Below are 57,671 nucleotides of genomic sequence, written 5' to 3' on the forward strand. Positions count from 1 at the left end.
CCGGACCCGGTGGACCGACGCCGAGTTGATGGCCGTCGACTTCCCCGAACCGAGGTGGGCCGTGCCCGGCCTGCTCTGCGAAGGACTCAACCTGCTCGCCGGGGCGCCCAAGCTCGGCAAGTCCTGGCTGTCCCTCGGCCTCGGCGCCGACATCGCCAACGGCGACCCCGCCCTCAACGCCATCGACGTCGAGCGCGGCCCGGTGCTGTACTGCGCGCTGGAGGACACCGGCCGCCGCCTGCAGCGCCGTCGTCGGCAGATGCTCGCCGCCGGGGGCCGCCCGGCGCCGCTGCTCACCCTGGAGACCGCCTGCCCCACGATGAGCATGGGCGGGGCCGAGGTCATCACCGAATGGCTGGAGGAGAACCCACACGCCCGGCTGGTCATCATCGACACCTTCGCCAAGATGCGCGGCGCTGACCCGCACGGCATGACCCAGTACGCCGCCGACTACGCCGCCGCCTCCCGGTTCAAGGACATCGCCGACCGCTACAGCGTGCCGTTCCTGCTCATCCACCACGTCCGCAAACAGGCCGCCGAGGACTTCCAATCCCTGGTGTCCGGCACCAACGGCCTCACCGGCGCCGTGGACGCCACGTTGGTGCTGGAACGCGCGCGCGGGCAGGCGGACGGGGTCCTGCACGTCACCGGCCGCGACGTCGAAGAAGCCGACTACGCCATGAGCTTCGACGCCCACGCCGGGGCCTGGACCAAACTCGACGGCCCCGCCGGGGACTACCTCATGCAAGACACCCGCGCCCTGGTCATGCGGTTCGTCCGCGACTACCCGGGCAGTAAGCCCGCCGACATCGCCAAAGCCCTCGACCTCAACCCGGGCACCGTGCGGCAGACCTGCAAGCGCATGGCCGACAAAGGCCAGCTCCACGCCGCCCCCGGCGGCACCTACCACCCACCCGACACCCGTGGCAGCAGCGGTGACACCCCCGAACTGTCACACCTGTCACTCCGTCACTCAACCACCCCTGACCAGGGAGAACACCTGTGACACCACCTGTGACACCCCCGCCACCTGTCACACCCGCCGTGAGGGAGGAACGGATGGACACGGCCACACCGACCCCGGTACCCGCCAAGCACCTGTACCGGGTCACCGAGGCCATGCGACTGCTCTCGCTTAGCCGGTCCGTGATCTACGAGGAAATGCGCGGCGGCCGGTTGCAGTTCGTCAAGCGCGGCCGGTCGCGGCTCATCCCCGCTGTCGCCATCGACAGCTACGTACACCTGCTCATCACCGAGACCGAGGGGGACCTTTATGACCAAGCGGCGTAGCCACGGCGACGGTGGCCTGTTCTGGGACGAGAAGCGGCAGCGTTGGATCGCGGAGATCACCATTGGATACACACCCGCAGGCAAGAGGAAAACCCGGAAGGCGGCCGGGCGGACAAAGACCGAGGCCAAGGACAAGCTCCGGGATATGCTCCGCGACCTGGAAGAGGGGTCGCACTACGACCGGCGGTACACCGTCGCGGAGGCTGTGCGGGACTTTCTGGAGTACGGCCTACCGCGACGCAGCAAGTCCACGGTGGACAAGCTGACGCTGCTGGCGGAGAAGCACATCATCCCGGAGCTTGGGGCGCGGAAGGCCCGGTGTGCTGGCCGGGACGGTGACCTGAGCGCCGACGACGTTGACCGTTGGCTCGCCAAGAAGGCAGGCGAACTGTCGACGCGCACGCTACGCGAGGTGCTCTCGATCCTCCGCCGCGCTCTGGCCCGGGGGCAACGACGCGACAAGGTGAAACGTAACGTCGCGCTGCTCTGTGAGGTGCCCGAGGGGAGGCCCGGACGTCCCTCGAAGTCACTGACCCTTGAGCAAGCCGAGGCGGTGCTCACAGGGGCCGAGGGCACACCGATGCGCGCATACGTCGTCGTATCGCTGCTGACCGGCGCACGCACGGAGGAGATGCGCGCGCTCCGCTGGCATCACATCGACCTGGAGGGCAAGCCGGATGCGAACCCACCAGTGCCGCCGCACATGATGGTCTGGCGTTCAGTGCGCGAACACGGCGACACCAAGACCAAAAGGTCCCGCCGGTCCCTCGCTCTCCCGCAGCGCTGCGTGGACGCCCTACGAGCCCACCGGGACAAGCAGGACTATCAGCGCCGCCTGGCGGGCGATAGGTGGCAGAAGACGGATCTGGTGTTCTCATCGGCCGTGGGGACCGAGCTGGACGCGGCGAACGTGCGGCGAGCGTTCCGGAGGGTCGTCGACAGGGCCGGGCTGGTCGCTGCGGAGTGGACGCCCCGCGAGCTTCGGCACAGCTTCGTCTCGCTGCTGTCGGACAGCGGGATGCCAATCGAGCAGATCTCGCGGTTGATGGGCCACAACGGCACTGCCGTGACCGAGCTGGTCTACCGTCACCAACTTCGGCCGATCGTGGAGCACGGTGCCGAGGCGATGGACCAGATCTTCGCCGACTCGGAGGAAGATCCGGCGGCTTAGTCACTCACTTTGTCACTCAGCCCCCGTTTCCCCTGGTGGGGAGACGGGGGCTGATCTGCTGTGGGCCCAGGAGGACTTGAACCTCCGACCTCTTCGTTATCAGCGAAGCGCTCTAACCGCCTGAGCTATGGGCCCTGGGAACGGAGAAAAGCTTACAGGACCTCGGCGGAGGCCCCTCGCACGGGGTCACTCCCGTTCCGAAAGGGTCACCTCCAGACCGCCCGCCAGGTCCGCCGACACGTTGTAGATGAACGCGCTCACGGTGGTCAGGGCCGAGATCAGCACGATGTTGATCGCGCCGACGATGGCCGCGACGCCGAACACGCGGCCCGCGCTGATCAGCGGGTCGCCCGCGCTCTCGGCGCTGTCGCCCTGCACCAGCGAGGTGTACGTGCCGTTGATCTTGTCCCACACGCCCATGCCGTCGAGCACCGTGTAGAGCACACCGACGGCCACGAGCCAGACGAAGAACATCGCGACGCCGAGCACCAGGGAGAGCTTGAGCACCGACCACGGGTCGAACCGTTTGATCTGCAGGCTCGCCCTGCGCGGGCCCCTTCCGGGCCTGCGCAGCGCGCTGACCGGTGTCGACCGGCCGCCGCCGCCCTTGCCGCCAGCAGGCGGCTGCGACGGCCCGCTCACCGGCTGTGTGCGCTGGGTGTCGCTCTGCTGCGGCTGACCGAACAGCCGGTTGGCGGCGCTGCCGGTGACCACCTGGGTGTCGGCGTTGCCGTTCGACAGGTACTGGGTCTGGGCCGAGGAGGCGTCCTCAGCGGGCAACTGGCCCGCCGACCAGCGCTCGCCGAAGCCGCCCTCACCCTCCTGACCGGCCGAACCGCTGCCGGTGTCCTTGGCCACGCGCTGCCACGGCGGGGCGACGTCGCCGGCGCCCGTGTCGGTCGTGCCGCCGCCTCGCCGCTCGGTGTTGTCAGGTGGTGTCACAAACGGTCAGTCCCTTGTCAGATTCCGCGCCTGCTACTGCTCTTGCGTCGTCTCGTTCGGCTCGGGGTTGCCGGCTTCGTCGCCGGTGGGAGCCGGTTCGCCGTTCTCTCCGTTGGGGACGTCCGACGGCTTGTCCGCGTTGCGTGCCACGGCGAGCAGGGTGTTGCCCTCGTCGAGGTTGATCAAACGCACCCCCTTCGTCTGCCGTCCGGCCTTGCGCACCTGCCCGGCTGGGGTCCGGATGACCCCGCCACTCGAGGTGATCGCGTACAGCTCGTCGTCCGCGTCGACGATGATTGCCCCCACCAGCCTGCCACGTTTCCGGTCATGCTGAATGGTGAGCACGCCCTTGCCGCCGCGGCCCTGCACCGGATAGTCCTCGATGGGGGTCCGCTTCGCATAGCCGCCGTCCGTGGCGACCAGCAGGAACGTGTCCTCCCTGACCACGCTGATGCCGAGCAGCTCGTCGCCCTCGTTGAACCGCATGCCCAGCACACCTGAGGTCGCCCGGCCCATCGGACGAAGCGCCTCGTCGGTGGCATGGAACCGGATCGACTGGCCGTCGGACGACACCAGCAGCAGGTCGTCCTCCGCGGAGGCCAGCACGGCGCCGACCAGCTCGTCGCCCTCGCGCAGGTTGATGCCGATCAGGCCACCCGCGCGCGGTGAGTCGAAGTCGCTGAGCTTGGACTTCTTGACCAGGCCGTTCTTGGTCGCGAGCACAAGATACGGCGCGACCTCGTAGTTCGGGATCTCGATGACGCTCGCGATCTGCTCGTCCGGCTGGAACGCCAGCAGATTCGCCACGTGCTGTCCGCGCGCGTTGCGGTTGGCCTCGGGCAGGTCGTACGCCTTCGCCCGGTAGACCCGGCCCTTGTTCGTGAAGAACAGGATCCAGTCGTGCGTCGAGCACACGAAGAAGTGCTGGACGATGTCGTCCTGCTTGAGCGTGGCGCCCTGCACGCCCTTGCCGCCGCGCTTCTGCGAGCGGTAAAGGTCGGTCTTGGTCCGCTTGGCGTACCCGGTGCGGGTGATGGTCACCACCACGTCCTCGACCGCGATCAGATCCTCGACCGAGACCTCGCCGTCGAAGGGGATGATCTGGGTGCGCCGGTCGTCGCCGTACTTGTCGACGATCTCGGTGAGCTCGTCGCGGACGATGGTGCGCTGCCGCGCCGGCTTGTCGAGGATGTCCTGCAGGTCCGCGATCTCCAGCTCGATCTTCGCCAGCTCGTCGACGATCTTCTGTCGTTCCAGGGCCGCGAGCCTGCGCAGCTGCATGTCGAGGATCGCGGTGGCCTGGATCTCGTCGATGTCGAGCAGCTCGATCAGGCCGGTGCGGGCCTCGTCGACGGTCGGCGACCGGCGGATCAACGCGATCACGGCGTCGAGCTGGTCGAGCGCCTTGACCAGACCGCGCAGGATGTGGGCCCGCTCCTCGGCCTTCCTCAGCCGGAACCGGGTGCGCCGGACGATGACCTCGATCTGGTGCTTCACGTAGTGGCGGATCATCTGGTCGAGGCGCAGCGTGCGCGGCACGCCGTCGACCAGCGCCAGCATGTTGACGCCGAAGTTGTACTGCAGCTGGGTGTGCTTGTAGAGGTTGTTCAGCACCACCTTGGCGACCGCGTCGCGCTTGAGCGTGACCACGATCCGCATACCGCTGCGGCTGTTGGACTCGTCGGCGATGTCCGCGATGCCCGTGAGCTTTCCGTCGCGCACGAGCGCGGCGATGTTCTCCACCAGGTTGTCGGGGTTGACCTGGTAGGGCAGCTCGGTGACGACCAGGATCGTGCGGCCCTTGGCGTCCTCCTCGACCTCCACCACCGCACGCATGCGCACCGAGCCTCGGCCGGTGCGGTAGGCGTCGGCGATGCCCGAGGTGCCCAGGATGAGGCCCTTGGTCGGGAAGTCGGGGCCCTTGATGCGCTGCATCAGCGCGGCGAGGAGCTCGTCGTCGTCGGCGTCCGGGTTCTCCAGCGCCCAGATGACGCCCTCGGATACCTCGCGCAGGTTGTGCGGCGGGATGTTGGTCGCCATGCCCACCGCGATGCCCGAACCACCGTTGACCAGCAGGTTCGGGATACGGCTGGGCAGGACGTCCGGCTCCTGGGTGCGGCCGTCGTAGTTGTCGGAGAAGTCGACGGTCTCCTCTTCGATGTCCCGCAGCATCTCCATGGCCAGCGGGTCGAGGCGCGACTCCGTGTACCGCATGGCCGCGGCGGGGTCGTTGCCCGGCGAACCGAAGTTGCCCTGGCCGTCGATGAGCGGGTACCGCATCGACCACGGCTGCGCGAGCCGCACGAGTGCGTCGTAGATCGCCGAATCGCCGTGCGGGTGGTAGTTACCCATCACGTCACCGACGACACGGGAGCACTTGTTGTACCCGCGGTCGGGGCGGAAGCCGGAGTCGTACATCGAGTACAGGACGCGGCGATGCACGGGCTTGAGCCCGTCGCGCACGTCGGGCAGCGCCCGCGACACGATGACGCTCATCGCGTAGTCGATGTAGGAGCGCTGCATCTCCTGCTGGATGTCGACCGGTTCGATGCGGTCGTGATCCGGAGGCAAGGTTTCCGTCATAGGTCCTTCTCGGTTGGACAGTCCTGGCGTGGACGGGGTTTCGGGGCGTTACACGTCCAGGAAGCGAACGTCCTTGGCGTTACGGGTGATGAACGAACGCCGGGCCTCGACGTCCTCGCCCATCAGCACGGAGAACAGCTCGTCGGCGGTGGCCGCGTCGTCGAGCGTCACCTGCAGCAGCACGCGGTTGGCCGGGTCCATTGTGGTCTCCCACAGCTCCTCGGCGTTCATCTCGCCGAGACCCTTGTACCGCTGGATCGCGTCGTCCTTCGGCAGGCGCCTGCCGGCCGCGGCGCCGGCCTCCAGCAGCCCGTCGCGCTCCTTGTCCGAGTATGCGTACTCCGGCTCCGAACGCGGCCACTTGATCTTGTAGAGCGGTGGCTGGGCCAGGTAGACGTAGCCCTGCTCCACGAGCGGCCGCATGAAGCGGAACAGCAGCGTCAGCAGCAGCGTGCGGATGTGCTGACCGTCCACATCGGCGTCGGCCATCAGCACGATCTTGTGGTAGCGCAGCTTGGAGATGTCGAAGTCGTCGTGGATGCCGGTGCCGAGCGCGGTGATCAGCGACTGGACCTCGTTGTTCTTCAGCACGCGGTCGATGCGTGCCTTCTCCACGTTGATGATCTTGCCCCGGATCGGCAGGATCGCCTGGAACTTCGAGTCGCGCCCCTCCTTGGCGGAGCCGCCCGCGGAGTCACCCTCGACGATGTAGAGCTCGCACTCCTCGGGGTTGGTCGAGCGGCAGTCCTTGAGCTTGCCTGGCAGGCCGCCGATGTCCATGGCGCCCTTGCGCCGGACGAGGTCGCGGGCCTTGCGGGCGGCCAGCCGTGCCTGCGCGCTCGACACCGCCTTGTTGATGATGATCTTGGCTTCGGCGGGGTTGCGCTCGAACCAGTCGGCCAGCCACTCGTTGCAGGTGCTCTGCACGAACGACTTCGCCTCGCTGTTGCCCAGCTTGGTCTTGGTCTGGCCCTCGAACTGGGGCTCGGAGAGCTTGATCGAGACGATCCCGGCGAGCCCCTCGCGCACGTCGTCGCCGGTGAGGTTGGCGTCCTTCTCCTTGAGCAGCTTCTTGTCACGCGCGTAGCTGTTGACCACGCGGGTCAGCGCCGCGCGGAAGCCCTCCTCGTGGGTGCCGCCCTCGTGCGTGTTGATCGTGTTGGCGAAGGTGTACACCGACGGCGTGAAGCCGTTGTTCCACTGCATCGCGACTTCGACCTCGAGGCCGTCGCCCTTGGCCTCGAACGAGATCACCGAGGGGTGGATCGGGTCCTTGCTGCCGTTGATGTACTTGACGAAGTCCTCGAGGCCACCCGGGTAGTGGTAGGTGCGCTCCTTGATCTGAGCGCGCTCACCTGTGGCGTCCTCACCGTTCTCCTCGGCGACCCGCTCGTCGCGCAGCACGATGGTGAGGCCCTTGTTGAGGAACGCCATCTCCTGGAGCCTGCGCGCGACGGTCTCGGCGCTGTAGTGCGTGGTTTCGAAGATGTCGGGGTCGGCCCAGAACGTGACGCTGGTACCGGTGCGGTCGGTGGGGCCGAGGTCGCGCAGCTCACCGGGCTCGGAGCGTTCGTAGCGCTGCGCCCAGATCCGGCCGTCGATGTGGATCTCGACCTCGAGCGCCGTGGAGAGCGCGTTGACCACGGAGACACCCACACCGTGCAGACCGCCGGAGACGGCGTAGGACTCGTTGTCGAACTTGCCGCCCGCGTGCAGCACGGTGAGCACGACCTCGACGGTCGGCCGCTGCTCCTTGGGGTGCATGTCGACCGGGATGCCACGGCCGTCGTCGACCACGCGGACGCCGCCGTCGGCGAGGAGCGTGACGTCGACCCGGGTGGCGTAGCCCGCCATCGCCTCATCGACGGAGTTGTCGACGACCTCCTGGATCAGGTGGTGCAAACCACGCTCGCCGGTCGACCCGATGTACATGCCGGGGCGTTTACGAACGGCTTCGAGACCCTCGAGAACCGTGATGGAGGACGCGCTGTATTCACTCTGGTTCGCTGCCACCGGCCTGATTTCTCCTCGTCTCACCCAACGCGCGCACGGGTGTGTGCCTGTCGGTCGGGCACGCCGCTCGATACTCGTCCGGCATCAATCCGGCTTGCCCTTACAAGTTTACTTGGCCAGCTCCGCTCACATGCATCAAGGACACCCCTGATTTCGTCACAGAGCGACGATCTCGACGTCAACCGGGTCCCGCCGTGGCCAACGGAGACCTCGCGCCGGATTCGCGCGTTCGGGCCGCGTCTTTCGAACGGCTACCCGTAGGTGTCGCGCGGACCCCGGCCCGAGACGTGCCTCGGGCCCTTGCGCCAGCTCGGCGCCGTCGGGCCCTGGATCCGCATGCGCTTGACGACACCGTGCCCCACCCCCGCCGCAATCTTCGCCAGCAGCTGGCGCTGCAGCAACCGCAGCTGGGTCGCCCAGGCGGTTGAGCTGGCGCGCACGGTCAGCTCCCCCTCCTTGAGCGCGACCGGCTGGGCGTGCTCGGCGACCTCCTCGCCGACGAGCCGCGTCCATTGCCCGAATACCTGGCCGTTGGCGAGCTGGTCGCTCCACCCGAGCTGCGTCGCCATGCGCGAGGCGAGCCTGCCGAGCGGCTGCGGGTCGCGTTCGTCGACGCCGGGACCGGACCAGCGCCTGCGCCTGGGGTTCTGTGCCCGGCCGAGCGCCGGCTTGCCGCCCGGCCTGCGCACGCCCGGCTCGTGCCCACGGGCGGCGGCCCGCTCCCTGGCCGCCTGGAGCGCGGCGTGGGCGAGGTCCCTGCCCTGTGGACTGCCGGCGGACCCCGTCTCGTTCGGCCCAGCAGCGCTGTTACGCTCAGTGTCTCGTTTGGGGGACTCACCGGCAGAACCGCCCACCCGAGGGGTATTGACCACCTCATTTGGGCCTTCAGTCACGCGCGGCGATAACAGGTTCGCTGTGTTATCCACACTATCCACAGACTTATCCCCAGATCGGTGGGTAACTTGTGTGGCCCCGGTCACTCCGGGTCGCCGGCCCGGTCTATTGTGGCTCTGATCAGGCACGTCGTACCTCACCCTCCGAAACCGCGAACCGCGTCCCCGCGAGTTCCTCGGGCACGTCTTCATCCACAGCCGCGGTCACGAGCACCTGCTCCGCGCTCGCCGCGACCTCCGCCAGCCGGGCGCGACGTCTCCGGTCCAACTCCGCGAACACGTCATCAAGCAACAAAACGGGCTCACCCCCCGCCTCGGCTCGTAACAGCTCGTAGGACCCGAGCCGCAACGCCAGTGCGAACGACCACGACTCGCCGTGGCTGGCGTACCCCTTGGCCGGAGCTTCGCCGAGCACGAGCTCCAGCTCGTCCCGATGGGGTCCGACCAGACTTACCCCACGTTCCAGCTCCGCCGTGCGCGACTCGCCGAGCGCCTCCAGGAGGATGCCGGCGAGCTTTTCCTCGTCAGCCCGCTCACCACCCGGAACGCCGTAGCCCGTCGGCAACGCGCCGCCGAGCCCCGACCGGTAGGCGATCTTGGCAGGCCGCGAGTCCGGTGCGACCCCGGCGTAGGCCGCGGCCGTGTGCGGCGCGAGGTCGGCCACCAGGTTCAGCCGCGCCGCCAGCAGCTGGGCGCCCGCCGTGGCCAGGTGGTTGTCCCACACCTCCAGCGTCGACAGCGCGTACGGGTCGTCGCCCCGGCGCTTGCCCGCCGACTTGAGCAGGGCATTGCGCTGCTTCAGCACCTTGTCGTACTCACTGCGCACACCCGCGTAGCGCGGGGCGCGCAGCACGAGCAGCTCGTCGAGGAACCGCCTGCGCTCGCCGGGGTCGCCGCGCACGAGCGCGAGGTCCTCGGGAGAGAACAGCACCGTGCGCAGGATCCCCAGCACGTCGCGGGGCCTGCCGACCGCGCCCCGGTTGACGCGCGCGCGGTTGGCCCGGCCAGGGGCGATCTCCAGCTCGACGGTCAGCTCGCGGCCCTCGTTCACCACGGCGACGCGCACCAGCGCCCGCTCGCACCCATGCCTGATCAGGGGTGCGTCGGTCGCGACCCGGTGCGAGCCGAGCGTGGCGACGTAACCGATCGCCTCGATGAGGTTCGTCTTCCCGCGGCCGTTCGGCCCGACCAGTACGGTCGGACCCGGCTCCAGCGGCAGGTCGACGTGCTCCCACGAGCGGAAGTCGGTCACCTGGAGGTGACGGAGGTACACGCCGCGCCGTGCCTACTCGCCGACTTTCTTGACCGAGTGGCCGCCGAACTGGTTGCGCAGCGCGGCCACCGCGCGCATGGCCGACGAATCCTTCTGCCTGGAGGAGAACCGGGCGAACAGCGCGGCGGAGATCACGGGTGCGGGCACGGCGTTGTTGATCGCCTCCTCCAGCGTCCACCTGCCCTCGCCGGAGTCCTCCACGTAACCCTCGAGGTCGTCGAGCTCCGGGTCTTCGTCCAGTGCCCTGACCAGCAGCTCGAGCAGCCACGAGCGCACGACCGTGCCCCGCTGCCACGCCTTGATCACGGCGGGCACGTCCTCGACGACCTTCGCCGCCTCGAGCAGCTCGAAGCCCTCGGCGTAGGCCTGCATCAGGCCGTACTCGATGCCGTTGTGCACCATTTTCGCGTAGTGACCGGCGCCGACGGAGCCCGCGTGCGCGAAGCCCTCCTCGCGCGGACCGTCCGGACGCAGCGCATCGAAGATCGGCATTGCCTGCTCGACGTGGGCCTTGTCGCCGCCGACCATCAGGCCGTAGCCGTTCTCCTTGCCCCACACTCCACCGGACACGCCGACGTCGAGGTAGCCGATGCCCTTGCCCGCGAGCAGCTCGGCGTTCTTCTTGTCGTCGCTGAACCGCGAGTTGCCGCCGTCGATCAGCAGGTCGCCCTCGCTGAGCAGGTCGCCGAGCTCGGCGACGGTCTGCCTGGTCGCCTCGCCGGCGGGCACCATGACCCAGACCATGCGAGGCGCGGCCAGTGCCGACACCAGCTCCGCGAGCGACCCGGTGTCGGTCACCTCCGCGTTGCGGTCGTAGCCGACCACCTCGTGCCCGGCGGCACGCAGGCGCTCGCGCATGTTGAAGCCCATCTTGCCCAGGCCGACAAGTCCGAGCTGAACCATCAGTTGTCCCCTTGTGTGTTTCGTACTCAGCCGGGAAGCCGCACCGGCATCAGCAGGTAGAGGTAACCGGGAACGACGTCGCCGTTCTCGTCGGCCGGCTTGATCAGCGCGGGCCTGTTGGGCGTGGTGAACGTCAGCTCCGCCCGGTCGGCGTGCAACGCGCCGAGCCCGTCGACGAGGTAACCCGGGTTGAAGGCGATGGTCACCGGCTCGCCCTCGTAGTCGACCGGCAGCTCTTCCTCGGCGCTGCCCTCGTCGTCGCCACCTGCCGAGAGCCTGAGGGTCCCCTCGCTGAACTCGAGCCGTACCTGGGTACCCCGCTCGGCGACCAGCGACACGCGCTTGATCGCCTCGGCCAGCGCCGACACCTGGAGGACCGCGCGCGATGTGTGCTGCGACGGGAGCAGCTGCCGGTACGGCGGGAACTCCGCGTCGAGCAGGCGGGTCGTGGTGTAGCGACCGGAACCGGCGAGGCCGAGCAGGCCGTCGCCGCTCGCGAGGCCGACCTGCACGGTCGCGCCGCTCGCGCCGAGCGACTTCGCCGCGTCGGCGAGCGTGCGGGCAGGCACGAGGACCGCCGCGTCGGCGAGCCCCTCGGCGGGCGACCAGCTGAACTCGCGCATCGCGAGCCGGAAGCGGTCGGTGGCGACGAGCGTGAGGGTGGTGCCCGAGATCTCCAGCCGCATACCGGTGAGCATCGGCAGCGTGTCGTCCTTACCGGCGGCCACCGCGACCTGGGCCACGGCCTGGGCGAACGCCTCGCCCGTCACCTCGCCTGCGAGATCCGGCTGCGCCGGCAACTGTGGATAGTCCTCCACCGGCATGGTCGGCAGACTGAAGCGCGCGTTTCCGCAGGTGATGGACGCGCGAGCGCCGTCGACGGCGATCTCCACCGGCTGGGCGGGCAGCGCCTTGGTGATGTCCGCCAGGAGCCTGCCCGAGACTAGCGTGCGCCCGCCGTCCGCGATCGTGGCTGGTACGCCGACGGTCGCTGAGACCTCGTAGTCGAAGCCGGACACGGTCAGCGCGTCGGAACCCCCGTCGGCTCCTGCGTCGAGCAGCACACCGCCCAGCACGGGAACCGGCGGCCTGGAGGGAAGGCTTCGAGCCACCCAGGCGACGGCGTCAGCGAGCCCATCACGCTCGACGCGGATTTTCATGGCGCCCATCCTTTCGACAGCCGAGCCCGGGCGGCTCGAAAGACGACAAATCACCCCTACAGACGCCCCCAATGGGCAGGGGCGGTCGAGGGGGCGTGGCTGTGTGGGTTCGCCCGGACGCGGTGCGTCGCACATCGACGACACCGGCACCGAGCGGACCGGGGTGTGGGTTTCCACGTTAGAGCGTGAGCGGCACCGCCGTCATCCCGGCCCAGTCGAGCGGCCGAGCGGGTATCCCCAGGTTCACAGCTCGCTTGTTTTTGTTTTGTTCTTCTTCGAAGAGATCTTTGTTCAGTCGTAGTAGTAAGGGCTGTGGGTTGTGTGGACAGGCGTCGTCCGCGCAGGTCCGAGCACGCGCGGCCGTGTGGACAGCCGTGGTGGCAGCTCGGTGGAGAAGTCGGGGGCCGCCGTGGAGAACTTTCGCCCTCCTCAGTTGCTCCACAGCTGTCCCCAGGTTTCCACAGTTTTGTCCCCAGCTGTGGGTCGACCTGTGCCCAGCCCATGCACCGCCGATGCACCCCCGAAACGTGACCTGGATCGCCTTAGTGAGTGACAAAACCTAGGCGGCAGAACGACTTCGGGCCTCGCGCGAGCCCGTCACCGCGACAACTCCGGCCGTGCAGACACATGTGATGGCTACCCACTGGGGCGCGGAAAGCACCTCTGACAGCACCACGAGACCGGCGATCGCGCCCACCGCGGGCTCCAGACTTTCCAGAACTCCCACCGTTCGTGGCGGGATCCGGCGCAGCGCCGCGAGGTCCAGTGAATAGGGAACGACCGCTGACAACACCGCCACGAGCGCTCCGACGAGCAGTACCTCGGGGGCCAGCAACGCGGCGCCGCTCTGCGCGATTCCCGCCGGGAGCCACAGAATCGCGGCGAACGCGACGGCGAGCGAGAGCGTCGACGCCGTCTCACTGCGTCTGCCCGCCGTGCGGCTCAACAACAGATAGGCGGCCATCGACGCCCCGCTCGCGAGCGCGAACGCGATGCCTGCGAACGGAGCTCCACCACCTGGGCCGTGGAAGAGCCAGACGCCGAACCCCGCGAACCCGGCGGCACCCACTTCGGCGAGACCGCGAGAAGTGAGGAGTGCCAACAGGATCGGGCCGAGCAGCTGCAGTGTCGTCGCCATCCCGAGCGGCAGCGTCGTGAGCGCGGGATAGATGAGGTTCATGCCGGCGATCGCGGCGCCGAAGGCGGCCACGAGGGCGAACTCCTTGCGGGTGCTCGGAAGCGCGGGCCGGTGCCACCCGAGCAACACGATTGCCGCGATGCCGAGTCGCAGCGCCACGGTGCCGAGCGCTCCGGCGTCGGCGAAGAGGTGTTTGCCGATCGCCTGCCCGACCTGAACGCTCACCACACTGCCCAGTACGAGCAGTGCTCCTCTGCCGACCATGTGGCGAGTGTCCGGCCGCGCTGACAACGGCGTCCATCTCATCTTCGTGTGCGAATTCGTTTAGCCTCGACTACATGATTGACCTGCGGCGGCTGCGCGTGCTGCGGGTGCTCGCGGACGAGGGAACGATCACCGCGACGGCCGCGGCGCTGTACCTCACGCCGTCGGCGGTGTCGCAACAGCTGCGGCACCTCAGTCGAGACCTCGGGGTGGAGCTGCTTCGCCGCGAGGGCAGGCGCGTGCGGCTCACGCCGGAGGCGCAGATCCTGCTGCGGCACACCGAAGAGCTGTACGCGCACTGGGAACGCGCGCGGGCCGACCTGGCCGCGCGCGGCGGCGAGCCGATGGGCGAGCTACGGCTGTGCGCGGTTTCCTCGGCGATCGCCGCGCTCGCCACGCCCGCGCTTTCCCGGCTGCGCCAGGCGTTTCCGAAGCTCGACGTGCACATCAGGGAGGAGGAGAGCGGCGACTGCTACGAACTGGTCGTCGCCGAGCAGGCCGACATCGCCGTGGTGCTGCCGACCTCCGACTCGCCGCCGGAGGGAGACCCGCGCTTCGAACGGGAGCCGCTGCTCGACGACGTTCAGGACCTGCTCGTGCCCGCAGGGCACCCGCTGACCGAAGTGGACAGTGTGTCACTCGCCAACGCGGCGGGCGAGGCGTGGATCGTGAAGCCGTACAACAACGACACCTACCCCTTGCTCGTCACCGCCTGCGCGACCGCCGGCTTCACGCCCCGGATTTCCCACCACGTCAAGGAGTGGTTCGCGGTCTCGGCACTCGTCGCCGAGGGTGCGGGCGTGTGCCTGCTGCCGAGACTCGTTCCCATCCCGGAGGCGCACGGAGTGGTGCGGATCCCTCTGCACGGCGAACCGAGGCCGGCGCGCCGGTTCAGCACGTGTGTGCGCAAGGGTAGCGAGACCTCGCCCGCGATCGCCGCCGGGCTGGCGGTGCTGCGCGAGGTGGCTACTGACGTGCTCGCTGCTTGATGCGCGAGGTCAGCTCCTGCACCTGGTCGTAGATCCGGCGCCGTTCCGCCATCTCCTTGCGGATCTTCTTGTCGGCGTGCATCACCGTGGTGTGGTCTCGACCACCGAAGGTCTGCCCGATGCGCGGCAGCGACATGTCGGTGAGCTCACGGCACAGGTACATCGCGATCTGCCTCGCGGTCGCCAGCGCCTTGGTCTTGCCGGGCCCGCACAGGTCGTCGAGCGTGACGTCGAAGAACTCCGCCGTGACCCCCATGATCGTCGGCGCGCTGATCTCGGGCGCCTGTGAGTCCGGGATCAGGTCGCGCAGCACGATCTCGGCGAGGCCGACGTCCACCGGCTGCTGGTTCAGCGAGGCGAACGCGGTGACGCGGATGAGCGCGCCCTCGAGCTCGCGGATGTTGGCCTCGATGCGCGCCGCGATGAACTCGAGCACGTCACCGGGCACGGCGAGCCGGTCCTGTGCCGCCTTCTTGCGGAGGATCGCGATACGGGTCTCCAGCTCGGGCGGCTGGATGTCGGTGATCAGTCCCCACTCGAACCGCGTGCGCAGGCGGTCCTCCAGTGTCTCCAGCCGCTTCGGCGGACGGTCGGAGGACACGACGATCTGCTTGTTCGCGTTGTGCAGTGTGTTGAAGGTGTGGAAGAACTCCTCCTGGGTCCCTTCCTTGCCTTCCAGGAACTGGATGTCGTCGACGAGCAGGATGTCGATGTCGCGGTAACGCCGCTGGAACGCGACCTTGCGGTCGTCACGCAGCGAGTTGATGAAGTCGTTGGTGAACTCCTCGGTGGACACGTACCGCACGCGCATGCCGGGGAAGAGCCGCTGGGCGTAGTGGCCGACGGCGTGCAGCAGGTGGGTCTTGCCCAGCCCCGACTCTCCCCAGATGAAGAGCGGGTTGTACGCGCGCGACGGCGCCTCGGCGACCGCGACAGCGGCGGCGTGCGCGAAGCGGTTGGACGCACCGATGACGAACGTGTCGAAGGTGTACTTCTCGTTCAGCCGGGTCTTGGAGGTCTGCGGCTGGGCGGGCGCCGTGTAGGGCTGGCCCGCGATCGGCTGCCCCGAGAAGGTGGGCCAGATCTCGTGGACGGCGGCGAGCGCCTCGCCTTCCTCGTCCACCTCTTCCTCGCCGTCGTCGACCTGGTCCGGCACGTTCTTCGCGACGGGCATCGAGGGCATCGGCGGCCGCTGGCCCACCGGCCGCTCGCCGCCGTCGGCGCGGGTGTGGCGCACGGCGGCGGGCACGGTGATCGTGTCCTCTGGCGGTGGCAGCGGTGGACCGTCGGAGCGGATCCCGTTGCCGGTTTCCACCCTGCCGGGTGAGTTCGCGTACCGAGGGGGTGTGGCCGGGGCGGGAGCGCTGTCCGTGGTGTCGACCTTGACGGCGAGGGAGACCTCGCGGCCGAGCCTGCGGGAGAGCGCCGTGGTGATCGGTTCGCGCAGCGCGCGCTCGATGGCTTCCTTCGCGAAGTCACTCGGCGCGGCGAGCAGCGCGGTGCCGTCGAGGAGGCCGATGGGCCGGGTCACCCGCATCCACGCACGTTGCTGGGGGGACAGCGTGCCGTCGGAGAGCTCCCTGACGACCTGCTCCCAGACGACAGCCAGGTTCAGCTGGTGCTCAGACACCCTGCTCCGCTCCCCTCCCCTCGACCTTGGCCCCACATAGCAGGTCGATGTGGCCACCCGCGCAGCAGGTATCCACAAAGTTGTCCACAACTGTGCATCAATGTACGGCGGCCCGCGGGCACTCCCTCCCGCGGGATCAAGGTACGCCTGCCGAAGTCTCCCACCTTTCGGCGGCGTGAGTGCGCCCCTCGTTGACACTGAGAAGGGGCACGCTAACAAGACCCGCTGATTGCCACAAGACGTCGTTCCGGGCAAGGATTTCATGGTGTACGGCGTGTTGCCATTCGGTGCTGGAGCGTGGCGATGATCGATACTGTCGGCAGCGACACAGCGTTACTCAAGGGGCCGGTTCCAGTGTCACCGGACAGGGTGCGTACCCTCGTAAGGTCTGCCGCTGACAGCGGGCCTTATTCTGCCTGCCCACGTTCCGTCGGCTGTCAGACAATACGAGTAGACGTTGAGACCAGGAGAACTGAGCCGTGAGCAAGGGCAAGCGCACCTTCCAGCCGAACAACCGCCGACGCGCTCGGACCCACGGGTTCCGGCTGCGGATGCGTACCCGCGCAGGCCGCGCCATTCTGGCCGCCCGCCGGCGCAAGGGCCGTCAGCAACTTTCCGCCTGATCCCGTCTGCCTGCGAGGCGCGGCGTGCTTCCGGTCAACGCTCGCCTGCGGCGGAGTGAGGAATTCCGTGCGGTCATGCGCGGCGGCGCCCGAGCCGGGCGCCGCCGCCTTGTGCTGCACGCGCTCGCCGGAAGCGGCGGGCAGACCAAGGCGGGCTTGGTCGTGAGCAAGGCGGTGGGCAACTCGGTTGTGCGCCACCGAGTGAGCAGGCGCCTGAGGCACCTGCTGGCCGACCGGCTTGGAACCTTGCCGGCCGGTAGTGCGTTGGTTGTTCGGGCATTACCTGCCGCTGCCACCGCGACCAGTGCGGAGCTCGGCTCGGATCTCGACGCGGCGCTGCGACGGTTGAGCCTGTCGCCTTCCGCCCGCCACGACAATGGACCAGCGGTGTGAGTACAGAGCAAGTGGCCGGCACTGAGACGGCCGAGACCCAGCAGCCCACCAGGCGGGCGCGTCCGACGCCGGTGGCCTGGGTGCTGCTGCTGCCGATCAGGTTCTACCGCAAGGCCATCTCCCCGTTCCTTCCCCCGATGTGCCGGTTCTACCCGAGCTGCAGCACGTACGCGGCCGAGGCGCTGACCCGGCACGGAGCCGCTCGCGGCTCCTACCTCGCGGTCCGCCGGCTGTTGCGATGCGGTCCGTGGACCCCGCCGGGACGAGACCCCGTGCCGGAGAAGTTCAGCTTCAGGCACCAAAGCCCTGGTATGTCTACCGAGGAGTAGCTCAGTGCTCGACTTTATCTACTACCCTGTGTCGTTCATCTTGTGGTGCTGGCACAAGGTGTTCGGCTTCGTCTTCGGCGACGACAACGCGATTGCCTGGGTCCTCGGCATCGTGTTCCTGACGTTCACGGTCCGCGGCATCATGTTCAAGCCGTTCGTGAAACAGGTCCGGTCGATGAAGAAGATGCAGGACTTCGCGCCGGAGATCAAGAAGATCCAGAAGAAGTACGCGAACGACCGCCAGCGGCAAGCGATGGAGATGCAGAAGCTCCAGCGCGAGCACGGCGTCAACCCGCTCGGCAGCTGTCTGCCGATGCTGCTCCAGATCCCGGTCTTCATCGGTCTGAACCATGTGCTCCGCATGTTCGCCCCGGGCAAGGAGAGCAACTACTTCTTCGACGCCGAGGGCGTGCGCTCCTACGTCGACGCGAAGCTCTTCGGGGTCAACCTCGGTGACGCCATCAACCACGTCAGCGCCCTCGGGGGCGGCGCGGCCGCGGCGGAGCCCGGCTGGCACTGGCACGTGGCCCCCGTGGCGATCCCGCTGATGATCGTCGCGAGCGTCGCGACCCACTTCACGGCCCGCCACTCCGTGGCCCGCCAGAACCCGGCCTCGGCGACCGCGCAGACCGCGATGATGAACCGCCTGACGCTGTGGATCTTCCCGGCCGGTGTGCTCATCTTCGGTGCCTTCTTCCCGATCGGTCTGCTCATCTACTGGCTCGCCAACAACTGCTGGACCCTCATGCAGCAGCGCCTCGTCTACACGAAGATCGACAAGGAAGAAGAGGCGAAGAAGGTCGAGGCCAAGGAGAAGCGCAGCAACCTCGGCCCGAAGCCGGGCCAGAAGCCCCAGGTCGGCCAGAAGCCGAAGCCTGCCCAGCAGCAGAAGAAGGCCGCCGACTCGGAGAGCGAGGGCGGCACCGGCTCCGCGAAGAGCGCCGGCGCCGCCAAGAACGGCACCCCCAAGAACGGCAAGTCCCCGAAGAGCGGCAACCCCAGCAACGTCAAGGGCGGCGCCTGGGCGAAGAACGGCGGGAACCAACAGCGGTCCGCCACCCAGGGCAAGAAGGCCCAAGGCCGTAAGCGGCGCTGACGCCTCAGGGACGGGAGAGGAGAAAAGACATGTCGGAGACAGCCGAGGTGATCGGCACCGAACAGGATGAGGCAGTGCCGGCGACGGTCGAGGACGAGGCCGAGGACACGGACGCGGGTAGCGACGACGACCTGCTGGTCCAGGAGGGCGACATCGCGGGTGACTACCTGGAGCGCCTGCTCGACATCCTCGACTACGACGGCGACATCGACTTGGACGTGGAAGCCGGACGCGCGATCGTCAGCATCGATGGTGGCGAGGACCTGGACAAGCTCGTCGGTCCGAGGGGCAACGTGCTGGAAGCACTGCAGGAGCTGACGCGCCTCGCGGTGCAGCAGGAGACCGGTACCCGCAGCAGGCTCATGCTCGACATCGCCGGCTGGCGGGCGGGCCGGCGGGAGGAACTGCGCGAGCTCGGTCGGTCGACGGCCGAGTCCGTCGCGCAGTCCGGGGAGAAGGTGCGGCTGCACCCGATGAGCCCGTTCGAGCGCAAGGTCGTCCACGACGCGGTCGCTACCGTCGAGGGTGTCACGAGCGAGAGTGAGGGTGAGGAGCCGAAGCGGCGCGTGGTCGTACTCCCCGCATAGTCACGCACTGAGCGAAGCGGCCCGTCGGACAACCGGCGGGCCGCTTTTTTGTGCTCGCGTTTCACGTGAAACCGGGAGTCGGTCGGTGGAGTTCTGCACAACTTCGGACTGTCGCGTCGAATCCAGAAGCGCATCAGGGACAATCGGTAGCGGCCGGTTTCACGTGAAACGGCGATCCCCCGATGAGGAGTGAGTCTGTGGGTCTGGGCGGGTTCGAGTCCACCACCACCCCGGCGGCGGCTGCTGCGGTGTTCGGCGATCAGGTCGAGCAGGCGGAGCACTTCGTGGAGCTCCTCGCGGAGCACGGCGTCGAGCGCGGCCTGATCGGCCCACGCGAGATCGATCGGCTTTGGGAACGACACGTCCTGAACTCCGCGGTGATCGGCGAGCACATCCCTCGCGGTGTCCGCGTCGTCGATGTCGGTTCGGGTGCCGGGCTCCCGGGTGTACCGCTCGCGATTGCGAGACCGGATCTCGATATCGTCTTGCTGGAGCCGATGGCACGCCGCGTCGACTGGCTGTCGGAGGTGGCGGAGACGCTGGGGCTCCCCATCACCATCGTGCGCGGGCGCGCGGAGGAGAAGGCGATTCGGCAGCAGCTGGGTCTTGCTGATGTGGTGACCGCACGCGCGGTGGCGCCCTTGGCTCGCCTCGCGTCGTGGTGTCTCCCCCTGGTGCGTTCGTCGGGCACGCTCGTTGCTCTCAAAGGTGCGAGTGCGGCGGACGAGATCGAGCGCGATCGCGCGGCGGTTCGCAAGGCGGGCGGCGGGGAGCCGAGGCTGGCGGAGTGTGGTGCCGGCGTGCTGGAGACGCCGAGCACGGTGGTGGTGATCGAACGCGTGGAGCAGCGAAAGCCGGAACGATCGCGGCGGCGCTCCGGAGCGCGGTCGAGATGAAAGGATTGGCCGAGCGAATGACGATCAGTACGGAGCGGCGAATGTTCCACGTGAAACGGTGCACCGGCGAGCACATGAACCTCGGAAGGGGTGGCGCCCGGTGAACCCGCCTCGCGAGACGAGTACCGGCGGCTGGACGCCCATCGCCGAGGAGGCCGAGCGTGCCGCCAAGGTGTTGCATCCGGACGCGAACTTCATGCCCCGGCCCACGCGGCGCCGTGTACTCACCGTCGCCAACCAGAAGGGCGGCGTCGGCAAGACCACCAGTACGGTGAACCTCGCCGCCGGGCTCGCGCTGCACGGCGTGAAGACGCTCGTCATCGATCTGGACCCGCAGGGGAACGCGAGCACGGCGCTCGACGTTGACCACCGGTCGGGCACGCCGTCCGTGTACGAGATGCTCATCGGCGAGGTCTCCCTGGCCGACGCGACACAGGTCAGCCAGCAGTCCCCCAACCTCTTCTGCGTGCCCGCGACCATCGACCTGGCCGGTGCCGAGATCGAACTCGTGTCGATGGCGTCGAGGGAGTCTCGCCTCAAGGAAGCCCTCACGAGCGAAGCGCTCGACGAGCTCGGCATCGACTACGTCTTCATCGACTGCCCGCCCTCGCTCGGGCTCCTCACGGTGAACGCACTGAGCGCGGCGCACGAGGTGCTGATCCCGATCCAGTGCGAGTACTACGCACTGGAGGGGCTCGGCCAGCTCCTCAGCAACATCGAGCTCGTCCAGCATCACCTCAATCCAGCGCTCAAGGTGTCGACCATTCTGCTGACGATGTACGACGGCCGCACCAAGCTCGCGGACCAGGTGACCCAGGAGGTCCGGAATCACTTCGGTGACGTCGTACTCAAGACGATCATCCCGCGCAGCGTGAAGGTCTCCGAGGCCCCCGGGTACGGGCAGACGGTGCTGGCTTACGACCCCGGCTCTCGGGGCGCGATGAGCTATCTGGACGCTGCACGGGAAGTCGCCGAGCGTGGAGTGAGGGAGCAGAGATGAGCGAGCGCAGGGGTGGGCTCGGCCGTGGCCTGGCGGCCCTGATTCCGACCGGGCCGGTCAGCTCGGAAGGAGCGGCCACCGCCGAGATGCCGGCCGAGCCGGTTGCCGCTGACGGGGACAAGGGCTGGTTCGCGGCGAACGGCTCGGTCAAGCCGGTCGGCGGCGAGGTCGCCGGCGCGGTTTACCGTGAGGTGCCTGTCGAGGCGATCAAGGCCAACCCGAAGCAGCCTCGTCAGGTCTTCGACGAGGAGGCGCTCGCGGAGCTGGAGCACTCGATCCGCGAGTTCGGCCTCATGCAGCCGATCGTCGTGCGCCAACTGCCCGGTGACGAGTACGAGCTCGTCATGGGCGAGCGCCGCCTGCGCGCGTCCCAGCAGGCAGGGCTGAAGGTCATCCCGGCGATCGTGCGGCAGACCGCCGACGAGGCGATGCTGCGCGACGCGCTGCTGGAGAACATCCACCGCGTCCAGCTCAACCCGCTCGAAGAGGCGGCGGCATACCAGCAGCTGCTCGACGAGTTCGAGGTGACGCACGAGGAGCTCGCGTCGCGCATCGGCCGCAGCCGGCCCGTCATCACCAACACGATCCGGCTGCTGCGGCTCCCCCTCCCCGTCCAGCGTCGCGTGGCGGCCGGGGTGCTGTCGGCGGGCCACGCCCGCGCGCTGCTGTCGCTGGAGGACCCCGACGGTCAGGAGGAGCTGGCGGCACGCATCGTCGCTGAGGGCCTGTCGGTCCGGGCCACCGAGGAGGCGGTGACTCTCTCCAAGGGGGCGGCCAAGAAGAAGGAGAAGGCGCCCGCACGCAAGCCGATGCAGGCTCCTGGTTTGCAGGATCTGGCCGAGCGCTTGTCCGACACGTTCGATACCCGCGTGAAGGTCGACCTCGGACGGCGAAAGGGACGCATCGTCGTCGAGTTCGGGTCGGTGGACGATCTCGAGCGGATCGTTGCCCTCATGGACCCAAACCGGTCAAATCAGACACGTGAAACCGGCAACCCGTGACACCGGGTCATTTCGTCACGGTGATGATTTCTCGTCAGCTCCCGCGCTGAACGGCGCGGGACACGAGATCGGCGAACACCGCCCCGAGGGACGTGCCGGCCGCCTCCATCGCCATCGGAACGGTGGAGGTCTCGGTCAGCCCCGGTGACAGGTTCACCTCGAGGAAGTGGACGGTGCCGTCGGCGGCCACCACGGCGTCGGTCCGGGAGATGTCCCGCAACCCGAGCAACCGGTGCGCACCCACCGCCAGCTCGCCGACCGCCTTCTCGGTCTCCGGGGTCAGCCGCGCAGGCGAGAAGAAGTCGGTGAGCCCGGCGGTGTAGCGGGCCGTGTAGTCGTACACGCCGCTCTCCGGAACGATCTCGACGGCAGGCAGCGCCTGTGGGCCGCCGTCGCGTTCGACGACGGTGACCGCCACCTCGACGCCGTCGATGAACCGCTCCGCGAGCACCGTGTCGCCATAGGCGAAGCAGCCAACCATGGCGGCGGGCAGCTCCGCCGCGTCGCGCACGACCTGCGTGCCGAGCGCCGAGCCGCCCTGGTCCGGTTTGAGGATCAGCGGCAACCCGAGCCGCTCCACCATGGCGTCCAGCACCGCCTGCGCGCCGAGTTCGCGGAAGGTGCTGTGCGGCAGCACGACCCACTCGGGCGTGGTGAAGTCGGACTGGGCGACGAGCGCCTTCGCGATCGGCTTGTCGAACGCGCGACGGCACGCCCACGAACTGGTGCCGACGAACGGCACGCCCAGCATCTCCAGCACGGTCTGGATGGAGCCGTTCTCGCCCTCTCCCCCGTGCAGTGCCACGACCGCGGCGTCGGGCCGCTCGTCCCGGAGCCGAGCCACGAGACTTGCGTCGGTGTCCCACTCGTCGACCGACAGACCTTGCTCACGCAGAGCGACCGACAGACGGCGACCCGAGCGCAACGAGACGTCCCGCTCGTGTGAAAGACCGCCCGCGAGCACGGCGACAGTAGGCTCGGCCACCCAGGAACTCCTCAACTGATCAGGTGAAAAACTGGTGCTCAGACCGTGTCCGGCCCGGGGAACTGCGGCCCCGACACGGCGCGCGTGGTGACGCTACCGAACGTGCGGGCCAGCTCCATTTCGGACTCGAGCACACCGGCGAGCCTGCGCACGCCCTCGCGGATCCGCTCTGGCGTGGGGTAGCAGTACGACAGGCGCATCTGCCTGCTGCCGAAGCCGTCGGCGTAGAAACCAGTGCCCGACGCGTACGCGACGCGCGCCGTGACCGCGCGCGGCAACATCGCCTTGGTGTCGACGCCCTCGGGCACCGTCACCCACACGTAGAAGCCGCCGTCCGGCTGCGTCCACGTGCATCCGGGAGGCATGTGCTGCTCCAACGCCGACAGCATCGCGTCACGGCGCTCCCGGTAGTTCTCGCGGAAGGTCTTGATCTGGCCCTTCCAGTCGTGGGTCGCGAGGTAGCGCGACACCACCAGCTGGTTCAACGTCGGCGGGCACAGGGTCGCCGATTCAGCGGCCAGCACGAGCTTCTCGCGGACCGCATGCGGCGCGAGCACCCAGCCGACGCGCAGGCCCGAGGCGAACGTCTTCGAGAACGAGCCCAGGTACACGACGTTGTCGGGATCCATCGACCGCAGCGCCGGGTAGGTCTGCCCGTCGAAGGCGAGCAGCCCGTACGGGTTGTCCTCAACCACGAGCACGTCGTGCTCGGCGCAGATCTCCAGGATCTCCGCCCTGCGCTCGACGGCCAGCGTCACGCCGGCGGGGTTGTGGAAGTTGGGGATCGTGTAGAGGAACTTGACGCGCTTGCCCTCCCGCTTGGCGGTGGCCAACGCGGCGCGCAACGTGTCCGGCACCAGGCCGTTGTCGTCCATCTCGACGTGCACGACCTGCGCCTGGTAGGCCGCGAACGACCCGAGCGCGCCGACGTAGGAAGGCCCCTCGGCGAGCACGACGTCGCCGGGGTCGCAGAAGAGGCGGGTCACCATGTCCAGGCCCATCTGCGAGCCCACCGTGACGACGATGTCGTCGGGGTGGCCGGTGATGCCCTCCATGGCCATGACCTCGCAGATCTGCTCCCGCAGCGTGGGCACGCCGTGCGCGGAGCCGTACTGCAGGGCGACCAGGCCCTCCTCGGTGATGAGCTCCGCCATCTGCCCGGACAGCGACTCCAGCGGCAGCGCGGCGAGGTTCGGCATCCCGCCGGCCAGCGACACGACCTCGGGCCTGCTGGCCACCGCGAACAACGCTCGGATCTCCGACGCCGTCATGCCCGCGGTGCGCGCGGCGTAACGGTCGAGGTGCGGATCGAGGTTGTGGCGGCCCGGCTCGGACCCCGGTCTGTGCTCCGGTGGCTGGGAGGCAGTCATGGCATACTTCCGTCTGCTTCGAAGAGCGCTCGGCAGTTGGGGCGATCTACCTGCAGGTAGATCTCAACGAGTGTAACGTCATGGGGTTCGGGCCCTCCCGGGTTTCTGCCCTGTGTCACATCGGCATATGCTTTGCACTGCTTTCGACAGACGCACATCCCGGGGAGGTTTGGTGTCGCGACGTGTCGTGGGCGTCACGCTGGACAACCTGGAGCAGTTGCCTTTGCACTGCCGCCGGTGCGTCTACTGGGAGCTGGCCCCGCACCTCAAGGAGCAGGCCGAAGAGTTCGGGGAGACCGAGGTCGAGAAGGAAGCCTGGGTCTCGGGCGTGCTGCTCGAATGGGGTTCCTGCGGCCGGATCATCCACAGCGGCGACCTCCCCGTCGGCTTCGTGCTCTACGCGCCGCCGAGCGCCGTGCCGAGGGCCAACGCGTTCCCTACCTCCCCGGCGAGCCCGGACGCCGTGCTGCTCACGGCCTTCCACGTCGCCCCTGAGTTCCGCGGTGGCGGCCTCGGACGGGTCCTCGTGCAGTCGGTGGCCAAGGACCTCACGCGACGCGGTGTGCGGGCGATTGAGGCGTTCGGTGACGCCGACCCCGAAGCGGGCACCGAGGAGCACGCGTGCGTGGTGCCTGCCGCGTTCCTGCAGAGCGTCGGCTTCAAGACCGTGCGTCCCCACCCGCGGTGGCCGAGGCTGCGTCTCGAGCTGCGCTCGGCGATCTCGTGGAAGGAAGACGTCGAGGCCGCGCTGGAGAAGCTGCTCGGTCAGGTCACCGTCACCACGGCCACGCCGAGCACCACACGCGCCTAGTTGTCCACAGTTCTGTGCACAACTAGGCCACTTATCCACACCCAGGGGGACTTGTGCACATGCGCGGTGCCGCCGTGGACCCCTGAATGCAGTGAAGGCCACCATGCCTGCGCCCGCCCGTCTCCCCCACCACCCAAACGGAGACGCTGTGCGCCGCTGTGCCTGTTCCACGCAGTGAAGGTGGCCTTCACTCCTTCACTGCATCGATGGCAAGGGTTACTCCGCCTTCGCCAGTTCGTGGGCGAGGACGTCGGCGAAGGTGAACGTGCCGGTCGGCTGGTCGTTCTCACCGAGCAGGTAGAGCCGCTTCACCGCGATCAGGATCCCCTCGGCCACCACGTCGCGGAACGCGGGATCGGAGAGCCTGCGCCGGTCGTCGTGGTTGGTCAGGTAGCCGATCTCGACCCGGACCGCGGGGCAGCGGGTGCGGGTGAAGATGTCCCACGTCTTGGGGTGCGTGCGGCAGTCGCGCAGGCCCGTGCGCGCGGCCAGCTCGCGCTGGATGTAGCCGGCCAGCAGCTCGCCCACCGTGGACGTGGTGCCGTTGCCGGTTCCGAAATGGAAGCTCGCGACACCCTGCGCGTACGGGGAACGGTTGCCGTCACAGTGCAGGGAGAGAAAGAGGTCGGCGCCCGCGTCGTTGGCGAACTGCGCGCGCTCCAGCTCGGACGGGCTGTGCGCGGGGCCACGGGAGATCAGCGCCTCCATGCCGGTGGCCTTCATGCGGCCTTCGAGCCGCCGAGCCAGATCCCAGGCGATGTCGGACTCGCGGATGTCGTCGACGACGACGCCGTGGTCGGCCCCACCGTGGCCGGGATCGATGACGATCCGTTTGCCGCGCAGCCTCGGGCCCGCCCTGCGCACCTGCTCCTGTTCGCGCAGGAACACCGGCCGGCCACCACGCGCGCGCGGCGACAGCTGCCGCAACGCCCGCACGGTCGCCGGACCGCAGATGCCGTCCACGGTGAGCCCGTAGTCGCGCTGGAAGTTCCGCAGCGCCCGTTCGGTCTGCGGGCCGAAGCCGCCGTCGGGGCGGCCCGCGTCGTAGCCGAGCTCGGTGAGCCGCTCCTGCAGCGCGAAGACATCGTCCCCGTGCACCGGCGACGAGACGAGGTAGGCGAGCGGCCTGCTGCCGAGGTGATAGCTCGAACCCCGCAGCGCCCGGTACGTCGCCGGACCGACGATGCCGTCGGTGATCAGGCCCCTGCGCTGTTGGAAAGCGCGCACGGCCTGCTCGACGACGGTGTCGAAGGCCGCATGGGTGGGCGACCCGTCACCGGGAGGGAGCAGGTCCAGGCTGCTGAGCATGGACCTGATCTCGGCGACCTCCGGTCCGGTGTCGCCGCGGCGGAGTACCCGCATGCACTCCTCGCTCTTCCTTGGGCACCAAGTGCGCTCGATGCTGTGCGATGTGAATCAGGGCCCGGCGGCCCTGGGCCTCTATTGTGCCTTGTGAACTCTCAGTGAGCGCGTAGGGCCGGTGAGTGCGTTCCGGCGTGGCGCATCCAGGACACACGGGAAACCCGGGTGCGCGAACTGACGCGCCGCCCGGGTCCCGCGAGTCGCGACGAGAAGTGTCAGAGCACGTCGGCCAGGTCGGACAGCAGCGCTGCCTTCGGCTTGGCCCCGACGATCTGCTTCACCGGCTTGCCGCCCTGGAAGAGGATCAGCGTCGGGATGGACATGACCTGGTAGTCCCGAGCCGTGTTCGGGTTCTCGTCGATGTCGAGCTTGGCGATGCTGAGCTTGTCCTTGTGCTCGGTGGCGATCTCCTCGAGCACGGGCGCGACCATCTTGCACGGCCCGCACCAGGTCGCCCAGAAGTCGACGAGCACGGGCTTGTCGCTGGTGAGCACGTCGTCGGCGAAGCTGGCGTCGGTCACCTTGACGGTGTCGGTCATGTTCTCTCCCTGTCCTTTTCGGTTGGCGTCAGTTGGCCCGGGTCGCGTAGCCGCCACCCACGAGTTCGGCTGCCTCGTGAGCCTCGCTGACCCCGGAGTGCTCGGCCAGCCAGCGCTCTGCGTCGATGGCGGCGGTGCAGCCACTGCCCGCCGCGGTGATCGCCTGGCGGTAGGTGTGGTCCACCAGGTCGCCCGCGGCGAACACGCCGTCGATGTTGGTGTAGGAGCTGCGGCCCTTGGTGAGCACGTAGCCCTCGTCGTCGAGGTCGACCTGCCCCCGCACGAGCTCACTGCGCGGGTCGTGCCCGATCGCGACGAAGAACCCGGTCACGTCGAGCTCGGACTCCTCGCCGGTGACGGTGTCCTTGAGCTTGAGCCCGGCCACCTTCCCGTCTCCGACGACCTCGGTGACCTGCGAGTTCAGCTTCCAGCGGATCTTCTCGTTCGCCTTGGCGCGCTCGAGCATGATCTTGGAGGCGCGGAACTCCTCGCGCCGGTGGACGATGGTGACGCTGCGCGCGAACTTGGTGAGGAAGGTCGCCTCCTCCATGGCCGAGTCGCCGCCGCCGACCACCGCGATGTCGTGCTCGCGGAAGAAGAAGCCGTCACACGTCGCGCACGACGACACGCCGCGGCCGAGCAGCTCCTGCTCGCCGGGAACCCCCAGATACCGCGCCGCGGCGCCCATCGCGAGAATCACGGCGCGAGCCGCGTACCGCTTGCCGTTCGCGGTCACGTACTTCACGTCGCCGGTGAGCTCCAGCTCCTCGACGTCCTCCGACCGCAGATCAGCGCCGAAGACCTTCGCCTGCTCGCGCATCTCCTCCATGAGCTCGGGGCCCTGGATACCCGACCGGAACCCCGGGTAGTTCTCGACCTCCGTCGTGGTCATGAGCGCACCGCCGAACTGGGAACCCTCGAACACCAGGGGCTCCAGCTGAGCGCGTGCCGCGTAGACGGCAGCGGTGTACCCAGCGGGACCCGACCCCACGATGATCAGGTTCCGAACGTCCTCTCCAGCCACCCGTGACCTCCGCTTCGACGACAACCTGCGTACCAGGCTCAACACGATCGTAGGTGCGGGTGTTCCCGACGTGACGTGGGCCGCTGCCAAACGGGCCGCCCCTTCCGGCACGTGGAATGGGCGGCCCGTTCTGGCAGGTCCTGGTACTACCGGCCGATGATCTCGTCCTTCAGCAGGCCCGGGTTGTCCGGACCGCAGTCGGGCGCGAGCGCCACGAGGCGGAACTGGGCGAGCTCGCCCGTGGTGTAGAGCACGAACACGGCGTCCCGGCCGTCGATGGTCCCCGGGGTGATCCCGACCGGCTGCTTGACCGGGTCGATGCCGTTCGCCTCGAGGCAGGCGTCGAGCCGCTGCTCGTTCTCCAGCGGGCCGAAGTCGCGGACGCCCTCGACCTTGCCGATGGCGGCGTTCATCTGGCCGCTGTCGACCGCGACGCTCGGCGTGGGCGCGGCGACTCCTGGGGTCTCCTCCCGCGACGCGTCAGGGGCGACGATCACGACCGCGGCGACGACGGCGGCCGCCGCGGCGAGGAACCCGGCGCCCCAGCCGGCGCGGCGGTTCCGGCGCTTGCGGGCCGCGTCGATGCTGACGACGTTCGAGCCACCGCGGGCTTGCTGTTCCTGCGCGAGGGCGGCGTCGATTCTGGCGGCGACCTCGGCGGGCATGGGCGGCACCGGCGCTGCGCTGAGATCGGCGAGGTCGGCGCTGGTCGCGTCGAGCGCCTCGATGATCGCGCGCGCCTCGGGGTCGGCGTTCACCCTCGGCCACAGCTCGGCGGCTTCGCTTTCGCTAAGCACGCCGGCATGCAGATCGGCGAGCACGTCGACAGACCACGGGGGGCCGACGGCCCCACCCAACCCCCTAGTTTCGTCTGTCATCGTCCCTCCCCGTGTTTGCTTTCGTGAGTTGGGACGTCACCCTCCGGCTCGGGGTTCCGCAGATGACCGAGAAGTTTCGCCAGTTTGCCGCGCCCCCGCGCACATCTGCTCTTGACCGTTCCCTCCGCGATACCCAACATCTTCGCGGTCTCGGCCACCGAGTAGCCCTCCACGTCGACCAGCACGATCGGTACCCGCTGCTCTTCGGGGAGCTGGTCGAGCGCCTCCTTGATCACGAGTCGGGTCTCGCGGTCGGCCATCGAGTCGCGCGGCACCGCGGGCTCGTTGTGTCCCTGCTCCGGCAGCGGGACCGTGGGCCTCGCCTGACGTCTGCGCACCCGGTCGAGGCACGCGTTGACGACGATCCGGTGCAGCCAGGTGGTCACCTGCGACTCGGCGCGGAAGTTCGCCGCCGCGCGGAACGCCGAGATGAATGCCTCCTGAAGGGCGTCCGCGGCCTCCTCGGGATCACGGACCGTGCGCAGTGCGACCGCCCACATGCGATCCCGGTGCCGCCGCACTATCTCGTTGAACGCGTGCGGGTCTCCTGCTGCGTGTGCCGCGATGAGATCGGCATCAGTGGGCGCTGCTGCGGTCACTCGGAAGAGACTACTAAGGCGGGTGGATCAGTCACCCGGCAGGCAGGAACGTCAGTTCGCCCAGTTCCGAGGCGAACCGCGGCGCCTCGCCGGAGAGCGAGGTGATCCAGACGATCACGTACCGGGCGGACGTCGGCTCCTGCAACTGGATCTCGGTATCGGTGCCCTCGAGCGTGCCCGAGCCGACCACCCTGGTGTCGTCCAGCGCGGGGTCCGCGTCGTCGGCGATCCTGATCTCGACGTTGGTTCCGGGGCTGTCCGCGGTGACCTTCACCTTCGCCAGCTGCAACGGCGAGTCGAACGTGGCGACGAGACCGACGCCGGCTTTGAACGTCGGGAACTGCTGGCGGTACTCGTCCGTGCGCCAGACCGTGGCCGGGTCGCCGTCGATCGCCAGCCCGGCGTCCTCGACGCTGTCGCCCTCGCCCTCCGGGTTGTAGACCGTGACCTCGTTGGGCGCGACGGGCTCGCCGTTCGCGCCCGGCTGCGGAGCGGGCGGGTTCTGCGGTTGCTGGTTCGGTGGGTTCTGCTGCTGGGTGGGCGTCGGATCGGCGAGGTTGACCGGCGGCCCGCTCGACTCGGGGTCGTCCTGGAAGAAGCTGATCGCCATCATGCCCAGCCAGGCCAGGATGCCGACCGCGGCGACCACGAGCACCGTCACGCCGAGTGCGAGCTTGCGCCGCCTGGCCGCGTCCTTGACCGGCTTCTTGGTGGTCCAGACGCCGCCGTCGGGATCGACGTTCGGGTCCTTGGCGATGTACTGGGTGCGTTCGGCTGCCTCAGCGGCCTCGTCGAGCACGCGCAGGATGGCCGCGCTGGTGCGGATGCCGCCGTGACCGCCGTCCTCGATCGTGCGCACGGCGAGGGCCGACAGCTCCTGGGGCACCCTCGGCTCCAGCGAGCGGGCCGGCACGACCCGGCCCGTCGGCGAGCGCGGCGCCGCCGGCACGGCGGGCGGGCCGCCCGGCAGCGCCCAGCGGCCGGTGAGCAGCAGGTACAACACGGCGCCGAGCGCCTTCACGTCGTCGCGCAGCGTCGCGTCCGGCAGCGGGCCGGGGAACGCGAGCCGCAGCCTGCCGTCGGGGGTCAACCGGAGCCGCTGCGGATGGTCGAGGCCGAGCACGAGACCGGACTGGTGGGCCAGCTCGACCGACTCGGCGAGTGCCTGCACCATGCGGGCCGCGGTGCCCGGTTCGACGGGCCGCTCCGCGACGAGGTCGATGAGGTCAGTGCCCTTGGTCCACTCGGCCACGACGATGCCGAGCAGGCCCTCGCTGGAGGAGATGCCGTTGCCGAGGCTGAGCACGTCGAGCACCCTGGCCACGCCGGGGTGGTTGAACTTGGCCGCGTGGGCCGCCCGCTCGAGCGTGCGCCTGCCCAGCCGCGCGGCCTCCGCGTCGGCGGGGTCGCCAACGAGCATGGTGAGGGCGACGTCCCGGCGCAGCTGGCCGTCCCTGGCCCGCCACAGGTGAGCGCCCGCGCGTTCGTCGATTCCGAACTGAGCGAGCAGCCGGTAGCGGCCATCGCCGACGACGCCGCCGGGCGCCAGCGATCCACCCCGCGTACTCGTGCCCACCGGGCCGGACCCCCTGCCTTCCTCGACGACACGTTTCTCACGAGGGTACGTGAACACACGCAGCGAGAGGCAGTTTACGCGCGCCGGACCATTCGGGTGATTCTGCGGGTCACCGGGGTGAGCTCGTCAACCTTGAGTGCGATCAGCACCCCGAACGAGACACCGATGCCGACCACGCCCTGCAGGATCAGCTTCACCCAGGCGCCGAGCACGGGGCCGAGCGCATCCGGCACGAGCCAGCCGACGACCACCGCGGCGAGCGCGCCGAGCCCGCTCGCCACCACGGTGAAGAGGATGACGCCGAGCACGCGCTTGCTGCGCAGGTTGCCGAGCTTGACCCACAGCCAGACCTGGCCGAGCACGGCGCCGACGACGAACACGAGCGAGTTCACCATCATCACGCCGAGCACGACGTTGACCGGGTGCAGCACCGCCGAGGCCAGGTACAGCAGCGGGATCTTCACCGCGGTCATCACGACCATGATCAACGTGGGCGTGCGCGAGTCCTTCATCGCGTAGAACACGCGCATCTGCAGCATCACCAGCGCGTACGGCAGCAGCCCGAACGCCGAGACGGCCAGCGCCTGGCCGAGGCGCTCGGCGTCCTCCACCGAGCCCTTGCCCAGCGCGAACAGCGCGACACCGATCGAGGTGCCTGCCACGGCCATCACGGCCGACACCGGCAGCAGCATCAGCGTGGTGAGCCGTGAGCCGTAGGAGAGGTCGCCGATCAACCTGCGGAAGTCGTTGTCGGCCGCGGCCCGGCTCATCTTCGGCATCAACGCCGTGAGCAGCGAGACGCCGATCACGCCGTAGGGCAGCTGGAACAGCAGCCACGCGTTGGAGTAGATCGAGGCACCACCGGCGGCGCCGGCCGTCAGCACCCGCGTGTTGACGACCATGCCGATCTGGCTCACCGCGACGTAGCCGAGGATCCACAGCGCGAGCCCGCCGAACTCCTTGAGCCGCTCGTCGATGCCCCAGCGCCACCTGAAGCGGAAGCCCGAGCGGCGCAGCGCCGGCAGCAGGAACAGCGCCTGCGCCACCATCGCGGTCAGCACGCCGACGCCGAGGACGAGCACCTTCGGGTCGCTCATCTGGGTCGGGATGATCGTCGGGTCGCCCGGTACCAGCGCGAACGCGGCGATCGTGGCGAAGATGACCAGGTTGTTGATCACCGGGGCCCATTGGGCGGGGCCGAAGATCTGCTTGGCGTTGAGGACCGCCGAGAGCACCGCGAAGAGCCCGTAGAAGAGCAGGCCCGGCAGCAGCAGGTAGGCGAACCACGTCGCGAGCTGCGGATTCGCGTCGCCGGTGTCGTCCATGAGCAGCGACGTCAGCCACGGGGCGAGCGCGACGGAGACCACGGTGCCGATGCCGAGGATCGTCACCGCCATCGTCAGCAGCCGCTGGGTGTAGGCCTCGCCGCCGTCCTTGTCGTCCTGCGAGCGCACGAGCAGCGGCACGACGACGCTGGTCAGCACGCCGCCGAGCAGCAGCTCATTGATGATCAACGGCAGCGTGTTGGCGACGGTGAAGGAGTCGTAGAGCACGCCGAGCGTGGCGACCCACGCGAGCATGACCTTCCACGCGAAGCCGGTGATGCGGCTGGTGAGCGTGGCGATGGCCATCCGGCCGCTGGCCCTCGCCAGCGACGGAGCCTTGGCCTGCTCCTCCTCCTTCGGCCGCTCCAGCTGGACGGCGGGCAGCCGCTCGCCGATCTCCGTGTGCCGGAGACCGTCGACGATTCGCGGCATCATCCGCGTCGCGAGCTCGTCGTACGGCCTCAGCACGTCCGGGTCGGCCGCGGGCCAGCGCACCCCGGGAGGCATCCCGCGCTCGCGCGGGATGTACATCGTCGACTCGCCCTGCTGCGGCGGCGGGGCGACGCGCCGGGTCCGGTCGGCCTCCTGGCGCCACGGCCGCACCGGCTGACGGCGCTGCTGTTCGGCCGGGCGGCCCCTGCGCGGCGGCCCCTGCGGCGGCGGGGGTTGCGGAGGCGGCGGCTGGCGGACCTGCCGCGTCCTCGGCGGAGGTGCTGGAGGGGTTGGAGGTGGCGGCGGCTGGGCCGGCAGCCTCCCCTGCTGCTGGCCCTGACCGGGGTGCCGCGGCGCCCGGCCGTTCTCGCGTGGGTCCGGCGGGGGCTGCCTGCGCCGATCAGGCGGTGGCTGCCGCTGACGCTGAGGGTCGGCAGGAGGCGGCCTGCGCCCCGCTCGCGGCGGCGGCGCATCGGGACGTGGAGGCCTCCCGGCGTGCTCAGGCGGCAGGCCCGGCTCTCTGTCCAACACGTCCCAATCCGTCGGCGGTCAAGCTTGGTCGATTCAGGGTAATCCTGAGCCGGGACTAATCTCAGGTCCTATCGGCTCTAGGTGCCCTTCCTCGCCTTCAACCGACGGTAGATGCGCCTGCCGGAGAGCAGCACGAGTGCTCCGGCAGCTGTGGCCGTGAGCACGACCGTGACCACGCCGAGCTCGCTGGAGGAGAAGTCGAGCCGCGCGGGTGTCCCCAGCTCCGTGCCGCCTGGAGTGGTGAGCGAGACGTCCAGGTTGAAGCGGCCCGAGCGCAGCGCCTCGGCCGGGATGTACTGCGGGATCTTGCTGTTGGCCGAGAGCAGCGAGTCCGGCATGTGAGCGGGGCGCAGGCCCGCGTTGTTCTCCAGCCGGATCCGCACGGTGATTGCGACCGGCAGCGAGTTGCTGAGCGTCACCGGCAGGGGGCTGGACCCGGATGCGAGAGACACCGACTGCGACAGCGTGGTCACCGTGACCTGCCTGCGCAGCGTGGTGAGCTGCGCGGTCGCCGCCCTCGCCGCGGCCTTGCCCAGGCTCGAACTGCTCTGCCAGGCCGTGGACGTGGCCCTGAGCACGGCGTTGTGCAGCGGCTGGATGATCGCGGCGGGTTGCACCTGCCGCGTCGGGTCCACCGACATCGCGCCCTGCAGGTCGGCGGCGACGCTCTCGAGCTCGGACAGCTCTGCGATCACGTCGCCTGGCACGGAGAACGCACTGTCGAGGGTGCCCGTGTCGCCGTCCGCGGCCGCACCGTCCTCGGGCGGACCCGCGAGCACCTCGTCGAGCGAGGTCGGCTCGACCATCCCCGCCGCCTGCAGTCCCGCGAAGGAGTCGAGGAAGGCGGCGAGCTCGCCGACGGGCGCGTCCCAGCGCCGGGGCGGCGCCACCAGCACGGGTCCCTCCGGCTCCTCGCCGAGGCCCGCGTGGAAGGCGAGCGCCGCGATGCCGTTCTGCGTCGCGATGTTCGGCTGGTCGGCCGGCGTCTGCGCGCTCGTTGCCGTGCTGCGGGCCCCGCCGAGGGCGACCGAGGTGAGCGAGTCGTAGGGCAGCGAGCGCACGCCAGGGTGTCGGCTGGCCTGCTGGAGCGGGTCGGTGATCAGCGTCGTCACGCCCGCGTCGGCGACCCGGCGCAGCGCGGTCTCGTCGAGCGCACTGCCCGGCCACACCAGGCCGGGCTTGGGCTGCACACCGAGCTTCTGCAGGATCGACGTGCCGTTCAGCGCGGTGCCGACCAGGTCGGTGGCCGTGTTGACCCTGGAGACGGCGGTGAGGTCGGCGTCGGCGTAGGGCAGCTGGATGACGCAATGCGCGGCGACGAGGTCACGCAGCTTCTCCAGCCACTCGGCGGCGGCTTCCCTGCCCGAGCCCGGCAGCTCTCCGGACGGCGTGCGCACCTGGTAACCCCTCGACATCAGCTCGACCGTGTCGAGCAGCTCGGGGTCGATCGCGAAGCAGAGGGAACCGAAAACGGCGGGGTTGTCGCGCTGCGACGCGGCGGCCGCCACGAGTGCGTCGAGCCTGCCGCCGGGCTTGAGCTCGGCCGCGAGGATGTCGTCGGCCAGCACCAGCGGACCGCCGTGCGGCGACGAAACCACCTGCGGCTTGCTGGAGGTGATCGGCCACAGCATCGACACCGACGCGGGAGCGGCCTCGCTCGGCGGGTCGATCACGGGCAGCAGCGTGCTCACCGAGGCGAGGCGCGCGGCGCCGCCGTAAGCAGGGGTGCCGTTGACGTTCACCAGGAGCGGGTACACGCCGGGCGCCGACAGCGGCAGCTGGTCGATCGGCACGGTCAGGGTGACGCGGGCGGTGTCCCCGGGCTGCAGCGTGTCGGCGACGCTCTCCCATTCGGAGGCGCCGGAGTCGGTCGGCGGGGCCTCCGTGAGCGTCTGCTCCAGCTCGTCGTCGCTGGTCTGCGGGGCGCCGAGCTGGAGGCGGGCGACGATCTCGGTGATCGGGCGGTCGCCGACGTTGGTGACGTTGCCCGTCACGACGAGCGTGTCTTCCTGCGGGGTGACGATGCGCGGGGACAGCTGCTCGAGGTCGAGCCGGAGCCGGTTGGGCGTGTCGAGCGGCTGCGCGGCCGAGCCCGTCACGCCGAGCAGTCCCTGCGCGATGCACAACGCCAGTGCCAGCGCGAACGCGCTGAGCTTGTTCACTGCTTGCTCACGCCCTACTCACTCCGGTGCTTGCTGGAACATCTCGCGTGCCTTGCGCACGAGTTTGCGCTCGTCGGCGTAGGCGAGCCTGCTCTCCAGCTCGGGCAGCGGGACCCACGCCACCTCGGTGACCTCCACGTCCTCGTCGGACAGCTCGCCACCGCCGGCTTCGAGGAGGAAATGATGCACCGTCTTGTGGACCCGCCTGCGCTCGGCCACGAACCAGTAGTCGATCGTGCCGAGGGGCCGCAGCACGTGCGCGGTGATGCCGGTCTCCTCCTTCACCTCGCGCACGGCGGTCTCCTCGGTGGTCTCGCCGTCCTCGATGTGCCCTTTCGGCAGCGACCACAGCAGCCTGCCCTGCCGGTCGAGCCTGCCGATGAGCACGGCGTGCTCCCGTTCGGGATCGACGACCAGCCCCCCGGCCGAGGTCTCGTTCACGGTGGTCAGCCGCCTACCACGACGACGCCGGGACCGTCGTCCCGGTTTTGCGCCACCGGAGCGACCGGCCGATCCAGGCATGCTGCGATGCTAGAGCAAATGGTGCCGCCGGTACGCTGGCTTCTCGTGTCCGTGTTGATCCGCTTGTGTTGTAAGGGAACCGTGTCGGGGGTGGGATCGGCGTGAACCACACCACCGCGAAGCGGGATGCGGTGACCGAGCTGATGCGCATCTCCCCGGTCGCCGAGGAGCTCGCCGCCCGCTTCGACAAGGCGGGGCACCGCCTCTATCTCGTCGGCGGCAGCGTGCGTGACGCGCTGCTCGGCAGGCTGTCCCCCGATCTCGACTTCACCACCGACGCCCGCCCCGACCGGATACAGGCGATCCTCTCCGGCTGGGCCGACGCAGTGTGGGACACGGGCATCGAGTTCGGCACGGTCGGCGCCTCGCGCAGGGGTTCGACGCTGGAGATCACCACGTTCAGGGCGGACGTGTACGACCGGGTCGGGCGCAAGCCGGAGGTCTCCTTCGGTGACACCATCGAGGGCGACCTCGTGCGCCGTGACTTCACGGTCAACGCGATGGCGATCGAGTTGTCGACAAAGACGTTCATCGACCCGCACGACGGCCTCGAGGCGCTGGCCCGCAAGAGGCTCGACACCCCCGCGACGCCGGAGGAGTCCTTCGCCGACGACCCGCTTCGGATGCTGCGGGCCGCCCGGTTCGTGGCGCAGCTCGGGTTCGAGCCCTCGCCGAGGGTCGTCACGGCGATGACCGAGATGTCCGGTGAGATCGCCAGGATCACGGCCGAGCGCGTGCAGGCGGAGCTGTCGAAGCTGCTCACGGGCGCCGCGCCGAGGCGGGGCATCGAGCTGATGGTCGACACGGGGCTGGCCGACCACGTGCTGCCCGAGGTGCCCGGCATGCGGCTCGCGATCGACGAGCACCACCAGCACAAGGACGTCTACGAGCATTCGCTGACCGTGCTGGAGCAGGCCGTGGACCTCGAGACGCGGCACGAGCCGACATCGGGACCCGACCTGGTGCTCCGGCTCGCCGCGCTGCTGCACGACATCGGCAAGCCGGACACGCGTCGCTTCGAGCCGGGCGGGGGCGTGAGCTTCCACCACCACGAGGTCGTCGGCGCGAAGCTGGCCCGCAAACGCTTGCGAGCGCTGCGCTACTCCAAGGAGATCGTCAACGACGTCTCCCAGCTCGTGTACCTCCACCTGCGGTTCCACGGCTACGGCAAGGGCGAGTGGACCGACTCGGCCGTGCGCCGCTACGTCACCGACGCCGGTGAGCTGCTGCCCAGGCTGCACAAGCTCGTGCGGGCCGACTGCACTACCCGCAACCGTCGGAAGGCCGCCGCGCTGCAGCGGTCGTACGACGAGCTGGAGGCGCGGATCGCGCGCATCGCCGAAGAGGAGGACCTCAAGGCGGTGCGGCCGGACCTCGACGGCAACGAGATCATGAAGCTGCTCGGGATCCCGCCGGGTCCGCTCGTCGGCAGGGCGTGGCGGCACCTCAAGGAGCTGCGGCTCGACCGGGGCCCGCTCGACCACGACGAGGCGGTCGCCGAGCTGCGCCGATGGGCCGCCGAGCAGGGGATCGAGCCGGCGGGATGACCGCGGGAGAGCCCGCGAGACGGCGCACCAGCTTCCTCGGGGCGCTGCTGCGTGGGGGCGCGCCCGTGCTGGCCAGCTCCACCACCGGGCTCTCCGACGAACTCGCCGACCCCGCCCCGGTGCGCGGCACGCGCCGCCTTCGGCAACTGGCCGGACCGGTCGACACCGGATACCGCGACGGGCTGCTCCTACGCGCGGCCCGCTACGTCGCGCTGGTACCGCTCGCGTACCGGCTGCTCGCGGTGCCGGGTGCCTTGGTGGCGTTCGTCGGCCACGGCAGTGCGGGCCTCGCGCCCGTGGCGGTGGTGGCGGCGTGCTCGGTGGCGCTCAACCTCTTCGGTGCCTACTGGCTGCTGCGTGGGGCTCCCTTCCGAGAGCGTCCCGCGGGGTTGCTGCTCGCGGTCGACGTCGGGTTCGCGCTGGCGGCGAACCTCGTGGTCGGTGCGACCGTGCCTCCGGAGGCGCTGGAGAGCGCGGCCGAGGTGCCCGGCAAGCACCTCCTCGGTGCCGTCGCGCTGCTGACCCTCGCCCTCGGGGTCGGCTTCGGCGCCGCGCTCGCGGTACTCGGCATCCCGCTGCGGGCGGCGATGTCGTGGCTCGCGGGTGACGGCTTCGACCTCGACGCCGGCCTCTCGCAGTTCGGCACCACCCTCGGCGTGCTGCTGACGGCGACGGGCGCGCTCGTGCTACTGGGCCTCGGCACGCGGCTCGCGCTCGCCTACGGCATCCGCACCGGCAGGCTCGCAGAGCGGGCGGCACAGCAGCGGCGCCTGCACGACACGGTGTTGCAGGCGCTGGAGGCCATGGCGCTACCGGGCGATGGCGACGCCGAGGACCTGCGCCGGATGGCTCGCGCGGAGGCGATCGAGCTGCGCAGACACCTGGAGTCGGAGAGCGGCGGCGAGGGCGGCAGGCTCGCCGAGAAGCTGGCCGCGCTCGCGGCGGACATGGCACGCGACGGCCTGCGAGCACAGCTCGTGGCGGCGGAGCCAGACGGCGAAACGCTCTCTGAGGTACGTCAGATCGCCGTCCGCGACGCCGTGCGGGAGGCGCTGCGCAACGCACTCAAGCACTCGGGCGCCGACACGGCGCTGGTGCGCGTCGAGCAGCGCGACGGCGGCATCGCGACGATCATCCGCGACCACGGCACAGGGTTCAGTCCCGAGTCCCGCCCACCCGGGTTCGGCATCAGCGAGTCGATCGTGGCCCGCCTGGCCGAGGTCGGCGGTACCGCCAAGATCGAGTCGTCCCCCGGCAAAGGCACGCGAGTCACCCTCTGGGTCCCCCGCTGACGTGCCCCCAAGGCCACCTTTGTTGCGTTGAGCGCACCAAAGGTGGCCTTGGGGTGCGTTACGTCCGTCGTTCGAGGGCGCCCGTTTCGACGTGGTGCCCGATCGCACGGGGAAGCAGGTAGGCGATGGCTCCGCCGGGCAGCGGACCCCACGGCCGGGTCACGCCGGTGAGCACGCGGATCGGCCTGCGCACCTCGTAGCCGTGCACGTCGTACTCCCGCTCGAACGCCAGCGACGTCGTCGGGAACGGGGTGCCCTGCGGGTGCACGAGGTTGCCGCCCTCGTTGCCGTAGCGTCGCACCATGGTGCCGACGGGCAGCGTGACCAGGCGCTTGTTCCGGTAGTAGTTCAGCGGCGGCTCCCCGCGCAGCGGCAGGATCGGCCAGTCGCTCGCGTGCGCGGGCGGCTCGTGCGCCTCGGCGTCGTCCGGCACGCCCTGCCTGGCCCGGCCGGGCAGCAGCAGCACCGCGCCGAGCAGCGCCTCGGCCGCTGCCTGCACGCGCGGGAAGTACCTCGGCTCGACGGGCTCGCCGTCGGCGTACGGGGCGACCTCCCAGCCGTGCGGCGTGCGGTGCAGGCACCACGCGCCCTCGGCGGTCTCACCGATCCGGTACGCGCTCTCGGCGACGCCGTACTCGGCGAGCCGGGTGCGCAGCACGCGCAGCACCTCGGAGGCGCGCAGCCCCGGCCTCGGCTCGGCCCCGCGCTCCACCTTCGTGACGGCGTCTGCCTCGGCGAGGTCCTCGGTGGTCTGCGGCGGGTGGGGCCGCCCGGTGACCTCGGCCTCCGCCGTGGCCCGCACGCGCTGGGGCACGTAGGGCGTGCGGTAGTCCTGCGCGCGGATGTGGTCGAGCAGCTCGCCTTCGGGTGGGACGCCGTACTTCCGCAGGTAGTGCGGCACGGCGGCGGGCCAGATCCACACGCCGTCGGTGTGGAACGCGTCCGGCACGTTCGGCGCCCCGCCCGGGACGAAGATGTCGGGAAGTGCGCCGGGCCGTCCCGTCGCGACCGGTGCCCGGTAGAGATAGCCGAGGATGCGCGGCACCTCGTCCTGCGGCACGGGCGGACGGTTGACCACGGGCTTCTCGCCCTCGGCGTGGCTGTCGACCACCCTCGCGAGCCGGAAGCTCACGTCGAGCGGCAGTCCGGCCTTCGCGGCGAGCCACGCCGGCACGTGCTTGCGTGGGTAGTAGCCCAGCTCGGCCTCGTAGCTGCGGGCCGTGGTGCGCCCCTCCGGCGCGAGCCGCCACTCCGGTTCGGCTTCGGCGTCGTAGTCGAAGTCGAAGTTCGATCCGGAGTCGAGTGTGAACGTGCCCTGGAACCAGGTGCCCGTGTCGGGTGCGTACATCGCGGAGCGCAGCTGCGCGAACAGCTGGCCCAGCTCGGGCGGCGCCGACAGCGACACCGCGACGTCGCCGGCGACGGCCCGCACCTCCAGCTCGGAGTAGTCGCCGACCTGGCGGAACCGTGCGCCGACCCGCTGCCAGCCGGACGGCAGGAAGCCCAGGATCGTGCGGCCGATCGCGCGCAGCAGCGCCTGCGTGTCGCCGCTGCCCGGCTCGCTGCGCGGTGCGCCGTCCTCGGTGAAGTCGTGCCGCTCCTGCCAGAGGACGGTCAGGCTCTCCGGGTCGTCGGTCGTGGTGGTGAAGTCGGTGAGCCCCAGTTCGCCGGCGACCCGCTCGTCCCGGCCGGCCCAGCGCAGTGTCAGCTCACCGTCGCCCGACCGCGGCTCGATGCGGTAGGGCTCGTCGTCGTACATGCAGTAGGTGTGGATGCCGAACGTCGCGTTGGCCTCGGCCGCGGGCACGACCTTCGCCGGCGAGCCGTTCCACTCGGTGTCGAAGCCCTCGGGCGCTTCGCCCGGCCGGGCGATCAGCAGGACGCTCTCGTCCGCCGTCGATCGCTGTGCTCGGAAAATCTGGCCGTTCCACAACGCGTACAGCGCGTCTGGCCGGTCGGCCACCTCGACTCGGTAGCGCACGACGTTCCCCCCTCGGTCACCTCACCTTAATTAAACCTGGCGGGCGTGCCGATTGCGCCTGGGTGTCGGCCTCGGTGGCACGGGCGGCGGAGTGGCCGCCGGGGGTTCGTGCTGCTGTGCCCGCGCAGCGCCTTGGCGGACAACGTCGAGCACGGTCCTGGCGAGTGAAGCCGGATCGTTGCCGTCGAACGCGGTGGGCGCGAACTCGAGCCCGGTCAGTGTTCCGGTGGAGTCGACGGTGGCGCGGACGAGCCCGTCTCGCGATGTGACGGTCGCCGACGCTGTGTTACCAGCCATGGTCACAGGCTCACCCTAACGGGTGGCGACGAGATATCCGGCGATACCGACGAGGTAGAGCACGATCGCGACCACGAGCAGGCCCGGTGAGTACCCGTCGAGAGGCGCGAACGCCGCCGCGAACGACACGGCGGCCACCTGCATGGTGTTGAACAGGGTGTCGTAGAGGGCGAAGACCCGGCCGCGTGCCTCGTCGCCGACATCGCGCTGCACGGCGGCGTCCACGCACAGCTTGATGACCTGACCGCCTGCCGTGATCACGAACGCGGCCAGCAGCACCGTGGGCAGCACGAGTGGCAGCCCGAGCACCGCCTGTGCCACCGCGGCCACCCCGAGCCCGCACACCACCGCTCTGCGCCTGCCGAACCGCGTCACGAGCTTCGGGGTGAGCAGCCCGGCGAGCAGGATCCCGGCGCCGCCCATCAGCGCGACCTGGCCGAGCCCCGGCAACCCCGCCTTGAGCGGGCCGACGTCGGTGAAGGAGTAGCGCATCAGCAGCACGGTGAGCAGCAGCGAGATGCCGAACGCCGCGCGGTGGGCCAGCAGTGCGATGAGCCCGGCTCGCACGCTCGGCGTGCGCGCGGCCGCCTTCACTCCCGAGGCGAGGCCCGCGGCGACGGCGGCGAACGCGTTCGCCGGCTCGTCCACGCTGTCCGGGCCGAGGCTGCCCCTGGCGAACCGCGTCGCGAGCACCGCGCCCAGCGCGGAACCGAGCACCGCGAACGACGTGGTCCACGCCGAGCCGGTGTCGCCTGCCCCGAAGATCGACCGAAGGCCGATCGCGCACGCGCCGCCGAGCACGGCGATGGCGGCGCCCACGGTGGCCGAGAAGGCGTTGGCGGTGACGATCCGTTCGGCGGGCACCACGTGCGGCAGCGACGCCGACAGCCCGGCACCCGCGAAGCGCGAGACGCCCATCACGAGCAGTGCCAGCGAGAACAGGGGCAGGCCGTCAACCCCGGCGCCGACGGCCGCGGCAGCGGCGACGACGGCGAACCCGCGCAGGAGGTTGGCCACGACGAGCACGCGCCGCCGGTCCCAGCGGTCGAGCAGTGCGCCCGCGAACGGGCCGACCACCGAGTACGGCAGCAGCAGCGCGGCGAAACCGCCCGCGATGGTGGCCGCGTCGGCGGCGCGCTCGGGGTTGAACAGCACCGCCCCGGCGAGGCCGGCCTGGAAGGCTCCGTCGCCCCAGTGCATGGAGAACCGCAGGTAGAGCAGCTTCCGGAACTCGGGGATGGCCAGCAGCGCACGGGGCACGGCAAGCGTTGCCCTGGTCTGCGCTCCCGCTGTCACAAGTTCTCAGCTTAGGCCCGTTCCATGGCGTCGGCGTGAGGTCGTGAGTTGATCGAGCACCGTGACTCCGGCCCTCGGTGCGGGTGGGATCATGGACGGGTGCGAGCGGACGCCGAGGTTGAGCCAGGCACACTCCTGGTCGCTGCCCCCACGATGTTCGACCCCAACTTTCGCCGGACCGTGGTCTTCGTGATCGACCACCGCGACGAGGGCACCCTCGGGGTCGTGCTCAACCGGCCCAGCGATGTCCCCGTCGACGAGGTGCTGCCGAGCTGGGGTGAGCACGTGGTCGAACCGCAGGCGGTGTTCGTCGGCGGGCCGGTCGAGAAGAAGACGGCGCTGTGCCTCGCAGCTCTGCGCACGGGCGAGAGCGCGGCGAGCGTGCCCGGGGTGATCGCGGTGCGGGGGCCCGTCGCGCTCGTCGACCTCGACGCCGACCCCGACGCGCTCGTGCCGAAGGTGCGTGGGCTACGGGTGTTCGCCGGCTACGCGGGCTGGGACTCGGGGCAGCTGGCCGGCGAGATCGACCGGGGCGACTGGCTGATCGTGCCCGCCCTGCCCGGCGACGTGCTCGCGACGCCGAAACGGGACCTGTGGGGTCAGGTGCTGCGCAGACAGGGCCTGCCGACCGCGCTACTGGCTACCCATCCTGGGGATCTGCAACGGAACTGAAGTCTTCCCCGCCCCTAGGAGGCCGAGGTGGCCGGGTCGGGTCCGGCGCCGTTCAGCGCGGAGCAGCCACCGGCACCGCACGCGCAGCCCGCACAGCCCGCGGGGGCCTCCTGCGGCGCGGGGACCGCGGCGGCCGCCCGGTGACCGAGGACGCCGCCACCTGCCACGAGCACGAACATGCCGATCAGGCCCACCACCGCCGCGATGATCACGCCGACCGCGTTGGGCATCACCAGCCCGGCCGCGCCGGAGAGCACGCCCACCGCGCCGGCGGCGATGGTCGGCAGGCCCGCGACCTTGTTGGCGACGCGGAAGGCCTCGTCGCTGCGCAGCGTGGCCGCTGTGCGCACTCCGGCGCCGCGATCGCGGGGCAGTTTCTCCCGCAGGCCGAGGAAACCACCCCAGCCGACCAGAACGCCGAGCACCACGGGAATCAACGCGACCACGAACACAGACCCGAGAATACGTTCCATTCCAGGTCACCTTGTCGACACCCTGATGCGGTGTGCTGAAGGCCATGTCCCGCGCCTTCCTCGCGACCGGCCTGCTCGGCGCGCTGTCGCTCACGCTCGTCACCGTTCCCGGCGCCTCGGCGCACACCCCCGACGTCCGCCTGCTGGGCGTCACCACCGTGCCGAACGCGATGCCGTTCGAGGGCACGACCGTCGGTGGGCTCTCCGGTATCGACCGCGACCCGCGCACCGGCGGGTACGTCCTCGTCAGCGACGACCGCTCGCAGCTGCAGCCCGCCCGCTTCTACACGGCCGACATCGACGTGAGCGCTGACGGACTCGGCGAGGTGACCTTCACCGGCACGCACCCGTTCACCGGACGGGACGGCACGCCGTACCCGGCGGATTCGGTCGATCCTGAGGAGCTGCGCGTCGACCCGTGGCGTGGCGGCTACTACTGGAGCCAGGAGGGCGAGCGCAGCGCGACGGTCCTGTCCGACCCCTCGGTGCGCGAGGCCACGCGCACCGGCGCGTACGTGCGCGACCTGCCGATCCCGGACAACGAGCGCATGACCGAGACGGCCGGGCCGCGGCGGAACCAGGTGCTGGAGGGCCTGACGTTCGCGGGCCTCGGTTCGCTCGTGGTCACCGCGCTCGAGGGCCCCCTGCTGCAGGACGGGCCCGAGGCGACCCCCGAGCACGGCGCCCTCTCGCGGATCACCGTCCAGGGCAGGCGAGGTCCGGTGCTCGCGCAGTACGCCTACGAGCAGGAGCCGATCTTCGCGCCGCCCGCCGCCGGCGGCTCGGCCAACAACGGCGTCGTCTCGATCCTCGCGTCCGATCAGGCGGACCCCACTCGGTTCCTCGTGCTGGAGCGTGCCTACGTGAGCGGGGCCGGCAACCGCGTCCGGATCTTCGAGATCGACACCAGCGGGGCCACGAACGTGCTGAGCGTGGACTCGCTCGCCGAGGCGAAGAAGGTCAAGCCCGTGCGCAAGCGGCTGGTGGCCGACCTGGCGGACCTGCCGCTGGAGCACGTCGACAACGTCGAGGGCATGACCTGGGGCCCGAGGCTCGCCACCGGGGAGCGCAGCCTGCTGCTCGTGAGCGACGACAACTTCTCCGCCGGCCAGGTGACGCAGGTCATCGCACTCGCCATGAGGTAGGGCCTTCGGAAAACGCGCTGGCGGGGGTAGCTACCATAAAGCCGTGCATTCGGCCAGCCTGCTCCTTAGCCGGCCGCACTGACCGGAGGCTCCGGCCGGTGCGGCGAACCCCTCACGCCCTGGTGGCTGAGGGGTCGCGTTGTTTCTGGAGCAGGTAACAAAGCACGGGAAGGTTCGGCGATGACAGACGGCACCGAGACGACTCCGGCCCACCGCTACACCGCGGCGCTGGCCGGGCAGATCGAGCGGCGCTGGCAGGACTACTGGGCCGACCACGGGACGTACCACGCGCCCAACCCGGTCGGTCCGCTCGCCGAGCAGGACAAGCAGCTGCCCTCGGACAAGCTGTTCGTGCAGGACATGTTCCCGTACCCCTCCGGTGGTGGCCTGCACGTCGGGCACCCGCTGGGCTACATCGGCGTGGACACGTTCGCCAGGTTCAACCGCATGATCGGCCGCAACGTGCTGCACACGCTGGGCTACGACGCCTTCGGGCTGCCCGCCGAGCAGTACGCGGTGCAGACGGGCACCCATCCGCGCACCACCACCGAGGCCAACATCGCGAACATGCGCCGCCAGCTGCGTGCGCTGGGCCTCGGCCACGACGAGCGGCGATCCATCGCCACCACCGACGTCGAGTACTACCGCTGGACGCAGTGGATCTTCCTGCAGATCTTCAACTCGTACTACGACGAGATGCAGGACAGGGCGCGCCCGATCGCCGACCTGGAGAAGGAGTACGAGGACGGCACGCGCGCGACGCCGGACGGCCGCCCGTGGAGCGAGCTGAGCCGGGTCGAGCGGCGCGAGGTCATCGATTCCCACCGCCTGGTCTACATCTCAGACGCTCCGGTGAACTGGGCTCCCGGCCTCGGCACCGTGGTGGCCAACGAGGAGGTCACGCCGGACGGTCGCAGCGAGCGCGGGAACTTCCCGGTGTTCCGCAAGAACCTGCGCCAGTGGATGATGCGGATCACCTCCTACGCCGACCGGCTGGTCGACGACCTGGAGCTGCTCGACTGGCCCGAGCAGATCAAGACGATGCAGCGCAACTGGATCGGCCGTTCGCGCGGCGCGAACGTGCGCTTCGCCGCGGGCGACGCGCACATCGAGGTCTTCACGACCCGGCCGGACACGCTGTTCGGCGCCACATACATGGTGCTGGCTCCCGAGCACCCGCTGGTCGAGCGGCTGACGGCGAACGAGTGGCCGGAGGGCACCGACGAGCGCTGGACCGGTGGCGCCGCGACGCCAGGGGAGGCCGTGGCCGACTACCGGCGCGAGGCGTCTCGCAAGTCCGAACTGGACCGGCAGGAGAACAAGGAGAAGACGGGCGTCTTCACCGGCTCCTTCGCGGTCAACCCGGTCAACGGCGAGTGGATCCCGGTGTTCATCGCCGACTACGTGCTGATGGGCTACGGCACCGGCGCGATCATGGCCGTGCCCGGCCAGGACCAGCGCGACTGGGACTTCGCGACGAAGTTCGGGCTCGGGATCATCCGCACGGTGCAGCCGAGCGAGGGCTTCGACGGCGAGGCGTTCACGGGCGAGGGCCCCGCGATCAACTCCACCAACGAGGACCTGAGCCTGAACGGGATGGGCGTCGAGGACGCCAAGAAGGCGATCATCGCGTGGCTGGAGGAGCACGGCCACGGCGAGGGCACCGTGCAGTACAAGCTGCGCGACTGGCTGTTCGCCCGGCAGCGCTACTGGGGCGAGCCGTTCCCGATCGTCTACGACGAGGACGGCCTGCCGATCGCGCTGCCCGAGGACCAGCTGCCCCTTGAGCTGCCCGATGTCGAGGACTACTCGCCCAAGACGTTCGACCCCGAGGACGCCGACTCCGAGCCGCAGCCCCCGCTGGCCAAGGCCACCGACTGGGTCGAGGTGACGCTGGACCTGGGCGACGGGCCGAAGAAGTACCGCCGCGACACCAACGTCATGCCGCAGTGGGCCGGTTCGTGCTGGTACCAGCTGCGCTACATCGACCCGACCAACACCGAGCGGTTCGTCGACCCCGAGAACGAGAAGTACTGGATGGGGCCGAGGCCAGCCGAGCACGGCGTCAACGACCCCGGCGGGCTGGACCTGTACGTCGGCGGCGTCGAGCACGCCGTGCTGCATCTGCTGTACGCGCGTTTCTGGCACAAGGTGCTGTTCGACCTCGGCCACGTTTCGTCGAAGGAGCCGTACCGCAAGCTGTTCAACCAGGGCTACATCCAGGCCTACGCCTACGTGGACTCCCGCGGCTTCTACGTGCCTGCCGACGAGGTCGAGGAGAAGGACGGCAGGTTCTTCTACAACGGCGAAGAGGTCCGCCAGGAATACGGCAAGATGGGCAAGAGCCTCAAGAACATCGTCACGCCGGACGCGATGGCCGAGAACTACGGCGCCGACACGTTCCGGTTCTACGAGATGTCGATGGGCCCGCTGGAGATCTCGCGGCCGTGGGCGACAAAGGACGTCGTGGGCGCGCAGCGCTTCCTGCAGCGGCTGTGGCGGCTGGTGGTGGACGAGGAGACCGGCGCGCTCCGCGTCAGCGACGCCGAGCTCACCGACGACGACCTCCGGCGCCTGCACAAGACCATCGCAGGGGTCCGCGAGGACTACGCCGAGCTGCGGTTCAACACCGCAGGCGCGAAGCTCATCGAGCTCAACAACTACGTCACCAAGGTCTACGGGGCCACGCAGGCCACGCCGCGCGCGCTGGCCGAGCCGCTGGTGCTGATGCTGGCGCCGCTGTGCCCGCACATCGCCGAGGAGCTGTGGCACCGCCTCGGCCACCCGGACACGCTGGTTTACGGGCCGTTCCCCCAGGCCGACGAGAAGTACCTGGTGGAAGACACGGTGGAGTACCCGATCCAGGTGAACGGCAAGGTCCGTTCCCGCGTGACGGTCGCCGCCGACGCTGGCAAGGACGACGTCCAGGCCGCGGCACTCGCCGACGAGAAGATCGTCGCGCTGCTTGCCGGTGGTGAGCCGCGCAAGGTGATTGTGGTGCCGGGCAGGCTCGTCAACGTCGTTCTGTGACGGGCCCGGTGTCCAGGCCGATCTCGCGGGCGAGGTCCGCGAGCAGCGCGTCGAAGAGCGCGTCCGGCTTGGACACCGGGATCGGGTAGTTGCCGAACACCTCGAGCGTGACGTGCCCGTAGAGCCGGGCCCAGAACTGCATCATGAGGTATGTGGTGCCGAGCGTGAGCCGTTCGGACGGCACGCTCACGCCGGAGCCGGCCATCACGGCGAGCAGGGAGTCCCGGTAGGCGGCGAGGTCCTCGCGCAGTTCGGCCGGCACCACTTCGTCGGCAGGCAGCGCGACGTCGGCCTCGGCCAGCACCTCCCCGGCCGCAAGCAGGAACACCCGCCCGAACGGCTCGGTCACCTGCTTCAGCGTGGCGACGCTGCTGGGCGCGGAGCCGACGTCGCCGGTCGGTGACGCGAAGACCAGCGTGAACTCCTTGGTGTGGGTGAGCGCCCAGCGCCGGAAGCCCTTGCAGATCGCGAACAGCTGCTGGGTGCCGCCGTCGCGCAGGTCGGCGATCTCGGAGGCCAGCTCGTCACCGAGATCGGAGATCACGTCCATGCGCAGGTGCTCGATGAGGTCGTCGCGGGAGCCGTAGTAGCGGTACAGCGCGGGGGCGGTGATGCCGAGCTCCCTGGCGATGGCCCGCAGGGTGACGGCCTCGGGGCCGCGCTCGACGAGCAGTGCCCTCGCCGTCTCCCGGATCTCCCGGTCGGTTGCCGCGCGTTCGCGGCCCCGGCGTACCGGCCTGTTCATGACACACCCCGCTGAGCTGGCTTTTGTCCTTGTGGTCCGGACTCTGCGCAGTTTAGGGGCTACGCGGGGATGAGACCTCGTGATCGCCGACGAAACGCCCCCCGAAGGTCCTCGGCGGCTTCGTGGTCGACGGCGAGCGCAGCCGGACCGGCACGTGCTCTCGGCCGCCGCGCGCGATCGCGGCGGGTGGCCGTGCGGGCCTGCCGATCAGGGCGCCGCCGGCACCGATCACTCGGGGGGCTACGTGACCGGTGCCGGCGACCCGATGCCCGACTGGGTCCGGGGACCGGGGTCGGACAACACCCCGCGCGGACGCGGTGGTGTCTGTGGAGAGTTCACGCGGCTCCGACGATGACGCCTCGGCCCCGAACTCACCTGAACGGGTGAAGCTCGGTGCGAACACTCGCCTGATTGTCGCATCAGCAGCCACGAAAGTTACAAAGGAATTCACGTCTGTTCAAGCGACGAGGTCACAGGTCGATGAGCGCGATCTCATGGCAGGCTTGGCGGCGTGGAAGCACAGGTGCTCGTCGTCGGGTCGGCCAACGCCGACCTCGTCGTCGCCACAGAGCGCAGGCCGGGAGCCGGGGAGACCGTGCTCGGCGGCGACACCGAGACGCTGCCCGGCGGCAAGGGTGCCAACACGGCGGTCGCCGCGGCCCGGCTCGGCGCCGACGTCGCACTGCTCGGCGCGATCGGCGACGACGGCAACGGCAGGCTGCTGCTGGACTCGCTTCGTGGGGCGGGCGTGCGGACCGAGCTCGTGCGCATCGTCGACCGGCCGACCGGCGTCGCCTACATCACCGTGACCCCCGACGGCGAGAACTCGATCCTCGTCTCCCCCGGCGCCAACCACGCACTGGAGCCCGCCGACGTCGACGGTGCGCTCGACGGCGTCCGCGTGATGGTGGCGTCGCTGGAGACCCCGCTGCCGACCGTCGAGCACGCCATCGCCACCGGCTCCGCCAAGGGGGTGCTGACGGTGCTCAACCTCTCGCCCGTGGCGAAGGTCGCCGACCGCGCCCTCGCCGCGCTGGACGTGCTGGTGGTCAACGAGCACGAGGCCGCGTGGCTGTTGGGTGCGGCGTCGGCCGAGCTCCCCCGGCTGCTCGAACTCGGCCCGCGCTCCGCCGTGGTCACCATGGGCGCCCGTGGCGCCGTGGTGGTGACCTCGGACGGGCTCATCGAGGTCGCCTCGCCGAAGGTCGACGTCGTGGACACCACCGGCGCCGGAGACGCCTTCGCTGGCGCGCTCGCCACCGCGCTCGCCGAGGGAGCCTCCGTCGCCGACGCCGCGCGCCGCGCCGTGCGGGTCGCGGCGGTGTCGGTCACGCGTCGCGGTGCGCAGCCCTCGTATCCAAGGGCGAGCGAACTACAGTGACCCTCGCACCGGTCCATTGGAGGAACATGTACCGCTATGGTCTAGACCATGTCTGACGCACAGCTCTCCGGGGTGGGCGTGAGCCCCGGCCGCGCGAGCGGCCCCGTCGTCAAGATCACGGAGTCGATCGAGGAGCCGGCCAGCAGCCCCGGCCCCGACGACCCGTACGCCGAGGCCGCCCTCGTCGCGCCGGCGGCACAGGCCGTCACGGCCAGGCTCGAGGCCATGGCGGAGACGGCGACCGGTGACGCGGCCGCGATCCTGCTCACCACCGCCGCGATGGCGTCCGACCCCGCCCTGCTGAGCCAGGCCGAGCAGCTCGTCACCGCCCAGCGCATCCCCGCCGCACGGGCCGTCTACGAGGCCGCGAACAACTTCGCCCAGGCGCTCGCCAGCGCGGGTGGCCGCATGGCCGAGCGGGTACGGGACATCCAGGACGTGCGCGACCGGATCATCGCGGAGATCCTCGGCATCGCCCCGCCCGGAGTGCCCGAGCCGGCGACGCCGAGCGTGCTCGTCGCGCGCGACCTCGCGCCAGCCGACACCGCCGGCCTCGACCCGGCCAAGGTGCTCGCACTGGTGACGGAGGAGGGCGGACCCACCAGCCACACCGCGATCCTCGCGCGCTCGCTCGGCATCCCAGCCGTCGTCGCCGTGCGCGGCGTGCTCGCGTTCGACGCCGAGGCGATCTCGGTCGACGGCGACACCGGCACGATCGAGGCCGTCGACCCGAGCGCACCCGTCGTGGCCGCCACGGCGGCCGGAGCGGCCGAGTGGAACGGAGTCGGTGAGACCAGCGACGGGCATCGCGTGAAGGTGCTGGCCAACGTCGGCGGCCCCGTTGACGCGCGAGCCGCCGCCGAGGCCGGCGCCGAGGGAGTCGGCCTCTTCCGCACGGAGTTCAGCTACCTCGACGCCGACGACGAGCCCTCGGTGGAGCAGCAGCGCGTCGCCTACACCGCCGTGCTGGAGCCGTTCCGGGGCAAGCCGGTGATCGTGCGCACCCTCGACGCGGGAGCCGACAAGCCGCTGGCCTTCCTCGACCCGGAGGTGGAGCCCAACCCGGCACTCGGCGTGCGGGGTGTACGTGTCGCGTTCGACCGCACCGGGGTGCTCGACCGGCAGTTGGAGGCCATCGCGGGCGCGGCGGCCGACTCCGGCGCCGAGGTCTCCGTGATGGCGCCGATGGTGGCCACGGCCGAGGAGGCCGCGTGGTTCGCCGAGCGCGTCCGTGCGGCGGGCATCGCGAGGGCGGGCGTGATGATCGAGGTGCCTGCGGCGGCGCTCACGGCCAGGGAGGTGCTCGACGCGGTGGACTTCGTGTCGCTGGGCACCAACGATCTCGCCCAGTACACGTTCGCCGCCGACCGTCAGCTCGGCGCCGTGGCGAAGCTCAACGACCCGTGGCAACCAGGTCTGCTGCGGCTCATGGCGCTCGTCGGCGAGGCCGCGAAGGCCACGGGCAGGCCGGCGGGCGTGTGCGGTGAGGCCGCTGCCGATCCGTTGCTGGCGAGGGTGCTCGCTGGGCTGGGTGTCACGAGCCTTTCGATGAACACGGGTTCGGTGCGGGCCGTCGGCGCGAGTCTCGCGGCGGTGACCCTGGCCGACTGCGAGCGTGCCGCCCAGGCCGCCGTCGCCGCACCCACTGCTCAGGCCGCCCGCGCCGCCGCCAGGGACGCCTGACAGCGCTCCCCGGGGCAGCCAGGTGCGCCACGAAAGGGTCAGCCGAAGAGGCCGCGGCGAGGGTAGCGGGTGGTGAGTGAGCCGCCGTGGACGCGGCCGGTGAGCACGAACCTCGGCACACCGGCCTTGCCGGTGGAGTTGGTCTTGTCGTCGATCGACGACCACTTCACCTCGCTGATGCCGTTGAGGTCCACCGCGCCCTGCTCGGGGATGATCACCGTCACCGAGCTCCACTTGGTGTCCAGCTCCAGGTGCACCACGGGGCCCGCGATGTCGGCCTCGCTGAAGTCGAGCTTCGTCTCGCCGTACTTGTTGCGCACGAGGACCTCGGTCGGCACCCGCCAGCGACCGCGCCGCACGAGCGACGAGCCGTGTGCCTTCAGCTCCAGACGCTCGCCGTCCGCCGCGGGGACGAACGCGGGAGCCGCCATCGAGGCCGTCGGTGGCGCCACCGCGTCGCGATGCACGAGCCCCGGCAGGTCGATGAGCACCGCGTTCAGCTCGCCGCGGGTCCGGGCGGCGAGCGCGATGTCGGTGCGTTCGGTGAACTCGTCGAGGTCGAGCATGCCGCGCCCGATCGCGCGCTGAAGCAACTCGACGACGTGCTCGCGCTCCGCGTCCGAGACCCTCAGATTGCGCTGGCGCGCCTGCTCGTCGAGGACCGGCGCCTGTTCCGTCTGGATGTTCTCGCCCTCAGCCACGCCTTCGATGCTATGGCCCCGGACCGCCCGGCGGATCGGGGAAAACCCCGGAGCGAACCCTGACGCGCTAGTCCTCCTCGCGGTCCAGACCGTGCTCGATCGCGTAGCGTGCGAGCTCGACACGGTTGTGCAGCTGGAGCTTGCGCAGCGTCGACTGCACGTGGTTCTCCACGGTCCGGTGGGAGATCACGAGCCGGTCGGCGATCTGTTTCGCGGTGAGCCCCTTGGCCACGAGGCGCAGCACGTCGGTCTCCCGCTCGGTGAGCCGGGGCGGCGGCTCACCGGCCGCGGGCGCGTCGGCCATGCGCCGGTACTCGCCCAGCACCATGCCCGCGAGCCCGGCCGTGAACACCGGGTCGCCGTCCGCGGTGCGGTGCACGGCCTCCACGAGCTCCCTCACCGAGGCCGACTTCACCAGATAGCCCGACGCACCCGCCTTCACCGCTTCCAGCACGTCACTGTGCTCACCGCTCGCCGAGAGCACGAGCACCCGCGTCTGTGGCAGGTCTCCCGTGATCGAGCGCGTGGCGACCACGCCGGACGTGTCACCGAGGTTCAGGTCCATGAGGACCACGTCGGGCCGCACCGTTCGGGCGATCCGCACCGCCGCGTCGGCGTCCGCGGCGGTGGCCCGCACGTCGAAACCGTGCTCTGCCAGATCGCGGGCCACGCCGTCCCGCCAGATCGGATGGTCGTCGACGATCATCACCGAGACCGTCATCGGCTCCCCCTTCTCCGCTGTCTCGGCCGTGGCAGGCGAATCTCCCACTCGGTTCCAGCCCCTGGCGCGGTCTCCAGCGTGCTCGTGCCTCCCAGGTCGTTCACTCTGCCTCTGATGGATGTCGCGACACCGAGGTGCCCCTCGGCCTCGGCCTCCTCGAGCCTGCCCGGCGGGATGCCGGGGCCGTCGTCCCTGATCGTCAGCACGATGTCCTCGCCGAGGTCCTCCAACAGCACCCATGCCTTCGCCGACGGTCCCGCGTGCCGTTCCACATTGGACAATGCCTCCTTGGTGACGGCCACGAGCTCGGTGACGATCGTGGCGGGCAGGCGCACCTCGCCCGCGGGCCCGGACACCTGCACCCTCGGCGTGGCCAGCAGCTGAAGTGCGGCGCGCAGATCGGCGTCGCCGTCCGCCGGCCCGGACGGTTCCGTGGTGACCAGCGCGCGCAACGCGATCTCCTGCTCCCCGGCGAGCCTCGCCAGCTCGGCCGCCTCGCCGCCGAGCTCGGCTCCTCTGCGCCGCACCCTCGCGAGCACCTGCAGCACGCTGTCGTGAATGGAGCGCGCGAGCCGTTCCCGTTCGGCCGTCGCCGCCTCGGTGCGCATGGCCTGCGCGAGCGTGGCCTGTGAGCGGCGTGCCGTGGTGGCGGTGATGCCGATCAACAGGCCGCTCGCCGTCAGCAGCACCCCGTCGCGGGCGACGTCGAGGTCGACCTCCAGCCGCGCGAGCCCGGTGCACACGGCCATGACGAGGCCGGCGAGCACCCCGCCGACGGCGCCGAACCGGGCGCCCGCCGTCAGCGGCGCCACGGATGCCCACACCGTGGTGACGAGGGGAGCCGTCTCGGCGAACTGCTGGTCGGAGAGCACCAGCTGCGAGGTCAGCATCACCCCGCACGTCACCACGACGTCGGCGACCACGAGCGAGCGCAGCCGCAGCGACTCGCGCGCAAAGGTCAGCGTGGTCACCAGCGACCACGCCGCCATCACCCCGAACCCCGCCCACGCGAGACCGGGCCGGTCGTAGCCGGAGTGGTGGACGAGCAGCGCGCCGAGGGCGAAGGCGAGCGTCACCCAGCGCAGCACGATCGTCCCCCACCACAGTGGCGTGGCGGGGTCGCGCAGCGCGGGCGACGTGCTCACTGCTTTTCCTGCTCCCGTTCCGCTACCTCGGCCTCGGTCTCGTCGTCGGCGTTGACCTTCGCCTCCTTGTCGGCGAGCACGTCCACGCTCTCCGGATCGGGCGAGCTTTCGTGCAGCAGCGACTTGATGCCGGAGTTGAGCACGGCCAGCAGCGGCACCGACAACAGCGCACCCGGGATCCCCGCGGCGACGAGGCCGACGGTGATCGCCAGGATCACGGCGAGCGGGTGCAGCTTCACGGCGCGACCGAGCAGCAGCGGCTGCAGGACGTGGCTCTCCAGCTGCATCACGCCGATCACGATGGCCAGCACCACGAGTGCGGTGACGAAGCCGTTGGTCACGAGGGCCACCAGTACGGCGACCGCGCCGGTCACGACGGCGCCGATGATCGGGATGAACGCGCCGAGGAACACCAGCGTCGACAGCGGGATCACCAGCGGAACGCCGACGATCCACAACCCGATGCCGATACCGACCGCGTCCACCACGGCGACGGCGGCCGTCGCACGCACATAGCTCACGAGCGACGCGAAGCCGCGTCGCCCGGCGGTGTCGGCCCGGTCGCGCACGTGTGCGGGCACGCCGCGCATGAGGAAGCCCCAGATCTGGTCGCCGCCGACCAGGAAGAAGATCAGCACGAAGAGCGTGAGCAGGAAGCCGGTGAGGAACTCGCCGACCGTGCTGGCCGTCGTGAGAGCACTGGACGTCAGCGCGGCCTGGTTCTCCTGGATCATGCCGATGGCGCTGTTGATCGCGTCCTCGATCTGCGTCTCGCGCAGGTGCAGCGGCCCGTTGATGAGCCAGTCCTCGATCTGGTTCAGGCTCTCGGTGAGCTGTCGCTGCAGCGCGGGCAGACCGTCGGTGAACTGGATGATCACGAACGTCAGCAGGCCGCCGACGAGCCCGAGCCCGCCGACGAGCACGAGTGCCGTGGCGAGACTGCGCGGCACCCGCACGGCCACCAGCCTGCGCACGGCGGGCGCGAGGAGCGCGGCGAGCAACAGCGCGATCGACACCGGGATCACGACCACCGACAGGTAGCCGACGATCTCCACGACGACGTACAGCGCGGCTATGACGACCAGGAAGCGCCAGGCGAGTGCCGCGCACACCCGGAGGCCCTTCGGCACCGACCCGGTGACGTCCGGATCTTCCGAAATCACCGGAATCTTCGGTGTTTTCTCATTCACCAGGCCACCGTATCGGTCCCGGCCACCGATGTTCGGTGATCGGTGCATCCGGGCCGCCAACTGTCCACACTGGAGGCTCATTTGCCGCGAACGGAGAGTTAACGACGTTGGTCAGCCTTGATCACCGGTGGTGAGGTGTGGACACACACAGTGTTCTTCACACGATTGGGCCATCAAGTCGTGTTGGACGTGCATCCGGCCCCCGGCATTTGCCAATGTCGATGGCACGCAGCCAACAAGTGCTCGGTCGAGCACGCTGTGTCACCCACTTCAGAACACCTTCCGACAGGAGAGCTGTGGCCACGACGGCAGCCGCCACCACGGGACGCGAGGGTCGCGTCCGCAGGTGGCTGTCGCGTGCCCTGCTCGTCGCGGGAGGCGTCGCGGCCGCGTGGGCCGTCTCCACCGCGTCGGCTTCTGCCGCCGAGGACGTTCCCCAGCTCGATGCTCCCGCTGTCGCCGGTGCGGCCAAGGGCGTCGGCGCCGCGCTCGCCGGGCCAAAGCCCGCCGCCGAGCCGCAGGACGACACGCCGCAGCCGGCCAGGCTCGGCGACGGCCGGATCGCCGCCGAGGTCAAGCACTCCGTGCGGCACCTCTGGCAGCGCGCCGTCGCCGAGCCGGTCGGCGAGACGCTCGAGGGCGTCGGCCGCATGCTCACCGTTCCAGAGGAGCGGCAGGACCTCGGCAGGAACGTGTGGAACGCGCTTCAGCCCCGCGACGGCGAGCTCGTCGAGCTGCCTGGACTCACCGAGCTGCCTGGCCTCGACGGGCACGGCGAAACCGGCTCCTCCGCCGAGCCCGGCCGCGCGGTCGAAGGCCCCTCCACGCACGTCGAGGGCGACGCGATCGCCGAAGGCGACGAGCACGTCGCGGGCAAGGACCGCACTGAGAGCAAGGCGCCCGTCCGCTCGGCGCCCGCGGACGACCCTGCGGACACCGGCGAGCAGGACCGCGAGCGCGCTCCGGCCGCACCGCTGCCCCTTCCCGTGAGCCCGGCGGCGCCTGCGCCCGTGGGCCACACCCACGCTCTTCACTTCGACGGTCCGCTGCTCGGCATTCCCGCCGGCGGCGTGGCCGCGTTCGACCACAACGTGCCCGGTTCCGTCCGGGCCGGCGTCGTGCACCTGCCGACGCAGCCGGGCTCGCAGCCCGGTGTGACGCCAGACTGATTCTCGCCGCGGGGTAGCTGACGCCACCCTCCGCGGCCGTTTCCCGCGCCCGCTCGCGCGTCAGCTTCGTGTTCCCCGCTTTTCCACCGCGGCACGCGGTCTCTTCCGCGTACCCGCATCCGTCGGTCCATCCGAATCGCGCCACGACGGAGCGCAGCACAAGCCCCGTAAGGGAACCAAGGAAAAGGAGAACACCTCACTATGCAGACCTGGGCGAAGCGCGGAATCCAGACCGCGCTGGTCACCGGTGGTTTGCTGATGCTGGGCACCGGCATCGCTTCTGCCAACGAGAGGGTCGACCCCGACGCCCCCGCAGGGCCGCTCGACCTGACCCTCAGCGTTCCGTATCAGATCAAGGACAACGCCGTCGGCACGCCGCTCGGGCAGGTCAACCTGCCGGGCCACGAGGGTGAGGTCAGCACCAAGCCGGTCACCGACGTGGTGAACAAGGCAGCTGCTCCCGTCAGCAAGGCCGCGGCTCCCGCCGCGAAGGTCGCCGCGCCCGCCACCGCTCCGGTGAACAAGGCCGTGAGCAAGGTGTCCGAGGCCGGCTCGACGCTCGGCAAGGCCGCCGCGAAGGCTCCGATGGCTCCGCAGCGTGCCGAGGAGCGCGCCCTCCCGGCCGTCGAGCAGACCGACGACCCCTTCATGGGCAACAAGATCGTCGGAAACCTGGCCCTGCCGATCCAGATCACCGGCAACGCGGTCGGCGTCCTCGGCAACGCGGAGGTCCACTCCGACGCCGAGCAGTCCTACGCCCACAACACCGACGTGAGCACGAACGGCGCGGGCGGCGGCCTCGCCGGCAACGTCGTGAACCTCGACTGGGCCCTGCCGGTCCAGATCTCCGGTAACGCCGGTGGCCTCGGTGGCAGCGGCAAGACGTCGGGCAGCGCGTCGCAGAGCGCGGAGA

Annotated in this window: 51 protein-coding genes and 1 tRNA gene (1 of these 52 running past the window's edge); 22 read left to right on the plus strand and 30 right to left on the minus strand. The window is 70.0% G+C overall.

Annotated elements, in window-relative coordinates:
* The 3 genes from DI005_RS01505 to xerC form a co-directional block, all read left to right on the plus strand.
* The coding region (locus tag DI005_RS01505) for an AAA family ATPase (protein WP_113641048.1) at window positions 1–1,006 on the plus strand (1,006 nt) is incomplete at its 5' end.
* A 53-nt stretch (window positions 1,007–1,059) separates the two neighbouring features.
* Window positions 1,060–1,290 carry a helix-turn-helix domain-containing protein gene (locus DI005_RS01510; protein WP_113641049.1) on the plus strand — a complete coding sequence of 77 codons (231 nt, stop codon included), beginning with the start codon at window positions 1,060–1,062 and terminating at the stop codon, window positions 1,288–1,290.
* Entirely contained in the window at window positions 1,274–2,461 is a 1,188-nt protein-coding gene (xerC, locus tag DI005_RS01515) for a tyrosine recombinase XerC (protein ID WP_113641050.1), read from the plus strand. Before DI005_RS01510 ends, xerC begins: the two co-directional genes overlap by 17 nt.
* A gap of 61 nt (window positions 2,462–2,522) precedes the next feature.
* On the opposite strand, the gene DI005_RS01520 is transcribed toward xerC, so the two are convergent.
* The 9 genes from DI005_RS01520 to DI005_RS01560 form a co-directional block, all read right to left on the minus strand.
* Window positions 2,523–2,596 (minus strand) — tRNA-Ile (locus DI005_RS01520).
* Window positions 2,597–2,647: 51 nt separating this feature from the next.
* Complete coding sequence (locus tag DI005_RS01525; RefSeq protein WP_199542441.1) at window positions 2,648–3,403, minus strand: DUF3566 domain-containing protein; 756 nt, start codon at window positions 3,401–3,403, stop codon at window positions 2,648–2,650.
* A gap of 33 nt (window positions 3,404–3,436) precedes the next feature.
* A complete protein-coding gene (gene gyrA / locus DI005_RS01530; protein WP_233519947.1) occupies window positions 3,437–5,986 on the minus strand; it encodes a DNA gyrase subunit A in 2,550 nt (849 codons plus the stop codon).
* A gap of 48 nt (window positions 5,987–6,034) precedes the next feature.
* Window positions 6,035–7,999: a DNA topoisomerase (ATP-hydrolyzing) subunit B gene (gene gyrB, locus DI005_RS01535; RefSeq protein ID WP_113641051.1), complete on the minus strand. Its 1,965-nt coding sequence runs from the start codon at window positions 7,997–7,999 to the stop codon at window positions 6,035–6,037.
* 251 nt (window positions 8,000–8,250) lie between these two features.
* Window positions 8,251–8,853 (minus strand): DciA family protein, encoded by a 603-nt coding sequence (locus DI005_RS01540; protein WP_112265880.1) that lies wholly within the window; start codon window positions 8,851–8,853, stop codon window positions 8,251–8,253.
* 160 nt (window positions 8,854–9,013) lie between these two features.
* Complete coding sequence (recF, locus tag DI005_RS01545) at window positions 9,014–10,165, minus strand: DNA replication/repair protein RecF (protein ID WP_112265878.1); 1,152 nt, start codon at window positions 10,163–10,165, stop codon at window positions 9,014–9,016.
* Between the two features lie 12 nt (window positions 10,166–10,177).
* Window positions 10,178–11,068 carry a phosphogluconate dehydrogenase (NAD(+)-dependent, decarboxylating) gene (gnd, locus tag DI005_RS01550; protein ID WP_110334276.1) on the minus strand — a complete coding sequence of 297 codons (891 nt, stop codon included), beginning with the start codon at window positions 11,066–11,068 and terminating at the stop codon, window positions 10,178–10,180.
* Between the two features lie 26 nt (window positions 11,069–11,094).
* Window positions 11,095–12,228, minus strand: a complete 1,134-nt coding sequence (gene dnaN / locus DI005_RS01555; RefSeq protein ID WP_112265876.1) for a DNA polymerase III subunit beta — start codon at window positions 12,226–12,228, stop codon at window positions 11,095–11,097.
* Between the two features lie 559 nt (window positions 12,229–12,787).
* Window positions 12,788–13,630, minus strand: coding sequence for a DMT family transporter (locus DI005_RS01560; protein ID WP_112265874.1), 843 nt, complete (start codon window positions 13,628–13,630; stop codon window positions 12,788–12,790).
* A 74-nt stretch (window positions 13,631–13,704) separates the two neighbouring features.
* On the opposite strand from DI005_RS01560, the gene DI005_RS01565 reads away from it, so the two are divergent.
* A complete protein-coding gene (locus DI005_RS01565) occupies window positions 13,705–14,619 on the plus strand; it encodes a LysR family transcriptional regulator (RefSeq protein ID WP_112265872.1) in 915 nt (304 codons plus the stop codon).
* Here DI005_RS01565 and dnaA read toward each other — a convergent pair.
* Complete coding sequence (dnaA, locus tag DI005_RS01570) at window positions 14,597–16,249, minus strand: chromosomal replication initiator protein DnaA (RefSeq protein ID WP_112265870.1); 1,653 nt, start codon at window positions 16,247–16,249, stop codon at window positions 14,597–14,599. The genes DI005_RS01565 and dnaA overlap by 23 nt on opposite strands.
* 479 nt (window positions 16,250–16,728) lie before the next feature.
* Here dnaA and rpmH point away from each other — a divergent pair, with 479 nt between their 5' ends.
* The 8 genes from rpmH (at window position 16,729) to DI005_RS01610 (ending at window position 22,174) form a co-directional block, all read left to right on the plus strand.
* A complete protein-coding gene (gene rpmH / locus DI005_RS01575) occupies window positions 16,729–16,872 on the plus strand; it encodes a 50S ribosomal protein L34 (protein ID WP_091806362.1) in 144 nt (47 codons plus the stop codon).
* Between the two features lie 24 nt (window positions 16,873–16,896).
* Window positions 16,897–17,265, plus strand: a complete 369-nt coding sequence (rnpA, locus tag DI005_RS01580; RefSeq protein ID WP_112265868.1) for a ribonuclease P protein component — start codon at window positions 16,897–16,899, stop codon at window positions 17,263–17,265.
* Between the two features lie 11 nt (window positions 17,266–17,276).
* The gene (gene yidD / locus DI005_RS01585; protein ID WP_112266733.1) at window positions 17,277–17,594 is read left to right on the plus strand and encodes a membrane protein insertion efficiency factor YidD; all 318 of its coding nucleotides are present in this window, start codon (window positions 17,277–17,279) and stop codon (window positions 17,592–17,594) included.
* A 4-nt stretch (window positions 17,595–17,598) separates the two neighbouring features.
* A complete protein-coding gene (gene yidC, locus DI005_RS01590; protein WP_112265866.1) occupies window positions 17,599–18,690 on the plus strand; it encodes a membrane protein insertase YidC in 1,092 nt (363 codons plus the stop codon).
* 29 nt (window positions 18,691–18,719) lie between these two features.
* On the plus strand, window positions 18,720–19,277 hold the full coding sequence (locus DI005_RS01595; RefSeq protein ID WP_113641052.1) for a R3H domain-containing nucleic acid-binding protein: 558 nt from the start codon (window positions 18,720–18,722) through the stop codon (window positions 19,275–19,277).
* Window positions 19,278–19,459: 182 nt separating this feature from the next.
* Window positions 19,460–20,173 carry a 16S rRNA (guanine(527)-N(7))-methyltransferase RsmG gene (gene rsmG / locus DI005_RS01600; RefSeq protein WP_112265862.1) on the plus strand — a complete coding sequence of 238 codons (714 nt, stop codon included), beginning with the start codon at window positions 19,460–19,462 and terminating at the stop codon, window positions 20,171–20,173.
* A gap of 100 nt (window positions 20,174–20,273) precedes the next feature.
* Window positions 20,274–21,173: a ParA family protein gene (locus DI005_RS01605; protein ID WP_113641053.1), complete on the plus strand. Its 900-nt coding sequence runs from the start codon at window positions 20,274–20,276 to the stop codon at window positions 21,171–21,173.
* The gene (locus DI005_RS01610; RefSeq protein WP_113641054.1) at window positions 21,170–22,174 is read left to right on the plus strand and encodes a ParB/RepB/Spo0J family partition protein; all 1,005 of its coding nucleotides are present in this window, start codon (window positions 21,170–21,172) and stop codon (window positions 22,172–22,174) included. Before DI005_RS01605 ends, DI005_RS01610 begins: the two co-directional genes overlap by 4 nt.
* A 34-nt stretch (window positions 22,175–22,208) precedes the next feature.
* On the opposite strand, the gene DI005_RS01615 is transcribed toward DI005_RS01610, so the two are convergent.
* Window positions 22,209–23,159, minus strand: a complete 951-nt coding sequence (locus tag DI005_RS01615; protein ID WP_113641055.1) for a D-alanine--D-alanine ligase — start codon at window positions 23,157–23,159, stop codon at window positions 22,209–22,211.
* Between the two features lie 38 nt (window positions 23,160–23,197).
* A complete protein-coding gene (locus DI005_RS01620; protein WP_112265854.1) occupies window positions 23,198–24,529 on the minus strand; it encodes a PLP-dependent aminotransferase family protein in 1,332 nt (443 codons plus the stop codon).
* 172 nt (window positions 24,530–24,701) lie between these two features.
* Here DI005_RS01620 and DI005_RS01625 point away from each other — a divergent pair, with 172 nt between their 5' ends.
* Window positions 24,702–25,340, plus strand: a complete 639-nt coding sequence (locus tag DI005_RS01625) for a GNAT family N-acetyltransferase (RefSeq protein ID WP_112265853.1) — start codon at window positions 24,702–24,704, stop codon at window positions 25,338–25,340.
* Window positions 25,341–25,556: 216 nt separating this feature from the next.
* Here the strand turns inward: DI005_RS01625 and DI005_RS01630 are convergent, their stop codons facing one another.
* From DI005_RS01630 to DI005_RS01670, 9 genes are all read right to left on the minus strand, one after another.
* Window positions 25,557–26,702 carry an N-acetylmuramoyl-L-alanine amidase gene (locus tag DI005_RS01630; protein ID WP_112265851.1) on the minus strand — a complete coding sequence of 382 codons (1,146 nt, stop codon included), beginning with the start codon at window positions 26,700–26,702 and terminating at the stop codon, window positions 25,557–25,559.
* Between the two features lie 215 nt (window positions 26,703–26,917).
* Window positions 26,918–27,298: a thioredoxin gene (trxA, locus tag DI005_RS01635; protein WP_369973546.1), complete on the minus strand. Its 381-nt coding sequence runs from the start codon at window positions 27,296–27,298 to the stop codon at window positions 26,918–26,920.
* On the minus strand, window positions 27,270–28,265 hold the full coding sequence (trxB, locus tag DI005_RS01640; RefSeq protein WP_112265847.1) for a thioredoxin-disulfide reductase: 996 nt from the start codon (window positions 28,263–28,265) through the stop codon (window positions 27,270–27,272). Before trxB ends, trxA begins: the two co-directional genes overlap by 29 nt.
* Window positions 28,266–28,411: 146 nt before the next feature.
* Window positions 28,412–29,143, minus strand: a complete 732-nt coding sequence (locus DI005_RS01645; protein WP_113641056.1) for a hypothetical protein — start codon at window positions 29,141–29,143, stop codon at window positions 28,412–28,414.
* Window positions 29,140–29,742, minus strand: coding sequence for an RNA polymerase sigma factor SigM (gene sigM / locus DI005_RS01650; protein WP_112265843.1), 603 nt, complete (start codon window positions 29,740–29,742; stop codon window positions 29,140–29,142). Before sigM ends, DI005_RS01645 begins: the two co-directional genes overlap by 4 nt.
* Before the next feature lie 31 nt (window positions 29,743–29,773).
* The gene (locus tag DI005_RS01655) at window positions 29,774–31,318 is read right to left on the minus strand and encodes a protein kinase family protein (protein WP_113641057.1); all 1,545 of its coding nucleotides are present in this window, start codon (window positions 31,316–31,318) and stop codon (window positions 29,774–29,776) included.
* A 74-nt stretch (window positions 31,319–31,392) separates the two neighbouring features.
* The gene (gene murJ, locus DI005_RS01660; RefSeq protein ID WP_112265841.1) at window positions 31,393–33,246 is read right to left on the minus strand and encodes a murein biosynthesis integral membrane protein MurJ; all 1,854 of its coding nucleotides are present in this window, start codon (window positions 33,244–33,246) and stop codon (window positions 31,393–31,395) included.
* Window positions 33,247–33,683: 437 nt separating this feature from the next.
* Window positions 33,684–35,768 (minus strand): DUF6049 family protein, encoded by a 2,085-nt coding sequence (locus tag DI005_RS01665; protein WP_113641058.1) that lies wholly within the window; start codon window positions 35,766–35,768, stop codon window positions 33,684–33,686.
* A gap of 18 nt (window positions 35,769–35,786) precedes the next feature.
* Window positions 35,787–36,290, minus strand: a complete 504-nt coding sequence (locus DI005_RS01670) for an NUDIX hydrolase (protein ID WP_112265839.1) — start codon at window positions 36,288–36,290, stop codon at window positions 35,787–35,789.
* A 101-nt stretch (window positions 36,291–36,391) separates the two neighbouring features.
* Between DI005_RS01670 and DI005_RS01675 the strand changes: the two genes are divergently transcribed.
* Window positions 36,392–37,837, plus strand: a complete 1,446-nt coding sequence (locus tag DI005_RS01675; protein ID WP_369973547.1) for a CCA tRNA nucleotidyltransferase — start codon at window positions 36,392–36,394, stop codon at window positions 37,835–37,837.
* Window positions 37,834–39,129, plus strand: a complete 1,296-nt coding sequence (locus tag DI005_RS01680) for a sensor histidine kinase (protein WP_228713565.1) — start codon at window positions 37,834–37,836, stop codon at window positions 39,127–39,129. Before DI005_RS01675 ends, DI005_RS01680 begins: the two co-directional genes overlap by 4 nt.
* Window positions 39,130–39,187: 58 nt before the next feature.
* Here the strand turns inward: DI005_RS01680 and DI005_RS01685 are convergent, their stop codons facing one another.
* The 3 genes from DI005_RS01685 to DI005_RS01695 are packed head-to-tail and all read right to left on the minus strand — an operon-like array spanning window position 39,188 to window position 42,703.
* Complete coding sequence (locus DI005_RS01685; protein WP_113641060.1) at window positions 39,188–41,110, minus strand: TNT domain-containing protein; 1,923 nt, start codon at window positions 41,108–41,110, stop codon at window positions 39,188–39,190.
* Between the two features lie 30 nt (window positions 41,111–41,140).
* Window positions 41,141–41,407, minus strand: coding sequence for a YbaB/EbfC family nucleoid-associated protein (locus DI005_RS01690; RefSeq protein WP_228713563.1), 267 nt, complete (start codon window positions 41,405–41,407; stop codon window positions 41,141–41,143).
* A gap of 15 nt (window positions 41,408–41,422) precedes the next feature.
* Window positions 41,423–42,703, minus strand: coding sequence for an MFS transporter (locus DI005_RS01695; protein WP_369973548.1), 1,281 nt, complete (start codon window positions 42,701–42,703; stop codon window positions 41,423–41,425).
* 51 nt (window positions 42,704–42,754) lie between these two features.
* On the opposite strand from DI005_RS01695, the gene DI005_RS01700 reads away from it, so the two are divergent.
* The gene (locus DI005_RS01700) at window positions 42,755–43,375 is read left to right on the plus strand and encodes a YqgE/AlgH family protein (RefSeq protein ID WP_255565649.1); all 621 of its coding nucleotides are present in this window, start codon (window positions 42,755–42,757) and stop codon (window positions 43,373–43,375) included.
* A gap of 14 nt (window positions 43,376–43,389) precedes the next feature.
* On the opposite strand, the gene DI005_RS01705 is transcribed toward DI005_RS01700, so the two are convergent.
* Window positions 43,390–43,827: an SdpI family protein gene (locus DI005_RS01705; protein ID WP_113641061.1), complete on the minus strand. Its 438-nt coding sequence runs from the start codon at window positions 43,825–43,827 to the stop codon at window positions 43,390–43,392.
* A 65-nt stretch (window positions 43,828–43,892) separates the two neighbouring features.
* Here DI005_RS01705 and DI005_RS01710 point away from each other — a divergent pair, with 65 nt between their 5' ends.
* Both DI005_RS01710 and leuS read left to right on the plus strand, forming a co-directional pair.
* Window positions 43,893–44,993 (plus strand): esterase-like activity of phytase family protein, encoded by a 1,101-nt coding sequence (locus DI005_RS01710; protein ID WP_113641103.1) that lies wholly within the window; start codon window positions 43,893–43,895, stop codon window positions 44,991–44,993.
* Between the two features lie 180 nt (window positions 44,994–45,173).
* Window positions 45,174–48,023, plus strand: a complete 2,850-nt coding sequence (gene leuS / locus DI005_RS01715) for a leucine--tRNA ligase (RefSeq protein ID WP_113641062.1) — start codon at window positions 45,174–45,176, stop codon at window positions 48,021–48,023.
* Here leuS and DI005_RS01720 read toward each other — a convergent pair.
* A complete protein-coding gene (locus tag DI005_RS01720; RefSeq protein ID WP_112265825.1) occupies window positions 48,007–48,768 on the minus strand; it encodes a TetR/AcrR family transcriptional regulator in 762 nt (253 codons plus the stop codon). The genes leuS and DI005_RS01720 overlap by 17 nt on opposite strands.
* Before the next feature lie 511 nt (window positions 48,769–49,279).
* Here DI005_RS01720 and DI005_RS01730 point away from each other — a divergent pair.
* Together DI005_RS01730 and ptsP are read left to right on the plus strand one after the other, a co-directional pair.
* A complete protein-coding gene (locus DI005_RS01730) occupies window positions 49,280–50,149 on the plus strand; it encodes a ribokinase (protein WP_113641064.1) in 870 nt (289 codons plus the stop codon).
* Between the two features lie 48 nt (window positions 50,150–50,197).
* Window positions 50,198–51,832: a phosphoenolpyruvate--protein phosphotransferase gene (ptsP, locus tag DI005_RS01735; RefSeq protein ID WP_113641065.1), complete on the plus strand. Its 1,635-nt coding sequence runs from the start codon at window positions 50,198–50,200 to the stop codon at window positions 51,830–51,832.
* A 38-nt stretch (window positions 51,833–51,870) separates the two neighbouring features.
* On the opposite strand, the gene DI005_RS01740 is transcribed toward ptsP, so the two are convergent.
* From DI005_RS01740 to DI005_RS01755, 4 genes are all read right to left on the minus strand, one after another.
* Window positions 51,871–52,533: a DUF1707 domain-containing protein gene (locus DI005_RS01740; RefSeq protein ID WP_369973549.1), complete on the minus strand. Its 663-nt coding sequence runs from the start codon at window positions 52,531–52,533 to the stop codon at window positions 51,871–51,873.
* 67 nt (window positions 52,534–52,600) lie between these two features.
* Complete coding sequence (locus tag DI005_RS01745) at window positions 52,601–53,254, minus strand: response regulator transcription factor (RefSeq protein WP_112265817.1); 654 nt, start codon at window positions 53,252–53,254, stop codon at window positions 52,601–52,603.
* Entirely contained in the window at window positions 53,251–54,399 is a 1,149-nt protein-coding gene (macS, locus tag DI005_RS01750; protein ID WP_113641066.1) for a MacS family sensor histidine kinase, read from the minus strand. Before macS ends, DI005_RS01745 begins: the two co-directional genes overlap by 4 nt.
* Entirely contained in the window at window positions 54,396–55,562 is a 1,167-nt protein-coding gene (locus DI005_RS01755; protein ID WP_112266723.1) for an AI-2E family transporter, read from the minus strand. Before DI005_RS01755 ends, macS begins: the two co-directional genes overlap by 4 nt.
* Window positions 55,563–55,885: 323 nt before the next feature.
* Here DI005_RS01755 and DI005_RS01760 point away from each other — a divergent pair, with 323 nt between their 5' ends.
* Entirely contained in the window at window positions 55,886–56,758 is an 873-nt protein-coding gene (locus DI005_RS01760; RefSeq protein ID WP_113641067.1) for a hypothetical protein, read from the plus strand.
* Between the two features lie 201 nt (window positions 56,759–56,959).
* Window positions 56,960–57,671, plus strand: the beginning of a protein-coding gene (locus DI005_RS01765) for a hypothetical protein (RefSeq protein ID WP_199542443.1). 2,288 nt of this gene lie beyond the right edge of the window; only the first 712 of its 3,000 coding nucleotides appear in the window; its start codon is at window positions 56,960–56,962; its stop codon lies off the right edge, out of view.

It is taken from the genome of Prauserella sp. PE36 (assembly GCF_003311655.1).
In the GTDB taxonomy this organism is placed as follows: Bacteria; Actinomycetota; Actinomycetes; order Mycobacteriales; family Pseudonocardiaceae; genus Prauserella_A; species Prauserella_A endophytica.

Excerpts from the sequence above, each read along its gene's own strand:
- DI005_RS01510 (WP_113641049.1), top strand. The coding sequence starts at position 1,060 with ATGGACACGGCCACACCGACCCCGGTACCCGCCAAGCACCTGTACCGG.
- xerC (WP_113641050.1), top strand. The coding sequence starts at position 1,274 with ATGACCAAGCGGCGTAGCCACGGCGACGGTGGCCTGTTCTGGGACGAG.
- gyrA (WP_233519947.1), bottom strand. The coding sequence starts at position 5,986 with ATGACGGAAACCTTGCCTCCGGATCACGACCGCATCGAACCGGTCGAC.
- gnd (WP_110334276.1), bottom strand. The coding sequence starts at position 11,068 with ATGGTTCAGCTCGGACTTGTCGGCCTGGGCAAGATGGGCTTCAACATG.
- dnaN (WP_112265876.1), bottom strand. The coding sequence starts at position 12,228 with ATGAAAATCCGCGTCGAGCGTGATGGGCTCGCTGACGCCGTCGCCTGG.
- DI005_RS01560 (WP_112265874.1), bottom strand. The coding sequence starts at position 13,630 with ATGGTCGGCAGAGGAGCACTGCTCGTACTGGGCAGTGTGGTGAGCGTT.
- DI005_RS01565 (WP_112265872.1), top strand. The coding sequence starts at position 13,705 with ATGATTGACCTGCGGCGGCTGCGCGTGCTGCGGGTGCTCGCGGACGAG.
- DI005_RS01595 (WP_113641052.1), top strand. The coding sequence starts at position 18,720 with ATGTCGGAGACAGCCGAGGTGATCGGCACCGAACAGGATGAGGCAGTG.
- rsmG (WP_112265862.1), top strand. The coding sequence starts at position 19,460 with ATGAGGAGTGAGTCTGTGGGTCTGGGCGGGTTCGAGTCCACCACCACC.
- DI005_RS01610 (WP_113641054.1), top strand. The coding sequence starts at position 21,170 with ATGAGCGAGCGCAGGGGTGGGCTCGGCCGTGGCCTGGCGGCCCTGATT.
- DI005_RS01620 (WP_112265854.1), bottom strand. The coding sequence starts at position 24,529 with ATGACTGCCTCCCAGCCACCGGAGCACAGACCGGGGTCCGAGCCGGGC.
- DI005_RS01630 (WP_112265851.1), bottom strand. The coding sequence starts at position 26,702 with ATGCGGGTACTCCGCCGCGGCGACACCGGACCGGAGGTCGCCGAGATC.
- DI005_RS01645 (WP_113641056.1), bottom strand. The coding sequence starts at position 29,143 with ATGACAGACGAAACTAGGGGGTTGGGTGGGGCCGTCGGCCCCCCGTGG.
- DI005_RS01670 (WP_112265839.1), bottom strand. The coding sequence starts at position 36,290 with ATGCCTGGATCGGCCGGTCGCTCCGGTGGCGCAAAACCGGGACGACGG.
- DI005_RS01680 (WP_228713565.1), top strand. The coding sequence starts at position 37,834 with ATGACCGCGGGAGAGCCCGCGAGACGGCGCACCAGCTTCCTCGGGGCG.
- DI005_RS01690 (WP_228713563.1), bottom strand. The coding sequence starts at position 41,407 with ATGGCTGGTAACACAGCGTCGGCGACCGTCACATCGCGAGACGGGCTC.
- DI005_RS01710 (WP_113641103.1), top strand. The coding sequence starts at position 43,893 with ATGTCCCGCGCCTTCCTCGCGACCGGCCTGCTCGGCGCGCTGTCGCTC.
- leuS (WP_113641062.1), top strand. The coding sequence starts at position 45,174 with ATGACAGACGGCACCGAGACGACTCCGGCCCACCGCTACACCGCGGCG.
- DI005_RS01720 (WP_112265825.1), bottom strand. The coding sequence starts at position 48,768 with ATGAACAGGCCGGTACGCCGGGGCCGCGAACGCGCGGCAACCGACCGG.
- ptsP (WP_113641065.1), top strand. The coding sequence starts at position 50,198 with ATGTCTGACGCACAGCTCTCCGGGGTGGGCGTGAGCCCCGGCCGCGCG.
- DI005_RS01745 (WP_112265817.1), bottom strand. The coding sequence starts at position 53,254 with ATGACGGTCTCGGTGATGATCGTCGACGACCATCCGATCTGGCGGGAC.